This is a genomic window from Clavibacter californiensis, from assembly GCF_021952865.1.
GTDB lineage: Bacteria > Actinomycetota > Actinomycetes > Actinomycetales > Microbacteriaceae > Clavibacter > Clavibacter californiensis.
The window spans coordinates 1,968,386-2,024,684 of record NZ_CP040792.1; the positions used below are offsets into that span (position 1 = coordinate 1,968,386).

At 73.1% G+C, this 56,299-nt stretch carries 50 protein-coding genes and 4 tRNA genes (2 of these 54 cut by a window edge); 31 read left to right on the plus strand and 23 right to left on the minus strand.

The genetic code is table 11. From position 1 onward, the window contains the following. Positions 1-276: the 3' portion of a nucleoside/nucleotide kinase family protein gene (locus FGD68_RS09560; RefSeq protein WP_119372356.1), read on the plus strand. 273 nt of this gene lie to the left of the window's left edge; the window shows 276 of its 549 coding nt (coding positions 274-549); the start codon falls outside the window, past its left edge; its stop codon occupies positions 274-276. Between the two features lie 9 nt (positions 277-285). After that, on the plus strand, positions 286-558 hold the full coding sequence (locus FGD68_RS09565) for a hypothetical protein (RefSeq protein WP_012038124.1): 273 nt from the start codon (positions 286-288) through the stop codon (positions 556-558). 95 nt (positions 559-653) lie between these two features. Here FGD68_RS09565 and FGD68_RS09570 read toward each other — a convergent pair whose 3' ends face one another. The 3 genes from FGD68_RS09570 to orn all read right to left on the minus strand — a co-directional run bounded on the left by FGD68_RS09570 (position 654) and on the right by orn (position 1,891). Beyond that, positions 654-1,004 carry a metallopeptidase family protein gene (locus tag FGD68_RS09570; protein ID WP_181036703.1) on the minus strand — a complete coding sequence of 117 codons (351 nt, stop codon included), beginning with the start codon at positions 1,002-1,004 and terminating at the stop codon, positions 654-656. Positions 1,005-1,150: 146 nt separating this feature from the next. Next, a tRNA-His gene (locus FGD68_RS09575) sits at positions 1,151-1,226 on the minus strand. A gap of 44 nt (positions 1,227-1,270) precedes the next feature. Continuing rightward, positions 1,271-1,891 (minus strand): oligoribonuclease, encoded by a 621-nt coding sequence (gene orn, locus FGD68_RS09580; protein ID WP_119372355.1) that lies wholly within the window; start codon positions 1,889-1,891, stop codon positions 1,271-1,273. A 56-nt stretch (positions 1,892-1,947) separates the two neighbouring features. Here orn and FGD68_RS09585 point away from each other — a divergent pair, with 56 nt between their 5' ends. The 4 genes from FGD68_RS09585 (at position 1,948) to nadE (ending at position 3,478) form a co-directional block, all read left to right on the plus strand. Beyond that, the gene (locus FGD68_RS09585) at positions 1,948-2,163 is read left to right on the plus strand and encodes an SCO4848 family membrane protein (protein ID WP_104236448.1); all 216 of its coding nucleotides are present in this window, start codon (positions 1,948-1,950) and stop codon (positions 2,161-2,163) included. Positions 2,164-2,228: 65 nt separating this feature from the next. Next, the gene (locus tag FGD68_RS09590) at positions 2,229-2,528 is read left to right on the plus strand and encodes a thioredoxin family protein (protein WP_119372358.1); all 300 of its coding nucleotides are present in this window, start codon (positions 2,229-2,231) and stop codon (positions 2,526-2,528) included. 14 nt (positions 2,529-2,542) lie between these two features. Then, a tRNA-Arg gene (locus FGD68_RS09595) sits at positions 2,543-2,615 on the plus strand. A gap of 41 nt (positions 2,616-2,656) precedes the next feature. Beyond that, the gene (gene nadE / locus FGD68_RS09600) at positions 2,657-3,478 is read left to right on the plus strand and encodes an ammonia-dependent NAD(+) synthetase (RefSeq protein ID WP_119372354.1); all 822 of its coding nucleotides are present in this window, start codon (positions 2,657-2,659) and stop codon (positions 3,476-3,478) included. A gap of 78 nt (positions 3,479-3,556) precedes the next feature. Here nadE and FGD68_RS09605 read toward each other — a convergent pair whose 3' ends face one another. Then, entirely contained in the window at positions 3,557-4,267 is a 711-nt protein-coding gene (locus FGD68_RS09605) for a hypothetical protein (protein ID WP_119372353.1), read from the minus strand. Positions 4,268-4,350: 83 nt separating this feature from the next. Next, the gene (locus FGD68_RS09610) at positions 4,351-4,587 is read right to left on the minus strand and encodes a hypothetical protein (RefSeq protein ID WP_119372352.1); all 237 of its coding nucleotides are present in this window, start codon (positions 4,585-4,587) and stop codon (positions 4,351-4,353) included. Positions 4,588-4,757: 170 nt separating this feature from the next. Here FGD68_RS09610 and msrA point away from each other — a divergent pair, with 170 nt between their 5' ends. From msrA to FGD68_RS09645, 7 genes are all read left to right on the plus strand, one after another. Beyond that, positions 4,758-5,285, plus strand: a complete 528-nt coding sequence (gene msrA, locus FGD68_RS09615; RefSeq protein WP_104236452.1) for a peptide-methionine (S)-S-oxide reductase MsrA — start codon at positions 4,758-4,760, stop codon at positions 5,283-5,285. Between the two features lie 106 nt (positions 5,286-5,391). Further along, complete coding sequence (locus FGD68_RS09620; protein ID WP_237609398.1) at positions 5,392-5,634, plus strand: hypothetical protein; 243 nt, start codon at positions 5,392-5,394, stop codon at positions 5,632-5,634. 130 nt (positions 5,635-5,764) lie between these two features. Then, entirely contained in the window at positions 5,765-6,142 is a 378-nt protein-coding gene (locus FGD68_RS09625; RefSeq protein WP_119372350.1) for a hypothetical protein, read from the plus strand. Continuing rightward, entirely contained in the window at positions 6,139-6,702 is a 564-nt protein-coding gene (locus FGD68_RS09630; protein ID WP_104236455.1) for a MarR family winged helix-turn-helix transcriptional regulator, read from the plus strand. Before FGD68_RS09625 ends, FGD68_RS09630 begins: the two co-directional genes overlap by 4 nt. Next, on the plus strand, positions 6,699-7,172 hold the full coding sequence (locus FGD68_RS09635) for a DUF6993 domain-containing protein (RefSeq protein WP_104236456.1): 474 nt from the start codon (positions 6,699-6,701) through the stop codon (positions 7,170-7,172). The genes FGD68_RS09630 and FGD68_RS09635 overlap by 4 nt, the downstream gene beginning before the upstream one ends. Positions 7,173-7,235: 63 nt before the next feature. Next, complete coding sequence (gene ettA, locus FGD68_RS09640) at positions 7,236-8,918, plus strand: energy-dependent translational throttle protein EttA (RefSeq protein ID WP_086517934.1); 1,683 nt, start codon at positions 7,236-7,238, stop codon at positions 8,916-8,918. A 4-nt stretch (positions 8,919-8,922) separates the two neighbouring features. Next, entirely contained in the window at positions 8,923-9,396 is a 474-nt protein-coding gene (locus tag FGD68_RS09645; protein WP_119372349.1) for an acyl-CoA thioesterase, read from the plus strand. Positions 9,397-9,403: 7 nt separating this feature from the next. Here the strand turns inward: FGD68_RS09645 and FGD68_RS09650 are convergent, their stop codons facing one another. Further along, positions 9,404-10,309: an acyl-CoA thioesterase gene (locus FGD68_RS09650; RefSeq protein ID WP_104236458.1), complete on the minus strand. Its 906-nt coding sequence runs from the start codon at positions 10,307-10,309 to the stop codon at positions 9,404-9,406. An 83-nt stretch (positions 10,310-10,392) separates the two neighbouring features. Between FGD68_RS09650 and FGD68_RS09655 the strand changes: the two genes are divergently transcribed. Then, complete coding sequence (locus FGD68_RS09655; protein WP_119372348.1) at positions 10,393-11,088, plus strand: hypothetical protein; 696 nt, start codon at positions 10,393-10,395, stop codon at positions 11,086-11,088. A 38-nt stretch (positions 11,089-11,126) separates the two neighbouring features. Here the strand turns inward: FGD68_RS09655 and FGD68_RS09660 are convergent, their stop codons facing one another. The 3 genes from FGD68_RS09660 to pepN all read right to left on the minus strand — a co-directional run bounded on the left by FGD68_RS09660 (position 11,127) and on the right by pepN (position 15,529). After that, positions 11,127-11,522 (minus strand): globin, encoded by a 396-nt coding sequence (locus tag FGD68_RS09660; RefSeq protein WP_104236460.1) that lies wholly within the window; start codon positions 11,520-11,522, stop codon positions 11,127-11,129. Continuing rightward, complete coding sequence (locus FGD68_RS09665) at positions 11,522-12,829, minus strand: mechanosensitive ion channel family protein (RefSeq protein ID WP_119372347.1); 1,308 nt, start codon at positions 12,827-12,829, stop codon at positions 11,522-11,524. The genes FGD68_RS09660 and FGD68_RS09665 overlap by 1 nt, the downstream gene beginning before the upstream one ends. Before the next feature lie 156 nt (positions 12,830-12,985). After that, the gene (gene pepN, locus FGD68_RS09670) at positions 12,986-15,529 is read right to left on the minus strand and encodes an aminopeptidase N (protein ID WP_119372346.1); all 2,544 of its coding nucleotides are present in this window, start codon (positions 15,527-15,529) and stop codon (positions 12,986-12,988) included. A gap of 151 nt (positions 15,530-15,680) precedes the next feature. Here pepN and FGD68_RS09675 point away from each other — a divergent pair, with 151 nt between their 5' ends. The 3 genes from FGD68_RS09675 to FGD68_RS09685 all read left to right on the plus strand — a co-directional run bounded on the left by FGD68_RS09675 (position 15,681) and on the right by FGD68_RS09685 (position 17,908). Beyond that, positions 15,681-16,307: a mycothiol-dependent nitroreductase Rv2466c family protein gene (locus FGD68_RS09675; RefSeq protein ID WP_104236463.1), complete on the plus strand. Its 627-nt coding sequence runs from the start codon at positions 15,681-15,683 to the stop codon at positions 16,305-16,307. 116 nt (positions 16,308-16,423) lie between these two features. Beyond that, the gene (locus tag FGD68_RS09680; protein ID WP_119372345.1) at positions 16,424-16,912 is read left to right on the plus strand and encodes a ribose-5-phosphate isomerase; all 489 of its coding nucleotides are present in this window, start codon (positions 16,424-16,426) and stop codon (positions 16,910-16,912) included. Between the two features lie 6 nt (positions 16,913-16,918). Next, entirely contained in the window at positions 16,919-17,908 is a 990-nt protein-coding gene (locus tag FGD68_RS09685; protein ID WP_119372344.1) for an Fpg/Nei family DNA glycosylase, read from the plus strand. A 232-nt stretch (positions 17,909-18,140) separates the two neighbouring features. On the opposite strand, the gene FGD68_RS09690 is transcribed toward FGD68_RS09685, so the two are convergent. From FGD68_RS09690 to FGD68_RS09700, 3 genes are all read right to left on the minus strand, one after another. Further along, a complete protein-coding gene (locus FGD68_RS09690) occupies positions 18,141-18,626 on the minus strand; it encodes a Dps family protein (RefSeq protein ID WP_119372343.1) in 486 nt (161 codons plus the stop codon). Positions 18,627-18,777: 151 nt separating this feature from the next. After that, a complete protein-coding gene (locus tag FGD68_RS09695) occupies positions 18,778-24,198 on the minus strand; it encodes an SCO7613 C-terminal domain-containing membrane protein (protein ID WP_237609399.1) in 5,421 nt (1,806 codons plus the stop codon). A 165-nt stretch (positions 24,199-24,363) separates the two neighbouring features. Next, positions 24,364-24,437, minus strand: a tRNA-Gly gene (locus FGD68_RS09700). Between the two features lie 191 nt (positions 24,438-24,628). Between FGD68_RS09700 and FGD68_RS09705 the strand changes: the two genes are divergently transcribed. From FGD68_RS09705 to FGD68_RS09720, 4 genes are all read left to right on the plus strand, one after another. Further along, positions 24,629-24,704, plus strand: a tRNA-Pro gene (locus tag FGD68_RS09705). 65 nt (positions 24,705-24,769) lie between these two features. Beyond that, positions 24,770-26,224 (plus strand): trigger factor, encoded by a 1,455-nt coding sequence (tig, locus tag FGD68_RS09710; RefSeq protein ID WP_104236468.1) that lies wholly within the window; start codon positions 24,770-24,772, stop codon positions 26,222-26,224. 243 nt (positions 26,225-26,467) lie between these two features. Beyond that, entirely contained in the window at positions 26,468-27,055 is a 588-nt protein-coding gene (locus FGD68_RS09715; RefSeq protein ID WP_012038150.1) for an ATP-dependent Clp protease proteolytic subunit, read from the plus strand. Between the two features lie 36 nt (positions 27,056-27,091). Continuing rightward, positions 27,092-27,772, plus strand: a complete 681-nt coding sequence (locus FGD68_RS09720) for an ATP-dependent Clp protease proteolytic subunit (RefSeq protein WP_012038151.1) — start codon at positions 27,092-27,094, stop codon at positions 27,770-27,772. A 64-nt stretch (positions 27,773-27,836) separates the two neighbouring features. On the opposite strand, the gene sfnG is transcribed toward FGD68_RS09720, so the two are convergent. Beyond that, positions 27,837-28,979, minus strand: a complete 1,143-nt coding sequence (sfnG, locus tag FGD68_RS09725) for a dimethylsulfone monooxygenase SfnG (protein WP_119372814.1) — start codon at positions 28,977-28,979, stop codon at positions 27,837-27,839. 168 nt (positions 28,980-29,147) lie between these two features. Between sfnG and clpX the strand changes: the two genes are divergently transcribed. Then, positions 29,148-30,428: an ATP-dependent Clp protease ATP-binding subunit ClpX gene (clpX, locus tag FGD68_RS09730; RefSeq protein ID WP_119372813.1), complete on the plus strand. Its 1,281-nt coding sequence runs from the start codon at positions 29,148-29,150 to the stop codon at positions 30,426-30,428. A 78-nt stretch (positions 30,429-30,506) separates the two neighbouring features. Here clpX and FGD68_RS09735 read toward each other — a convergent pair whose 3' ends face one another. Then, positions 30,507-32,570, minus strand: coding sequence for a M3 family metallopeptidase (locus FGD68_RS09735; RefSeq protein ID WP_119372812.1), 2,064 nt, complete (start codon positions 32,568-32,570; stop codon positions 30,507-30,509). A 39-nt stretch (positions 32,571-32,609) separates the two neighbouring features. On the opposite strand from FGD68_RS09735, the gene FGD68_RS09740 reads away from it, so the two are divergent. Continuing rightward, positions 32,610-33,413: a class I SAM-dependent methyltransferase gene (locus FGD68_RS09740; RefSeq protein ID WP_119372811.1), complete on the plus strand. Its 804-nt coding sequence runs from the start codon at positions 32,610-32,612 to the stop codon at positions 33,411-33,413. A gap of 31 nt (positions 33,414-33,444) precedes the next feature. Here the strand turns inward: FGD68_RS09740 and FGD68_RS09745 are convergent, their stop codons facing one another. The 4 genes from FGD68_RS09745 to FGD68_RS09760 all read right to left on the minus strand — a co-directional run bounded on the left by FGD68_RS09745 (position 33,445) and on the right by FGD68_RS09760 (position 38,901). Further along, positions 33,445-33,708, minus strand: a complete 264-nt coding sequence (locus tag FGD68_RS09745; protein WP_119372810.1) for a hypothetical protein — start codon at positions 33,706-33,708, stop codon at positions 33,445-33,447. Then, positions 33,708-34,160: a GNAT family N-acetyltransferase gene (locus FGD68_RS09750; RefSeq protein WP_119372809.1), complete on the minus strand. Its 453-nt coding sequence runs from the start codon at positions 34,158-34,160 to the stop codon at positions 33,708-33,710. Before FGD68_RS09750 ends, FGD68_RS09745 begins: the two co-directional genes overlap by 1 nt. Continuing rightward, complete coding sequence (gene valS / locus FGD68_RS09755) at positions 34,157-36,802, minus strand: valine--tRNA ligase (protein ID WP_237609400.1); 2,646 nt, start codon at positions 36,800-36,802, stop codon at positions 34,157-34,159. Before valS ends, FGD68_RS09750 begins: the two co-directional genes overlap by 4 nt. Positions 36,803-36,936: 134 nt before the next feature. Further along, the gene (locus tag FGD68_RS09760) at positions 36,937-38,901 is read right to left on the minus strand and encodes a phosphoenolpyruvate carboxykinase (GTP) (protein WP_237609401.1); all 1,965 of its coding nucleotides are present in this window, start codon (positions 38,899-38,901) and stop codon (positions 36,937-36,939) included. 111 nt (positions 38,902-39,012) lie between these two features. Here FGD68_RS09760 and FGD68_RS09765 point away from each other — a divergent pair, with 111 nt between their 5' ends. Further along, a complete protein-coding gene (locus FGD68_RS09765; protein WP_119373703.1) occupies positions 39,013-40,440 on the plus strand; it encodes a helix-turn-helix domain-containing protein in 1,428 nt (475 codons plus the stop codon). Between the two features lie 18 nt (positions 40,441-40,458). On the opposite strand, the gene FGD68_RS09770 is transcribed toward FGD68_RS09765, so the two are convergent. Genes FGD68_RS09770 through FGD68_RS09785 form a run of 4 tightly spaced genes read right to left on the minus strand, consistent with a single transcriptional unit; the run spans position 40,459 to position 45,711 of the window. Then, complete coding sequence (locus FGD68_RS09770) at positions 40,459-42,138, minus strand: dipeptide ABC transporter ATP-binding protein (RefSeq protein ID WP_237609402.1); 1,680 nt, start codon at positions 42,136-42,138, stop codon at positions 40,459-40,461. Then, positions 42,135-42,995, minus strand: a complete 861-nt coding sequence (locus FGD68_RS09775; RefSeq protein ID WP_104236479.1) for an ABC transporter permease — start codon at positions 42,993-42,995, stop codon at positions 42,135-42,137. Before FGD68_RS09775 ends, FGD68_RS09770 begins: the two co-directional genes overlap by 4 nt. After that, on the minus strand, positions 42,992-44,068 hold the full coding sequence (locus FGD68_RS09780; RefSeq protein ID WP_104236480.1) for an ABC transporter permease: 1,077 nt from the start codon (positions 44,066-44,068) through the stop codon (positions 42,992-42,994). The genes FGD68_RS09775 and FGD68_RS09780 overlap by 4 nt, the downstream gene beginning before the upstream one ends. Then, positions 44,065-45,711: an ABC transporter substrate-binding protein gene (locus FGD68_RS09785; protein WP_119373719.1), complete on the minus strand. Its 1,647-nt coding sequence runs from the start codon at positions 45,709-45,711 to the stop codon at positions 44,065-44,067. The genes FGD68_RS09780 and FGD68_RS09785 overlap by 4 nt, the downstream gene beginning before the upstream one ends. Before the next feature lie 103 nt (positions 45,712-45,814). On the opposite strand from FGD68_RS09785, the gene FGD68_RS09790 reads away from it, so the two are divergent. The 6 genes from FGD68_RS09790 (at position 45,815) to ndk (ending at position 53,269) form a co-directional block, all read left to right on the plus strand. Next, a complete protein-coding gene (locus FGD68_RS09790) occupies positions 45,815-46,420 on the plus strand; it encodes a TetR/AcrR family transcriptional regulator (protein WP_104236482.1) in 606 nt (201 codons plus the stop codon). A 48-nt stretch (positions 46,421-46,468) separates the two neighbouring features. Then, the gene (locus FGD68_RS09795) at positions 46,469-47,227 is read left to right on the plus strand and encodes a class I SAM-dependent methyltransferase (RefSeq protein ID WP_237609403.1); all 759 of its coding nucleotides are present in this window, start codon (positions 46,469-46,471) and stop codon (positions 47,225-47,227) included. Positions 47,228-47,472: 245 nt separating this feature from the next. After that, entirely contained in the window at positions 47,473-50,775 is a 3,303-nt protein-coding gene (gene ileS, locus FGD68_RS09800) for an isoleucine--tRNA ligase (protein ID WP_119373062.1), read from the plus strand. Continuing rightward, positions 50,772-52,346: a bifunctional folylpolyglutamate synthase/dihydrofolate synthase gene (locus tag FGD68_RS09805; protein ID WP_119373061.1), complete on the plus strand. Its 1,575-nt coding sequence runs from the start codon at positions 50,772-50,774 to the stop codon at positions 52,344-52,346. Before ileS ends, FGD68_RS09805 begins: the two co-directional genes overlap by 4 nt. Further along, a complete protein-coding gene (locus tag FGD68_RS09810) occupies positions 52,343-52,840 on the plus strand; it encodes a DUF4233 domain-containing protein (RefSeq protein WP_104236486.1) in 498 nt (165 codons plus the stop codon). Before FGD68_RS09805 ends, FGD68_RS09810 begins: the two co-directional genes overlap by 4 nt. 9 nt (positions 52,841-52,849) lie before the next feature. Continuing rightward, on the plus strand, positions 52,850-53,269 hold the full coding sequence (gene ndk, locus FGD68_RS09815; RefSeq protein ID WP_012038171.1) for a nucleoside-diphosphate kinase: 420 nt from the start codon (positions 52,850-52,852) through the stop codon (positions 53,267-53,269). A gap of 61 nt (positions 53,270-53,330) precedes the next feature. On the opposite strand, the gene FGD68_RS09820 is transcribed toward ndk, so the two are convergent. Next, positions 53,331-53,939 carry a vitamin K epoxide reductase family protein gene (locus tag FGD68_RS09820; protein WP_119373060.1) on the minus strand — a complete coding sequence of 203 codons (609 nt, stop codon included), beginning with the start codon at positions 53,937-53,939 and terminating at the stop codon, positions 53,331-53,333. Between the two features lie 305 nt (positions 53,940-54,244). Between FGD68_RS09820 and FGD68_RS09825 the strand changes: the two genes are divergently transcribed. Beyond that, positions 54,245-56,299: the 5' portion of an Rne/Rng family ribonuclease gene (locus tag FGD68_RS09825; protein WP_237609404.1), read on the plus strand. Its footprint extends 942 nt past the window's final position; only the first 2,055 of its 2,997 coding nucleotides appear in the window; the start codon lies at positions 54,245-54,247; its stop codon lies off the right edge, out of view.

A 56,299-nucleotide genomic window follows, 5' to 3' on the forward strand; every position in this document is an offset into this window, starting at 1 on the left:
CCCGCGGAGTGGCGCGACCTCGACCCGGCGCGCCCGCTCGTGGTCGAGGGCTGCGGATCCCTGACCCGGGTCTCCGCGCACCTGGCCACGCGCCGCATCTGGGTCGAGGCCGACGACGCCGTGCGCCGGGCCCGCGCCATCGCGCGCGACGGGGAGTCCTTCGCCGTCGAGTGGGAGCGCTGGGACGCGCAGTGGCGCGCGCACGTCGACCGGGAGGATCCGCGCGCCCTGTCCGACGTCGTCGTCCGCACGGACGCCGTCGCGGCGGCCGGGTAGCCTGATGCCATGACCGATTCCGCACCGTCCGACGTCCGCTACCTCGCCGTCTTCGCCGACGGCCCCCTCGAGGGCACCACCGAGACCCGCGTCCTCGTCGACGGCCAGCACGACGAGACCATCAGCACGATGTCGGCCGTGGAGGGCAAGGAATCCCTGTTCCAGTACCGCGCCGGCGAGGTGTCCGAGGTCGCGGGCGAGCAGCGCGTCACCTACACGTACGTGGCCGACGGGAGCGACGACGTCCTCGGCGAGGGCGACGACGAGTCCCTCGAGCTCTGACACCCGGCACGCACGGCGCCTGAGCGCCGCACCCACGACCCCGGCCCGCGACGCGGCAGCCGGGGTCGTCGTGCGTCCGGGCCGCTTCGGGGGCCTCAGGCCCAGCCGAGCTCGTGCAGCCGGTCGTCGTCGATGCCGTGGAAGTGCGCGATCTCGTGCACGAGCGTGACGTGCACGAGGTCGCGCAGCGCGTCCAGGTCCTCTGCCTCGTGCAGGTGCGGCTCGCGGTAGACGACGATGCGGTCCGGCATCTCGCCGAACCCGTACTGCCCCCGCTCGGTCATGGCGACCCCGTCGTAGAGGCCGAGCAGGTCGAGCGAGCCGTCCTCGGGGCGGTCCTCGACGACGAAGACGACGTTGTCGAGCCCGTCCACCATCTCGTCCGGCAGCGCGTCGAGCTCGTCGACGACCAGTCGCTCGAATTCGTCGGGTTCGCAGTGCAGCACGGATCCAGCCTCGCACACGCGCATGCGGCGGAGCCCGGCCGCGGCGAGGCCCTGCCGTGCGGGCCAGCGGAGACGACGGAGGGGGACACGACGGAGGGGGAGACGACGGAAGGGCCGGGACCCTCTCGGATCCCGGCCCTTCCCGGTGGGGTGGACGACGGGGCTCGAACCCGCGACTTCCGGCTCCACAAGCCAGCGCTCTGCCAACTGAGCTACGCCCACCATGCGGCCGATCCCGCTCTCGCGGACGGCCATGGAAGAGGATACTACAGCCGCGCGGCCCACGCGGACGTCACGTCCGCGGAGATGGCCTGCACGTCGTCCGTGGCGGGCCCCGGCGCCGGGACGAACGCCGCGCGCCGGTAGTACTCCAGCTCGCGGATCGACTCGAGGATGTCGGCGAGGGCGCGGTGTCCGCCGTTCTTCGCGGGGGAGTTGAAGTAGATCCGGGGGAACCACTCCTTCGCGAGCACCTTGATGGAGGAGACGTCGACGCTGCGGTAGTGGAGGTGCGCGTCGACGCGGGGCATGTACTTCGCGAGGAACGCGCGGTCGGTGCCGATGGTGTTGCCCGCGATGGGGGCCTTGCCGCCGTTCGGCACGTGCTGCAGCAGGTACTCGAGCACCGCGAACTCGGCGTCGGCCAGGCTCACGCCCGACGGGATCTCCTCGAGCAGCCCCGAGGAGCGGTGCATCTCGGTGACGAACTCGCCCATGTTGGCGAGCGCCGCGGGGTCGGGATTGATCACGATCGTGAAGCCGTCGTCGACGGGCACCAGGTCGAAGTCGGTGACGACCACCGCGACCTCCACCAGCTCGTCGATCGCGAGGTCGAGCCCCGTCATCTCGCAGTCGATCCACACCAGCCGGTCCGCGTTGTTGCCCATCCCCCGATCCTATCGGCGGGCCGGGGCGGCCCCGATGCGCCGCCTACCATGGGGGAGTGATCACCCTCCTCGCCGTCCTCCTCATCGTCAACGGCGTCTGGAACGTCGTCGTGTGGCCGCAGTTCCTCAAGCGCGTCGCGACGGATCCCCGTGCCCGAGCCGCCGACGGGTCGCGTACGCCGTTCTTCACCGTGCACCTCGTGCTGGTCTCGGTCTCGCTGCTCCTCGCCCTCGTGTCGATCGTCGCCGCCGTCGCGGCGTTCCTCTCCTGACCCCCGGCGAAGGCGCGCCAGCGGCGGACGCCGCGCCCGCGGGAGCGGAGGGCGTGCGCGTGGTCATGTACACCTCCCTCTTCTGCGTCCCGTGCCAGGCCACCCGGCGCGTGCTCGCGGACGTCCAGCGCGTCCTGCCCTGGCTCCCGGTGGAGGAGCTCGACGTCGCGGCGCACCCCGACCTGGCCGAGGCGGAGCGAATCCGGTCGACCCCGACGATCCTCGTGTCGGCCGGAGACCGGCAGGTGCTCCGCGCCGAGGGAGTGCCGACCGCGCCGCAGGTGCTGCAGGCCGTGGTGCGGGCCATGGACGGGCCGGCGCCGGCCGGCCCCTCGGGCCCCTCGGGGCGTCCGGACCCCGCGTAGTACCCTCGTCTCGACCCCCTGTAGCTCAATGGATAGAGCATCGGCCTTCTAATCCGACGGTTGCGCGTTCGAGTCGCGCCGGGGGGACCGACTGTCGGAAGCGCGGGATCGGCCGTAGATTTGAGCGCATGCGCGACATCCAGTCACAGATCATCGCCGCCCTCGAGGTGCGCCCGACCATCGATCCCGCCGACGAGGTCCGCAAGCGCGTCGACTTCCTCAAGGCCTACCTCAGGTCCACCGGCGCGGAGGGCTTCGTCCTCGGCGTGAGCGGCGGGCAGGATTCGTCCCTCGCCGGGCGCCTGGCCCAGCTCGCGATCGAGGAGCTCGCGGCCGAGGGGCTCCTCGGCGAGTTCATCGCCGTCCGCCTGCCGTACGGCGTGCAGGCCGACGAGGAGGACGCGCAGCTGGCGCTCTCCTTCATCCAGCCGAAGTCGAGCGTCGTCTTCGACGTCAAGCGCGCCGTCGACGGCTTCTGGGCGGAGTACGCCGACGCGGCCGGGCACGCGATGACCGACTTCACGAAGGGCAACGTCAAGGCGCGCTCGCGCATGGTCGCCCAGTACGCGCTGGCCGGGCAGGCGCGCCTGCTGGTGATCGGCACGGACCACGCGGCGGAGGCGGTCACGGGCTTCTTCACGAAGTACGGCGACGGCGGCGCGGACGTCCTCCCGCTCACGGGCCTCACCAAGCGCCAGGGGCGCGCGTTGCTCGAGCACCTGGGGGCGCCGGAGCGCCTGTACCTCAAGGCCCCCACGGCGGATCTCCTCGACGACACCCCCGGTCAGACCGACGAGGCCAACCTCGGCCTCACCTACGCCGACATCGACGACTTCCTCGAGGGTCGCGACGTCGACGACGAGGTGGCCGAGGCGATCGAGGCGCGCTATGCGAGCACGGAGCACAAGAGGCGCGTCCCCGCGAGCATGTTCGACGACTGGTGGAAGTGATCGCGGCCTGATCCGACGACGACGCCCCGCACCTCCTCGGAGGTGCGGGGCGTCGTCACGTGCCGGCGCGACTGCGCGTCAGCGGCGGTCTGCCTCCGCGGCGCGCGAGTTCGCCGCCGACGACGAGGGCACGGGCGGGCTGTACTGCTCGTCGGGGGACTCGACGCGACGCTCGGCGGCGGGCTGGTCGTCGGATCCGCTGCGCCACGGCACCGGCACGGGAGCGACGGCGGTCGGCTCCTCCGGGCGCGCCGCGTTGCGGGTGCCGGCGGTCGTGTCGGCGGCGGGCTGGTCGTCCTCGAACTGCCAGCGCGAGATGTCGCCCTGGAAGATCTTGCGCGCACGACCGGGGTGGTGCTGCCACTCGACCATGCGGTCGCGGAACTCGGCGAGCTGCGCGTCGAACTGGAAGCCGAAGCTGCCGCTGCCGCGCTTGAACTCGGTGATCTCGTGCGCGGCCCAGGTGGCGGCCGTCGCCGCGCCCTTGACCGGGAGGAGGCGGATGCGGATGTCGGCCTCGCCCGCCGCGCGGTCGGCCAGCACGCGCTCCTGCGCCGTGAGGCCGTCCCAGACGGAGGCCTGGCGCGCCGCGTCCACGAGGACGCCGATGGCAGCCGCCTTCACCTCGCGGTCGTGCCGTGTGAGGATCCGCTGCGTGGCGCCACGCGCGATGACGGCGGCGAGCACGCCGGCGACCACGATGGCGACGAAGGGGACGACGACGCCGGAGAGGAGCTGCGTGCCCCGCTCGGACGCGAGGGCATCGAGGAGATCATTCCACCACTGCATGCGGCGACCGTACCCCGGGCCCAGGGCCGGATCCGGGAGGCCGGGCGGGCGCGTCGCCGCACCTGCTCACGGGCGGCGGCCGGTCAGAACCGCAGGCAGTCGACCGCGTCCTGCAGCGACCAGAAGTCGCCGAGCGGCAGGAACCCCTGCGCGTCGCGCCGGAGCCGCTTGGCGCGGAAGCGCTCGCCCTGCGGCTCGTGCATGCGCTCGACGTAGCCGAGGACCGCGCCGTCCGGACGGGTGACGCGCAGCAGCCCGTCGTGCAGCTCGCGGACCTGCACGGCCGAGCGGGCCAGGGGTGTGTAGGTGGTGCTGGGCATGGTGTCCTCCGTCCGTGCGCCGCCGGCCCGGCGATGTCTCGATGTCCCCGAAGCTACGGGCGACCACCGACATCCCGGACGCGCGGAATGGGATCCGTCCGGTGACGGTTCCCTCCCATGTCGACCACCGCGGACCTCGCGCGCGCCGACGGGAAGTAGGTTCATCTCTCATGCAGACATTCATCCTCGCCGGCGGCTGCTTCTGGTGCCTCGATGCGGTCTACCGCACGCTCGACGGCGTCCAGGACGTCATCTCCGGATACATCGGCGGCCACACCGCCCACCCCTCCTACGACGCCGTGTGCACGGGCGCTACCGGGCATGCCGAGGCGGTGAAGGTGGTCTTCGACGAGGAGGTCATCCCCGCCGACGTCATCCTCGACGTGTTCTTCACGCTGCACGACCCGCGGCAGCTCAACCGACAGGGCGCCGACGTCGGCACCCAGTACCGGTCGGCCATGTTCCCCGCGGACGCCGAGCAGGAGCAGCTGTTCCGCGACGCGATCTCCCGCGCCGGCGAGCTGTGGGACGGGACGCCCGTCACGACGATCGAGCCGCTCGGCACCTGGCACGACGCCGAGGACTACCACCAGGACTTCTTCGCGAAGAACCCGGGACAGGGCTACTGCAACGCGGTCGCCGTGCCCAAGGTGAACAAGGTGCGGAAGTCGTTCGCGCAGTACGTGCGCGCCGCCTGATCCACCCCTCGTCGACGCCCCGCGGCCTGTACGTCCGCGGGGCGTCGGCGTACCATCGGCACGTCCGGGCGACGATGCCCGGCGAGGAGAGGCGACGACGATGTCGATGACCACCAGCACCAGCACCAGCACCAGCACGACCACGACCGGGCTCCCGCGCACCGCGGGCAAGACCTGGGTGGCCTTCGGGGCCACGGGGGCGATCGCCTCCATCCACTCCCACGACGACGGCTACGAGGTGCGGTCGTTGCACCGCGGCGTCGTCGCGGGCACCTACCCGACCCTGGAGATCGCGAAGGCGGCCCTCCGTGCCGGCCGGGACGACGACCTCAGCTTCTCGGAGCACTGAGCCCCGTCCGTCTCCTCCCCAGGCGCCCGCGTTGGCGTGTCGCCTGCGCTGATCGCACCGTGTTCCTGCGCAGCACCGCTGTGGCGCATCCTGGGCCCGCGGTCACGAGGTCGCGGGAAGGGGCGGCCCGGTGGACGACGCGAGCAGGGGGCAGGAGCGCGGCGGCGGGAGCGGGACGGGCGTCGCGCTGCACGGGGTGGTCGCGCGGCGGCCGCGGTGCATCGGCACGGCGGAGGGCTGGGAGGCCGCCAGCCTCCTCGTCGGATCCGGCGCCGTCCGCGGCCCGGAGCACGGAGCCGTGCTCGTGGTCTGCACGGGTGCCGGCTCGTCCGGCACCGTGCGGCGTCTGGCGGTCGGGGATGAGGTGATCGTCCTGGGTCACCTGGAGCCTCGTCGCGCCATCCGGCCCGAGCACGATGCGGTCGAGCTCGCGGCGGACGCGGTGCTCGCCCGACGCCGCACCGTCGCCGTCGGCACGCAGGCCGAGGAGCCTAGGATCGCACCATGAGCGGATCCCCCCGGTGGCTCGAGCCGGATCAGCAGCGCGCCTGGCGGACGGTCATCGTCGCGTTGAACAACGTCAGCGAGCGCATCGAGCGGCAGCTCCTCCGGGACTCGGGCATGCCGCACGCGTACTACATGATCCTCGTCCGGCTCTCCGAGGCAGAGGGCGGCGCGCTCCCCATGAGCGTCCTCGCCCGGGCGCTCCAGGCATCGGCGAGCCGCACCTCGCACGCCGTCACGCGGCTGGAGCAGCTGGGCTGGGTCCGCCGCACGCGGTCGCCGCATGACGGCAGGAGCCTGCTCGCGGAGCTCACCGACGAGGGCCGGGCGACGCTGGAGGCCGCGGCACCGGGTCACGCGGATGAGGTGCTCCGCTCGGTCTTCGATCCGCTGACCGAGGAGCAGACCGCGCAGCTGGAGACGATCGCGCGGGATATCCTCACGAGCATGAGCGCATCCCCCGACGACGACGGCCAGGCGCGCGTCCGGGCCGACGAGCTCGCCATCCCGCCGGCGCTCGACCGCGACGACGACCCGGCCCGCGCCGACGAGTCCGCCGCGTGATCCGCGCTCCCCGCGTCCTCCTGGCGCCTGCGCTCCTCGGCGCCATGCTGCTCTCCGCCTGCACGCAGTCGGCCCCCGCGCCGGACCCGACACCCGCCGCCGTCACGGCGACCCCCGGTGCCGCCTCCGCTTCGCCCACCGTCGCGCCGCTCGATCCGGACGGCACGGCCGAGGCCGCCCTCCCCGTCTTCGAGGCGGCGGCGGGCGGGGTCGTCGCCGCGGATGCGAACGCGCAGGGGCGCGCCCTCGTGGACGCCCTCGTGGCCGCCGGCTTCCCCAAGGGCCGCATGGAGGTCACCGCGGACGCAACGCCCCTCGGCAACGCCGTCGACTCGATCCTGGTCTCCGTGCACATGCCGGACGCGTGCCTCGTCGGGCAGCGGGCGAAGGACGGGTTCAGCGCGCACGTCGAGCCGGCTCTCTCGTCCGGCCGGTGCCTCGTGGGCCAGACGCGCGCGATCGACTGGTGATGCCCGGGCCGACGGGCCCTGGCGCGGCATCCGGCACCCGCGGCACTCAATAGACTCGTGACCATGGCTGAATACATCTACTCGATGGTCCGCGCCCGGAAGTCGGTCGGCGACAAGCTGATCCTCGACGACGTCACCATGTCGTTCATCCCCGGCGCGAAGATCGGCGTCGTCGGGCCGAACGGCGCGGGCAAGTCGACGATCCTGAAGATCATGGCGGGCCTCGACACCCCCAGCAACGGCGAGGCCAAGCTCTCGCCCGGCTACTCGGTCGGCATCCTCATGCAGGAGCCCGAGCTCGACGAGTCGAAGACCGTGCTCGAGAACGTCCAGGAGGGCGTCGGCCCGCTCAAGGCGCAGGTCGACCGCTACAACGAGATCGCCGCGGCCATGGCCGAGCCCGACGCCGACTTCGACACCCTGCTCGCCGAGATGGGCACGCTGCAGGAGGCCATCGACGCCGCCGACGGCTGGGAGCTCGACTCGCAGCTCGAGCAGGCGATGGACGCGCTCCGCACCCCGCCGGGCGATGCCTCGGTCGCGAACCTCTCGGGCGGCGAGAAGCGCCGCGTCGCGCTCTGCAAGCTCCTGCTCCAGAAGCCCGACCTGCTCCTCCTCGACGAGCCCACCAACCACCTCGACGCCGAGAGCGTGCTCTGGCTCGAGCAGCACCTCTCCAAGTACCCGGGCGCCGTCCTCGCCGTGACCCACGATCGGTACTTCCTCGACCACGTGGCCGAGTGGATCGCCGAGGTCGACCGCGGTCGCCTCTACCCGTACGAGGGCAACTACTCGACCTACCTCGAGAAGAAGCAGGAGCGTCTCAGCGTCCAGGGCAAGAAGGACGCCAAGCTCTCCAAGCGCCTCGCCGAGGAGCTCGACTGGGTGCGCAGCAACGCCAAGGGCCGCCAGGCGAAGTCCAAGGCGCGCCTCGCCCGCTACGAGGAGATGGTGACCGAGGCGGAGCGCACGAGGAAGCTGGACTTCGAGGAGATCCAGATCCCCGTGGGTCCGCGGCTCGGCTCGCAGGTCATCGACGCGAAGAAGCTGCACAAGCAGTTCGGCGAGCGGGTCCTCATCGACGACCTCTCCTTCACGCTTCCCCGCAACGGCATCGTCGGCGTGATCGGCCCGAACGGCGTCGGCAAGACCACGCTGTTCAAGACCATCGTGGGCTTCGAGCCGCTCGACTCGGGGGAGCTCAAGGTCGGCGACACCGTCGACATCTCCTACGTCGACCAGAGCCGCGGCGGAATCGACCCCGAGAAGTCGCTGTTCGAGGTCGTCTCCGACGGCCAGGACTACATCCAGGTCGGCAAGCAGGAGGTGCCCGCACGCGCCTACGTCTCCACCTTCGGCTTCAAGGGCCCCGATCAGCAGAAGAAGGCCGGCATCCTCTCGGGTGGCGAGCGCAACCGCCTGAACCTCGCGCTCACCCTCAAGCAGGGCGGCAACCTCCTGCTGCTCGACGAGCCCACCAACGACCTGGACGTCGAGACGCTCGGCAGCCTCGAGAACGCGCTGCTCGAGTTCCCCGGCTGCGCCGTGGTCATCACCCACGATCGGTGGTTCCTCGACCGGATCGCGACGCACATCCTGTCCTACGAGGGAACCGAGGAGGACCCCGCGAACTGGTACTGGTTCGAGGGGAACTTCGAGTCCTACGAGCAGAACAAGATCGAGCGCCTGGGCGCGGACGCCGCGAAGCCGCACCGCTCCGCGTACCGCAAGCTGACGCGCGACTGATCCGATGACCCGGGTCCATGTCCCGGTCCACCTCAGGTGGGCCGACCTCGACGCCTACGACCACGTCAACAACGTGGAGGTCCTGCGCCTCCTGGAGGAGGCGCGCGTCCGCGCCTTCTGGCGGGGCGACGACGACGGCATGGACGCGGGGATGGCGCTCATCGACGCGTCGGCGGGCGCCAGCACCATGACGATGATCGCCCGGCAGGAGATCGAGTACCTGCTGCCCATCTCCTACGGGCGACGGCCGCTCGACGTGCAGGTGTGGCTCGGGAGGCTCGGGGGATCGAGCCTCGAGGCCTGCTATGAGGTGCGGACGCCGGTGGGCGTCGAGCCGTCGGCGCTGTACGCGCGGGCGACCTCGACCATCGTCCTGGTCGACTCCACCACCTCGCGGCCCCGCCGGATCACGGAGGAGGAGCGCGCAGCGTGGGCGGAGTACGTCGAGGAGCCCGTGGCGTTCAGCCGTCGCGGCTGACGCGGACTCAGGCCCGTGCGTCCGCCGGCACCCGCACCATGCCCTCCTGGGCCACGCTCGCGAGCAGCACGCCGTCGCGCGAGTAGATGCGGCCGAGGGACAGGCCGCGGCCGCCCTGGGCGCTCGTCGACTCCTGCACGTAGAGCATCCACTCGTCGGCGCGGCCGAAGCGGTGGAACCACATCGCGTGGTCGAGGCTCGCGGCCTTGATGCCGGGCGTGGCCCACGAGAGGCCGTGCCTGCGGTAGATGGACTCGAGGATCGAGTAGTCGCTCGCGTAGGCCAGGGAGGCGAGGTGCACGGCCGGGTCGTCGGGCAGGCGGCCGATGGCGCGGATCCACACCGCCTGGTGGGCGACGCGGTCGGGCGCGGCGCCGAAGTAGACGGGCTGCTCGACGTGGCGCATGTCGAAGGGGCGGTCGTTGGCCCAGTGCGCGGCGACGGGGTGGTCGATGCGGGACAGCACGTCGCGCGCGCTCGGCAGGGACTCCGGCTCGGGGATCCCCTCGGGCATGGGCGCCTGGTGCTCGAGGCCCTCGTCCGCATCCTGGAACGACGCGATCATCGAGAGGATCGGGCGGCCGTCCTGGTAGGCCTGCGTGCGGCGGGTAGAGAACGAGCGGCCGTCGTGGATCCGGTCGACGGAGAACGTGATGGGCTTCGTGACGTCGCCGGGACGCAGGAAGTAGCCGTGCATGCTGTGCGGGCGTCGGTCGGCGTCCGTGGTGCGCATGGCCGCCACGAGGGACTGCGCGAGCACCTGGCCGCCGAAGACGCGTCCCATCGGCATCCACTGCGACGGGCCGGTCGAGATGTCCTCGCTCGTGCGCGCACCCGTGTCAGTGAGGTCGAGGGCGGTGAGCAGGCCGGCGAGCGGCCCGTCGTCCGGGATGTCGGATGCGTGGTCGGTCATGGGTCCTCCGCCTGGCGGGTCCGGCATCGGACGGCCGGGCGCCCGGCGGATCGCGCGGGCGCATCCAGTAGCTTAGACAGGCCATGACGCCCTCCTTCGCCCTCCGGGACGCCCTCGCCCTCGGCGATCTGCAGACCTTCCTCGGGCGCTCCGCCCGCGTCGACGACGGGGCCGTGCGCCTCATCGGATCGGGCGGCGTCCTCGCCGTCTACACCTCGGTGCTGCAGCCCGCCGGCCTCCTCGACCGGTCGCCGACGGTGCTCGGCCTCCGCACGTTCGCGGCCGAGACGCAGGCGCCCGTGGACAGCGTGGTCCCGATCCGCGCGCTCCTCGACCGGCTCGCGCGCCTCGAGGGGCCGGCGACGGGATCCCCGGGCGAGCCCGTCGGCGTGCTCGTGCCGCCGGACACCGCGACGGCGCCCTGGGCGGGCATCTCGCCGCCGCGCGCCGGGTGGGAGCGAGTCGCCGACGTGCCCGCCGCCACCCTCCGCGCGGCCGCGCGGGCCGGGATCGACGAGGTCGCGGCGGCCGTGCCCTCGGGGATCGGCGAGCAGATCGTGTCGCGCGTGCGCGGGGAGGTGTGGGGTCGCCCCGTAGATGGCGCGCCCGACGTGGTGGCAGGCGGCGCGTTCGCGGCCTACAGCCTCGGGTTCCTGGGGCCGGATCCAGCGGACGACGCCGAGGCCGACGACGCGGAGCCGCCGGTCGCCGTCTTCCGCACGGGACCGTGGACGCGACTCACCATGGCGCGCGGGCACGTGCTCGTCCGGCGGCTCTAGCGCGCCCTCCGGTCGGCGCGCGCCAGGTGCCGCCGCCCTCAGGACTCGTCGAAGGTGTTGACCATCGCGTGCGCGGCGCGCTCGAGGTAGTCCCAGAGCTGCGCCTCGTGCAGCGGCGACAGGTCGAGCGAGTCGACGGCCACGCGCATGTGCGCGAGCCAGCGATCCCGCGCGTCGGGGTTGACGCGGAACGGCATGTGCCGCATCCGCAGGCGCGGGTGGCCGCGCTCGTCGCTGTACGTCGTGGGACCGCCCCAGTACTGCTCGAGGAACCCGGTGAGGCGCTGGATCGCGCCCTCGAGGTCCTCCTCCGGGTACATCGCGACGAGCACCGGGTCCTCGGCGACGCCTCGGTAGAACTCGCGGACGAGCCTCTCGAACGTCGGCCGGCCGCCGACGTCCTCGTAGAACGAGCTCCCGAGCAGGTCGGCCATCAGGACCCCTCGGGCGGCGTCGCGGGCTTCCGGGGCTGACGCGGGGCGCGCGGCGGCTTCGGGGGAGCGGCGTCGCCGGATCCCGTGGACGCGTCGGCGGCCGTGTCGGACGACGGCGCGGGCGTCGGATCCTCGAGGAGCACGGTCCAGGCGGCGGTGACCTCGTCCTCGTCGGGATCCTGCGTGGGTGCCGGATCCTGGGCGGGGATCATCTGCGTCGCGCGCGGGTCGGGACGCGAGCCCGCCGCGCCGCGGACGACGGGGGACGCGGATCCGGCCGCAGAGGACCCGGACCGTCGCTGCGCGACCTTGCGTGCGGCGCGTTTCCGGGGAGCGGGCTGCTCCGGCTGCTGCACGGGCGTCGACGCGGTGCGCGGCGGGTGCGCGCCGCCCACGCTGGCCGCGCTGTCGAACCCGGTGAGCACGACGGCCGTGAGCGACGGGAGGGTGACGCCCATCGCGTCGAGGCTGGCCTTGAGCCGACCGCGGAGCTCGCGGGAGACGTCGTCGCGGGCGTTGCTGCGCGTCTTGACGACCACGCGGATCACGACGGCCGACTCCGAGATCGACTCGATGCCCCAGAGCTCGGGCTTCTCGACGATGCGCGAGCGCCACTTCGGGGTGGACGCCAGCTCCGTCGCGGTGGCGAGCATGCGCTCCTGCACTGCCTGGACGTCGGCGTCGTACGGGACGGCGAGGTCGATGACGACGCGGGCCCAGCCCTGCGACATGTTGCCGACGCGGAGGATCTCGCCGTTGCGGACGAACCAGAGCGTGCCGTTGACGTCGCGGAGGGTCGTGATGCGGATGCCGACCGTCTCGACGACGCCCGTCGCGGGGCCCACGTCGACGACGTCGCCCACTCCGAGCTGGTCCTCCACCACCATGAACAGCCCGTTGAGGATGTCCTTGACGATGTTCTGCGCACCGAAGCCGAGGCCCGCGCCGAGGGCGGCGGTGAGGAGGGCGAGGGAGGTGAGGATGCCCGGCTGCGCGGTGTCGACGACGAGCGCCAGCACTATGACCACGATCACGACCGTGGTGATGTTGCTGAGGACGCTGCCGAGGGTGCGGGTGCGCTGGACGACGCGCACGGCGGTCAGCGGCGAGGACTGGATCGACTGCGTGTCGTCGACGTTCTGGCGCTTCTTCACCCCGGACACGATCTGCGAGACCGTGTTGCGGATGACGACCAGCAGGACCCACCGCAGCAGGACGCCGCCGACGATGTAGGACACGATCTTGATCAGATCGCCCCAGGTGGAGAAGAACGAGCCGTCGCCGCAGCACACCATGCTCAGGTCCATCGCGACGCGCTTCCGACGGGGGTGAGGAGAGGGGAGGTCATCCGGACGAGTGTACCGGCGGCCTCCCCGGCCGGTCCTGGGTCCGTCCGCAGGAGCGGGGTGGACGACGAGGGGGACGGCCGCCTGCGCGACCGTCCCCCTCGGGTGGAGCTGCAGCTACTCGGCGTCCTTCGCCTGCGCGCGGAGCGCCCGCTCGACGCCCGACAGCAGCTCGCTGACGAGGCGGCGGAGCGCCGGCGGCTCGGGGTTGGCGTCGAGCCAGGCGACGGTCGCGTCGCGCAGCTCCTCGTCGGCGAGCGGCGACGGGTAGAAGCCGCCGATGAGCGCCGCCGCGATGGCGTAGCTCCGCGACTCCCACACGGCCTGCAGGGCGTCGAAGTACGCCCCGACGTACGGACGCAGCAGCTCGACGTCGGCGGCGCGGCGGAAGCCGAGGCCCGTCGTTCGGACGATCGTGTTCGGCTCGGTGTCGGCCTCCCACACGGACGCCCACGCGGCCTGCTTGCCCTCCGCGGTGGGGAGCGCAGCACGTGCCTGGGCCGCGGACTGCGCGCCCGTCGCCGTGCGGTCGGCGGCGAGGGCCGCGTCGATCTCGGCGGTGCCGGCGCGACCTCCCGCGACGAGCGCGGTCAGCAGCTCCCAGCGGAGGTCTGCGTCGATCTCGACGCCCTCGAGCGTCTCTGTGCCGTCGAGGAGCGCCTGCACGTGATCGAGCTGAGCCGGCTCGGCCGCGACCTGCGCGAAGGTGCGCAGGAACTGGAACTGGTTGTCGGATCCCGGCACCGCCTGCGCGGTGAGCGCCCACAGCTCGGACGCGACCGTCGCGAGGAGCTCGTCGCGGTGGTCGGGCGCCGAGTACGTGGTGGCGGCGACGGTCAGCTGCGCGAGGGCGTAGCGGAGGGCCGTCGACTCGTCCTCGGTCGCGACGTTGTCGAGCACGAGGCGCGCGTAGTCGCGGGCGCGGATCTCGCCGTCGCGCGTCGCGTCCCACACCGAGGCGAAGACGAGCGAGCGGGCGAGCGAGTCCTCGAACGCGGCGAGGTGGCGCATGGCGACCTCGAGCGACGCGGGATCCAGCCGGATCTTCGCGTAGGTGAGGTCGTCGTCGTTCAGCAGCACGAGCGCGGGGCGCTGGCGCCCGACGAGCTCGGCGACCTCCGTGCGGTCGCCGTCGACGTCCAGCTCGAAGCGCTCCGTGCGGACCAGCTTCGCGTCGCGGAGCTCGTAGAAGCCGATGGCGAGGCGGTGCGGGCGGAGGGTCGGGTAGTCCTCCGCGGCCTCCTGCAGCACGGCGAACGACATGATCGCGCCGTCCTCGTCCGTCGCGATCTCGGGACGCAGCGTGTTCACGCCCGAGGTCTTGAGCCACAGGTCGGTCCAGCGCTCGAGGTCGCGGCCGCTCGTGCCCTCGAGCTCCGTGGTGAAGTCCCGGAGCGTCGAGTTGCCGAACGCGTGGCGCTGGAAGTACGCGGCGACGCCGGCGAGGAACTCGTCCTGGCCGACGTAGGCGACGAGCTGGCGCAGCACCGACGCGCCCTTGGCGTACGTGATGCCGTCGAAGTTGACCTGCACGTCCTCCAGGTCGTTGATGGTCGCGTACACGGGGTGCGTGCTCGGCAGCTGGTCCTGGTTGTAGGCCCAGGACTTCTCGCCGGCGTTGAACGTGGTCCAGGCGCCCGTCCACTCGGTGCCCTCGGCCGTGGCCAGGGTCGAGATGTAGGTCGCGAAGGACTCGTTGAGCCACAGGTCGTCCCACCACCTCATGGTGACCAGGTCGCCGAACCACATGTGCGCGAGCTCGTGCAGGATCGTCGTGACCCGGCGCTCCTTCACCGCGTCGGTGACCTTGGAGCGGAAGACGTAGCTCTCCACGAACGTGACGGCGCCCGCGTTCTCCATCGCGCCCGCGTTGAACTCGGGGACGAAGAGCTGGTCGTACTTCGGGAACGGGTACGGGTAGTCGAAGCGCTCCTCGTAGAACGCGAAGCCCTCGCGGGTCTTCTCGAACACGTAGTCGGCGTCGAGGTGCTCCATGAGCGACTTGCGGGCGAAGACGCCGAGCGGGATCGTGCGGCCGTCGCTCGAGGTGAGCTCGCTGCGGACGACGCCGTAGGGGCCAGCGATGAGCGCAGTGATGTAGCTCGACATGCGGAGCGTCGGCTCGAAGGTCCACGTGGACGCTCCTTCGGCGGCGGACGTCGGCTCGGGCGTGGGGGAGTTCGACACGACCTCCCAGTGCGAGGGAGCCGTGACCGTGAAGCGGAAGACGGCCTTGAGGTCGGGCTGCTCGAACACCGCGAACATGCGGCGGGAGTCCGGGACCTCGAACTGCGAGTAGAGGTAGACCTCGTCGTCGACGGGATCCACGAAGCGGTGCAGGCCCTCGCCCGTGTTCGTGTACATGGCGTCGGCGACGACCGTGAGCTCGTTCTCCTGCGCGAGGTCGTCGAGGCGGATGCGGACGCCGTCGCTGACGTCGGCGGGGTCGAGCTCGCGGCCGTTGAGGGTCACGGCGTGCACCGTGCGGGTGATCGCGTCGATGAACGTGGACGCGCCCGCCGTGGCGGTGAAGCGCACGGTCGTGGTGGATCCGAACACCTCCGCGCCGCGGGTGAGGTCGAGCGTCACGTCGTACTCGGACACGGCGAGCAGCGCGGCGCGCTCCTCGGCCTCGACGCGGGTGAGGTTCTCTCCTGGCATGGTGCTCCTGCTCGTCCGTGAGGTGGGTGGGCCGTGCGTGCGGACGCGCCTCGCGCGATGGAGCACCTGGCGGTCGAGGACCGCGGGTGCGGGCGGAGCGGCGCCGCTTTCGGAGCCGATCCTATTGCGTCGGCTGACCTAGGCTTGCGGCATGTCCGACGTTGAGAACAGCCCCCGCACCACCGCCGTCGAGTTCTGGTTCGACCCGTCCTGCCCCTGGGCGTGGATGACCTCGCGCTGGGTCGACGAGGTCGCCCGCCATCGCGACCTCGACATCACCTGGCGCGTCATGAGCCTCGCCGTCCTCAACGAGGACAAGGCCGACGATCCGAACTTCGCGGCGTTCCTGCCGCGCGCGCTGCGGTTCACGCGCCTCGTCGCCGCGGTCGAGGCCGAGCACGGCGCGGAGCACGTCAAGCCGCTGTACGACGCGCTCGGCACCCGGATCCACCTCCGCGACCAGAAGGACGCCGACGTCGTGATCCCCGAGGTCCTCGCGGAGCTGGGCCTCCCCGCGGAGCTCGCGGAGACGAGCCGCACCGACCGCTACGACGAGCCGATGCGCGCCAGCCACTTCGACGGCATCGAGCGCGTCGGCCAGGACGTCGGCACGCCCGTCATCGCGGTCGACGGCGTCGCCTTCTTCGGCCCCGTCATCTCGCCCGCGCCGAAGGGCGAGGAGGCCGTGAGGCTGTGGGACGGCGTCGTCGCCGTGGCCGCGTACCCGGGCTTCTTCGAGATCAAGCGCTCGCGCACCGTCGGCCCCATCTTCGACTGACCCTTTCCCGTCGCGTGCGCGACGGCCGGGCGTCCACGGGCGTCCGGCCGCAGTGCGCGCGGCACCGCCCGCGCCGCGGGCATGACGCCGCGACGCGCGGCAGGAGGGATGCACCGATGCGCATCCACATCGCGACCGACCACGCTGGCCTCGACTTCTCGAGGTACCTCACCGGGCACCTGACCGACGCCGGCCACGACGTCGTCGACCACGGGCCCACCTCCTACGACGCGCTCGACGACTACCCGTCGTTCTGCATCCGCGCGGCCCGCGCCGTCGTCGCCGACCAGCGCGCGGGCACGACCGCACTCGGTGTGGTGTTCGGCGGGTCGGGCAACGGCGAGCAGATCGCCGCGAACAAGGTCGAGGGAGCGCGCGCCGCGCTCGTCTGGAACCTGTCGACCGCGGTCCTCGCGCGCCAGCACAACGACGCCAACGTGATCTCCATCGGCGCACGCCAGCACACCGTCGAGGAGGCGACCGCCTTCATCGACGCCTTCATCGCGGAGCCGTTCTCCGCGGAGGAGCGTCACGCGCGCCGCATCGCGCAGCTCGCCGAGTACGAGACGACGGGGGCCATCGCCGGTCACCCCGTCACCGACTAGGACGCCGTGCCCGAGGGGCATTCGATCCACCGGATCGCGAAGCAGTTCGAGGCGCACTTCGTCGGCGACGTCGTGCAGGCGTCCTCGCCGCAGGGCCGGTTCGCCGAGGGCGCGGCCGTGCTCGACGGGCGACGGCTCGTCGCCGCGAAGGCCGTGGGCAAGCAGATGTTCCTCGAGTTCGACGGCGACGTCTGGCTCCGCGTGCACCTCGGCCTCTACGGCGCGTGGGACTTCGCGGGCGACGTCACGACGCTCAACCGGATGGGGCAGAACGGGATGCGCGGCGACGTCCCCGTGGACGACCGTGTCGATGACGTGCCCGTCGACACCGCAGCGGAGGACTCGCTCGCGAGCATCGGCGCGCCCCGACGGGCACGTCTCCGCATGGCCGAGCAGGAGAAGGTGCACGACCCGTTCTCGGGCGACGCATGGCCGCCGGAGCCCGTGGGCCAGGTGCGCGTGCGGCTCCTCACCGAGCACGCCGTGGCGGACCTCCGCGGTCCCACCGCGTGCGTCGTCGCCAGCCCCGAGGAGGTGCAGCAGGCCATCGACAAGCTCGGGCCGGATCCCCTCGTCGATGGCGGGAAGCGCTCCGAGGACCGCTTCACCGCGACCGTTCGCAAGAAGCCGACGGCGATCGGCCTGCTCCTGATGGACCAGGCGGTCGTCAGCGGGATCGGCAACGTCTACCGCGCCGAGCTGCTGTTCCGCGCACGTCAGAACCCGCACACGCCGGGGCGCGACCTGCCCGAGGACGTCGTGCGGGGGCTGTGGAAGGACTGGTCGAAGCTGCTGCGCAAGGGCGTCGAGGTCGGCCAGATGATGACGATGGACGGCCTGCGCGGCACGAGGCTCGACGCGGCGCTCCGCAACCGCTCGGACCGGCACTGGGTCTACCACCGCGAGGGGCTGCCGTGCCGGGTGTGCGGCACGAACATCGTGATGGAGGAGGCCGCCGGCCGGAAGCTGTACTGGTGCCCGTACTGCCAGGCGTGACGGTCCGCGTGGGCTGAGCCGGGGCTGCCGCTCCGGGGCTGCCGGTGCTGCCGCTGCTGACCTGAGCTGCCGGTGCCGCTGCCCTGGCTGCCGCTGCGGCTGCCGCTGCCCTGGCTGCCGGTGCCGCTGCCGCTGCCCTGGCGGCCGGTGGTCCGGTGCGAGACGACGGAGGGGCCCGGATCCGATCGGATCCGGGCCCCTCGACCGTCGGCGTGCTGCTGCCGCGGGCGGTCTACTCGCTGATGTGGGCGAAGAGGAACCAGCGGTCCTTCTCGAGCCCGCGCGCGATCTCGATGGCGACGTCCTGGCTGTTGACGTCGATCTCGCCGAGCTCCTGCACGGCGCGGTTCACGAGCTCCATCGTGGCGTCGATCTGGGCGATGACCTCGGCGATCGTGGCGCTCGACGGGCGGAAGCCGGGCGTGAGGGGCGCGGTGGTGGTGGACGCGGCGACGGTCTCGATGCGGGCGTCGATCGGGAGGCCGAGGGCGACGACGCGCTCTGCGGCGGTGTCCGCCCAGTCCTGCGCGTGGGCGACGAGGACGTCGAGGAACTCGTGGACGCCGATGAAGTTCGCGCCGCGGACGTGCCAGTGCGCCTGCTTGCCGTTGACTGCGAGGGCCTGGAGGTTGACGGCGACGGGGCTGAGGAACTGGGCGACGCCGGCGGCGACGTCGGCCGATGCGGAGCTGGTGGGGACGTGGACGGTGTCGGTCATGTGTTCTCTCCTCGAGCGGCGGGACGGGTCTGCGGGCTGCGGACGATGTCGCCAATCTCACGCATCCACCGGCCGCCCGCAAGCAAGCTGAGGCATGGCTTACCGGGTCGAGCGCCCTCCCGGACCGGTCCCGGCGGCGACTCCGGCGCGGTCAGCGGAGCGCCGAGACGCGGGCCGCGACCTCCTTGACGTCCCGGATGCGGCGCTCGTAGCGAGCGGCGACCGCGATGAGGACCACGCCGCCGATCCCCGCCCACGCCCACCAGGGGACGGTCGTCGATGCCTCGCGGATCCACGGCCAGAGCTGGGCGACGGCGTGCACGAGCAGGACGCCCGCGCCGATGAGGAACGGCGCGCGGAGCCTGAGGCGGGCTCCGGTGAGCAGCGTGGCGAGCGCGACGACCCCGAGTCCGACGATGCGCCACGCCGGGCTCGGGCCCAGGTCGGCGAGGAGCGGCGGCACGAGCAGGACGAGGAGCCCGGGCGACAGGTGCCGCACGCTGCCGGCCGCCGCGTCGCGGATCAGACGTCGGGCGCCGACCACGAGCAGCGCCGCCGCGATCGGCACGGTGACGGTCTCCACCGGGTCCGCGGCTCCCCAGATGACGAGGATCGCGGCGACCAGCCCGCTGACGACGAGCGCAGCGAGGGCGAGGACTCGGTCGCGCGACGGGGGAGAGGCGGGACGCTGTCCCGCCTCCTCGGGCTGGGCGGCGATCGTCGTCAGCCCGGAGGGGGAGCACGCGATGTGCATGGCGGCGATGACGCTGGCGAGGAGCGCGACGCGGAGGTCGACCCCGGCCATGCGCTCGGCGTGGGCGAGGAGGATGCCGGCGGCACCCGCGGATCCCGCACCGATCAGCGCGACCAGCCCGGCGACACGTGGCGCTGCGCGGAGCAGGGTGTCCGTGGTGGGGCACGCGCCGTCGGATGCGCTCCCCGGCGTCCACGAATCGGATGCCGAGCCGACAGGACTGCTCGCGGGCACGCCCACGGCGTGATCCCGTCGGGGGAGGTCCTCCGCGCGTCGGGGCAGGAGGCCGACGGCGAGGACGAGGACGGCGGCGGCCGAGAGCGTCCAGAGATCGGTGCGCGCGAACGTGGCCGGTTCCCGCGCGACCAGCGCGGACACCGCGCGTCCGAAGCCGACGAGAGGGACGACGAGGCCGGACGCCACCGCGGTCGCCAGGAGCAGGGGCCTCGTCGTCGAGGCGGCGTCGGTCCCGCGGAGGGCGGCCGCGGCCAGGAGGAGGACGGCACCGGCGGCACCCCCGAGCACGAGCGCCCGGACCGGCGCCCCCGTCCACGATGCGACCGCGGTGGGCAGGGCGGCGAGGAGGAGCGCGCCGAGGAGGACGGACGCCGCGCCGGATGTCCGGCCGGTGCCCTGCGTCGCGTCGTGGCGGAGCCCACGGGGGAGCCCCCGCTGGAGGAGCGCCGCGACGGCGAGCAGCACGCCGGCGGGCGGCAGGACGTAGGGCTCCACGGCGTCGATGCGTCCGCGGCCGAGCGCGACCCACAGCGCCGCGGTGCCGAGGGCGAGGGCGATCCAGCCCGCATGGCGCCGCGCACGCGAGCCCGGCGCAGATGACGCGACGAGCACGGCCACCGCCGAGAGGAGCAGGGCGACGGGGAGCCCAGGGCCGCCTGAGGCCGCGCCGACCGCGACCGTGCCGGCCACGAGCGCGCCCGTCGCCGCGTCGGCGGCATGCCGGATGGGGCCGGCGAACGATCCGGGCGCGCGTCCGGGGACGACCACCGGTGCCGGGTTCCTCAGGCGATCGGCGGCACCGACCGCAGCCACGAGCACGGCCACGATCGCCGGCACGATCAGCGCTGCCGGGTCGAGCGCAAGGTACCCGCCGCGCCAGGCGAGGAGCGCGACGACCACGGCACCGACGAGCGCCATCGCCGCGGACGCCGCGAGCGCCTCTCGATGCACGGACCGGAGGACGAGGAGCACCCCCGCACCCGCGACGAGCGACACGCTCACGACGAGCGGGCGGACGACGCCCTCTCCGGAGCCGACGGATGCCGCCATGACGATCGCCACGAGGATGCTCGTGCCCACCCAGGCCGCGCCCGCGAGGCGCGCGTCCCCTGCGCTGCGGGCAGCGCGGAGGACGAGCGCCCCGAGCCCGACGAGCAGCACGGCCGTGACCGCCAGCTGCACGTCGACGGCCGACTCCCACGCGACGGATCCCGCGGAGAGGCGGAGCGCTTGCACGCAACCCACGGCAAGGATCCCGATGCCCGCGCCGATCACGACGGCGCGCAGCAGCGGACGCACGGGGGACGCGGCGTGCCGCAGCACCGCGGCGGCCCCGAGGGCGAGTGCCGCGCAGATGCCGGTCAGGAGAAAGGGCCGGAGCACGTCATCGGGACGACCTGCGGCGACGAGCGGCAGGACGGCCGTGAGGATGCCCGCGAGGGTCAGGGCCGTGACGCCGCGGCGGACCCGTGGCCCGACCGTCGACGCCGTCACATCGGCGTCGCGGTCGACGCCCACCGCGGCGCGGTGCATGAGCGCCGCGATGAGCAGCAGCGCGCCTGCGATCGGCAGCCAGTACGCCTCCGGCGAGGTCACTTCGCCTGAGAGCAGCCGGGACCACGACGCCGCGATCCCCGTGGCGAGCGCCGTCCAGCCCCATGCGCGGCGGGCGCTGCGCGACAGGAGCAGGCCGTCGCGCGCGTACGAGAGCGTGCACGCCGTGCCGCCGAGCGTCAGCAGGGGGATCCACAGGAGCTCGCGGCCCTCGCGCGTCGGGTCGAACGAGACGGCGACGAGCATCGCCCCCGTCGCCACGGCGGTCGTGCCCGCATCCAGGGCCACGCGGAGCGCCGGGGACGTGCGCCGGTAGCCGAGCAGGGCGGCGACCGCGACGACGAGTGCCACGGCGGCGGGGATAACGCCGTGGGGAGTCGCGCCGCGGTCGACCAGCGCGCCTGCGGTGAGGACGGCGAGCAGCAGCGAGGGCGCGACGAGGGCCGCGGTCGTGAGCCGCCATCGGCGCAGGGCGATGGTCCCCGGTGGTCGCGGCACGTCGTCCTGCGCGTCGGCGCGGGGCACACGCGCGGGCAAGGGGACGCCGCGGGCACCGCCCACGGTCCATGCCACGAGGCCGGCCAGGAGGGCCGCCTGCGCCGCGATGGACCAGATCGGCGATCCGGTGAGCGCGCCGCCGACGCGGTCGCCGCCGACGATCGCGACGAGGAGCGCCGCGAGACCCGCGGGGAGCAGGACCGTCGCGAGCAGCGCGCGTCGCCGCACGCCCGGACGCCCGGGGAGCACACCGGCCACGGAGACCGTCAGCCCGCTGGCGAGCAGCACGAGCACGACCGGATCGCCGGCCGAGGCCAGCGCGCTCGACAGGGGCGCGGACCCTATGACACGCCCAGCCGTGAGCGACGGTGCGAGGGCGGCGACCACGACAAGTCCGGCGAGGGCGGCGCCTGCGGTCGCGAGGCGCCCGGCGCCCTCCGTGCGCGCGGTCCGGGATCCGGCGGCGAAGAGGAGCACGACGGCCGGAGCGACCACCCACCACGTGCTCGTGCTCGCCCAGGATGCGGCCCACGCGAGGGCGCCCGCCGCGAGCGACAGCGCCACGATCGGGGCGGCGGCGGGGACGACGGCGGGGCCGGGGTCCCGACGCGCGGAGAGCCGCCAGGCGAGAGCACCCGCGGAGGCGACGAGGTACGCGCCGGCCACGACCACGACGGGGCCCGAGGCGGGGATCGCGGCGACCACCACGGCTGCCCCGGTCCAGGCCAGGAGTCGCCGACGGGCCTGCAGGCGGTTGCCGAGGAGCGCTGCGGCCGCCGCGAGGATCCAGACGAGGACGAGTCCGACGGCCGCCGCGCGGACGTCGCCGGGGAGATCGGCGACGCCGCTCGTCCGGCCGAGGACGCCCACCGCGTCGTCGAGGGGACCGTGCTCCCAGGCGGGCAGTCCGAGGAGCAGCACGGCCGTGATGCCGCCGAGGCCGGCGATCCCGGCGGGCAGCCCGGCGAGGACGGTGACGGCCAGGGCGGCGACGGCGGCGACCCGGGACGTCGCGGCGACGACGGGGTCGTGCAGGCGGCGAGCGGCCACGTCCAGCGCGGCCGCCACGACCGCGGCCGCCACGAGCTGCAGGCAGAACGTGAGCAGAGCGGGTCCGCCCATGAGGGCGGTGACCGGCACGGCGGCCGATGCTCCGACTCCCGCGACGGAGGCGGCGAGGACGCGCAGAGGATCAGCCGGTGTCGGCGCGGTGTCGCCCGCGCCGCCATGCGTCGCCACCAGCTCCACCGCTGCCTCGGCGGGTGGTGGCGCGTCCTCACCGGTCACGTGCGGATCGGCGTCCCCGTCCGTGACGTGGCCGAGGAGATCGGCGCGGGAGGCGGGCCGTGTGAGCGCCCAGGCGTGGGCGCCGCTGGCGACGGCCGCGACGAGGAGGGGGAGAGCCGGGACCGCGTCGGGTGCAGCGGCGCTGGCGGCTCCCGCGACCACGGCGGCGGTCGCGGTCGCGACGCCCACGACACGGAGGATGCCGCGTTCCCGCGCGTCCGGGAGGGCGGCCGCGCGCGACGGGGGCGCGGCGTGGACGAGGGCGACGGCCGAGGCGGCTGCCAGCGCGAGCGCGACGCGGGTCCAGACGTCGGCTGTCGGCACGGCGCCGACCAGGAGGCCGACGGCGACCGTCAGCCCCGCCCAGCCGGCGATGCCCGCCGCGCGGATGCGGAGCAGGGGCGCGAGGACGAGGAGCGACGCCGACACGACGAGCGTCCCGACGCCGAAGTGGACGAACGGGTCGTTCGACGCGGCTCCGGCCAGGTCGTAGGACCGCACGGCCCATACGTCCAGGTGCAGCAGCACGATCCCGACGACGCCCACGGCCTCCGCGGTGCCGGGCAGGCGGCGGCGGGCGAGGACCGCCGCCGCGGCGAGCGCGGCCACGGTGACGGCCGCGGTGATCGCCGCTCGGACGACCAGCCCGTAGGTCACGAAGGCGTAGACCACGTAGAACACCGACGCGACCGAGAGCAGCACGACGCCGATGGCGAGCAGCACGGCCGGGACGCTGATCCGGCGCCGTGGTGCCGCGGGCGCGGTGTGAACAGGGACCTCGACCCTGACCGGAGCCCGCTGGAGCCGGCGTGCGTCTGCGTCGGGAGCGGGGCCGGGAGCGGGGCCGGTCGGGGCGAGCATCGCGGGAGCGCTGTCCGACGATGCCACGGGAAGCGGCGCCGCCAGCCGCGGATCGGGGATCGCGGTCGCGGGGGACCGCGCGCCGCCGACTGCGCCGGCCGTGACGACCAGGGCCCCACGGCGACGCACCGCCTCCTCGCTCCAGCGCCGCATGGCATCGACGAGGCGCTCGCGCTCCGCGATCGCCTCGACGACGCGGTGCGACGCCTCGAGCACGGCGGCGGCACCGGGCGCGCGGACGTCGAGACCGCAGCGCCCGCAGACGAGCGCGCCCAGGGGCGCGAGGCAGCCCGGGCAGAGATCCGTGCGCAGGAGGTCGTCCGGTGACGCGGCCCACGGCTGTGCCGGGATCCGCGATCCACGTGAGTCGTCCTCGACCATGCAGCCCCCCGAGCTCGCCCGATGCGGAAGCTCCCAGGCTATCCACGGATCGGGACGCTAGCGGGGTCGACGTGGGCGGCGGCGCCGCGACGCCCCGAACGGGGGATGGGCGAGCCGAAGCACGGCCTGGGGAGGAGGGCCGACGGTGCGCCGACGGGAAGACGATGGAGGGGATGACGGGAATCGAACCCGCGTGATCAGTTTGGAAGACTGAGGCTCTACCATTGAGCTACATCCCCGCGACGCCGGACGACCGCCCCCGAGGGGCCGTGCGCCGGATGCGCGGGACCCAGCGTAGCGCAGCCTCCCGTCGCCGGTGACCAGCGCCCGGCACGAGTCGGATAGGCTGTGGCACGGTCGGATCGGCTTCCGCGCGCCTGCACGAAGCAGGGGCACGGCGCCCGCCTCGACCGAGGGAATGCGTGGCAGCCGGGGCGTAGCGTAGTGGCTAGCGCGTCCGCTTTGGGAGCGGAAGACCGCAGGTTCGAGTCCTGTCGCCCCGACCACATCCCCGACGACGAAATGCCGTCTCAGCCGAGGCGCGTACCGCGATTACAGGAGAACTCCACACGTGAAGACCACGGTCGAAAAGCTGAGCCCCACGCGCGTCAAGCTCGCGATCTCTGCCACCCCCGAAGACCTCAAGCCGCACATCGACCACGCATACGGCCACATCGCCGAGCAGGTCGCCATCCCCGGCTTCCGCAAGGGCAAGGTGCCGCCGCCCATCATCGACCAGCGCGTCGGCCGCGAGGCCGTGCTGGAGCACGCCGTCAACGACGGCATGGACGGCTTCTACCAGGCCGCCGTCAAGGAGACGGACATCCGTCCCCTCGGCCGCCCCGAGGCCGACGTCAAGGAGTGGCCCGGCAAGGACCTCACCGGCGATCTGCTCCTCGAGATCGAGGTCGACGTCCGCCCCGAGTTCGACCTGCCCGCGTACGAGGGCCTCGAGCTCACCGTGGACTCCGTCGAGGTCACCGACGACGAGGTCGCGACCGAGCTCGACAGCCTGCGCAGCCGCTTCGGCACGCTGATCACGGTGGACCGCCCCGCGAAGACGGGCGACTTCGTCCAGATCGACCTCACCGCCACCATCGCCGGCAACGCCGTCGACACCGCGAGCGGCATCTCCTACGAGCTCGGCTCGGGCGACCTCATCGACGGCATCGACGAGGCCCTCGAGTCCCTCACCGCCGGCGAGAGCACCACGTTCGAGTCGAAGCTGCTCGGCGGCGACAACGAGGGCGAGACGGCCGAGATCGCCGTCACGGTCCAGTCCGTCAAGGAGCGCGAGCTGCCCGAAGCCGACGACGACTTCGCGCAGATCGCCAGCGAGTTCGACACCATCGACGAGCTGCGCGCGGACCTCAAGGTCCAGGTCGGCAAGTCCAAGGTCTTCGGCCAGGTCACCCAGGCCCGCGACCAGATCGTCGACAAGCTCCTCGAGGGTGTCGAGATCCCCGTCCCCGAGAGGCTCGTCGAGGACGAGGTCCAGCGCCACCTCGAGAACGAGAACCGCCTCGAGGACGACGTGCACCGCGCCGAGGTCAAGGAGTCCAGCGAGAAGGCGTTCCGCCAGCAGCTGCTCCTCGACGTCATCGCGGAGAAGGAGGAGCTGAAGGTCAGCCAGGACGAGCTGACCCAGTACCTCATCCAGGGCGCGCAGCAGTACAACATGGAGCCGAACGAGTTCGTCCAGGTGCTGCAGCAGAACAACCAGATCCCCGCCATGGTCGGCGAGGTCGCGCGCAACAAGGCCCTCGCGGTCGTGCTCGACAAGGCGAAGGTCGTGGACGCCGACGGCAAGGTCGTCGACGTGACCGAGTTCACGAAGCCCGTCGTGCGCGACGCCGACGCCGCGACCGAGGAGCCCGCGGCGGACGCGGACGCCGAGGCCGTCACCGCCGACGCCCCCGTGGAGGAGGCCGCAGAGGCCGCCGCCGAGGAGGCCCCGGCCGAGAAGCCGAAGAAGAAGGCGCCCGCGAAGAAGAAGGCCGCCGAGAAGGCCGCCGACTCCGAGTAGTCGTCACCGCTGCCCGTCGACGGGCAGCGACACGAGGGCCCGGGGAGCTGAAGCTCCCCGGGCCCTCGTGCGTCCGGCGGCGGCGCTCTCCGACCGCGGCGGCCGTGCCTCTCCGACCGCGGCGGCCGTGCCTCTCCGCCCGCGGCGGCCGTGCCTCTCCGCCCGCGGCGAACACGGGCGTAGGGGCGAACCCCCTCCGATAGATTCATGACTCGAAGCGACGAATGAATGGGAGCTCGAACAATGGCCGAACCGACACTGGTACCCGGTGTTTTTGACCGACTGCTGAAGGACCGCATCATCTGGCTCGGATCCGAGGTCCGCGACGACAACGCGAACGAGATCTGCGCGAAGATCCTGCTGCTGGCGGCGGAGGATTCCGAGAAGGACATCTTCCTGTACATCAACTCGCCCGGCGGTTCCATCACCGCGGGAATGGCCATCTACGACACCATGCAGTTCGTCCCCAACGACATCGTCACCGTCGGGATCGGCATGGCCGCCTCCATGGGCCAGCTGCTCCTCACGAGCGGCACCAAGGGCAAGCGCTACATCACACCGAACGCACGCGTGCTGCTGCACCAGCCCCACGGCGGCTTCGGCGGCACGTCGAGCGACATCCAGACGCAGGCCCAGCTCATCCTCTCGATGAAGCAGCGCCTCGCCGAGATCACCGCGGGCCAGACCGGCAAGACGGCCGAGCAGATCAACGAGGACGGCGACCGCGACCGCTGGTTCACCGCCCAGGAGGCCCTCGAGTACGGCTTCGTCGACCACATCCGCGAGTCGGCGACCGACGTCGTCGGCGGCGGCGGCACCGAGACCTCCTAGAGCCCGCGACATTCGAGACAGGTAAGAGAAGAGAACATGGAACTCCCCACCTTCGGCGGCGCCCGCGGCGCCGGCTCCACCGCCACGAGCCCGTCGTCGCGGTACATCCTCCCCAGCTTCGAGGAGCGAACGGCCTACGGCTACAAGCGCCAGGACCCGTACGCCAAGCTCTTCGAGGACCGCATCATCTTCCTCGGCGTGCAGGTCGACGACGCGTCGGCCGACGACGTCATGGCCCAGCTGCTCGTGCTCGAGTCGATGGATCCCGACCGCGACATCGTGATGTACATCAACTCGCCCGGCGGCTCCTTCACGGCCATGACGGCGATCTACGACACCATGCAGTACGTCTCGCCGCAGATCCAGACGGTCTGCCTCGGTCAGGCGGCCTCCGCCGCGGCCGTGCTGCTCGCCGGCGGCGCGCCCGGGAAGCGGCTCGCGCTCCCCAATGCCCGCGTGCTCATCCACCAGCCCGCCACGGGCGAGTCGAGCGGCGGCCAGGCGTCCGACATCGAGATCCAGGCGGCGGAGATCATGCGCATGCGCTCCTGGCTCGAGGACACGCTCGCGAAGCACACCAACCGCGACCGCGACCAGATCAACCGCGACATCGAGCGCGACAAGATCCTCGGCGCCGACGAGGCGCTGGAGTACGGCCTCATCGACCAGGTGCTCACCTCGCGCAAGAACCTGACGGCGGCGATCCCCGCCCGCTAGGCCCGCACATCGGAGGAGGGGCGGTCGGCATCAGCCGACTGCCCCTCCTCTCATGCCACGTGCGTCAGGTCGCGGGCTCCGCGATCTCGCCCCGCTCGATCGCCTCCCGCTCGAGCTCCCGGACGATCGGCAGCACCTGCGTGCCGAACTGCTCGATGTCCTCGAGGTAGTGCAGGAATCCGAGGAGCAGGAGGTCGACCCCGCGCTTGCGGTACTCGACCATGCGGCGCGCGACCTGCTCCGGCGTGCCGATGAGGCCGGTGCGGAAGCCGTCGTTGTACTGCACGAGGTCGCGGAACGTCGAGTCGGACCACATGCCCTTGCCGTCGCCGGTCGACGCCCCCGCCTGCTTGACGGCCTGGCGGAAGCCCTCGACGGCGTCGGGGTTCGCCTTGGCGATGATCTCCTCGAGGACGTCCTGCGCCTCCTGCTCGGTGTCGCGCGCGATGACGAAGCCGTTGAGCCCGAACCTGACCCGCTCGCTGCGGCCGGCGGCGCGGGCCGATGCGAGCACGTCGGCGCGCTGCTCCTCGAAGCCCGCGAAGTCCTTGCCGTTGGAGAAGTACCAGTCGGTCACGCGACCGCCCATCTCGCGTGCGTCCGTGCTGTTGCCGCCCATGAAGATCTCCGGGTGCGCGCGCCCGGGCACGTCGACGGGCGGCGGCTTGAGCGTGAAGTCGTGGATCCGGTAGAAGTCGCCCAGGTGCGTGAACTCCTTCTCCGTCCAGAGGCCGCGGAGGACGCGGATGAACTCCTCGGTGCGGCGGTAGCGCTCCCCGTGCTCGAGCCAGGGCTCGCCGAAGCCGACGAACTCGTCCTTCAGCCATCCGGAGACGACGTTGACGGCCGCGCGGCCGTGGGACATGTGGTCGGCCGTGATGATCCACTTGGCCAGCACGCCCGGGTGCCAGAGGCCCGGGTGCACGGCCGCGATGACCTTGAGCCGCTCGGTCGCGAGCAGGAGGCCGAGCGAGAACGAGGTCGACTCGTGCTGCTTGTCGGCGCCGTAGGACGCGGTGTACCGCACCTGGCTCAGGGCGTAGTCGAATCCGTTGCGCTCGGCGAGCTGCGCGACGCGGACGTTGAAGTCGAAGTCGAAGTGGGTGCGCTGCTCGATGTCGCTCGTCACGAGGCCGCCCGAGACGTTCGGGACCCAGTAGGCGAAGGACAGCGCGTCGGGGGACGCAGGAGGGGTGTCGTCTGTCATGCGGACATGGTGGGTGACGCAGCCGGGAGCATCCCGTCGTGTTGCGCAGTGTGACGGCGGAGTGCCGCACATCGGGTCCTCCGACGGGCCGCGCCCCCAGGGGTCCGGAAGATGTCGGGCGCTCGGGTTAGGCTCGTTCCACATCGCACGGTTTCCGGGGAGGAATTCATGGCACGCATCGGCGAGAGCGCGGATCTGCTCAAGTGCTCCTTCTGCGGGAAGAGCCAGAAGCAGGTCCAGCAGCTGATCGCGGGACCGGGCGTCTACATCTGCGACGAGTGCGTGGAGCTCTGCAACGAGATCATCGAGGAGCGCCTGGCCGAGGCCAGCGAGGAGACGACGGGCGAGTTCGAGCTGCCCAAGCCGAAGGAGATCTTCGGCTTCCTCGACGAGTACGTCATCGGGCAGGAGGCCGCCAAGCGCGCGTTGTCCGTGGCGGTCTACAACCACTACAAGCGCGTGCGGGCCGTCAGCACCATCGGGCCGGCCGAGACCGTGGGCGACGAGATCGAGATCGCCAAGAGCAACATCCTCCTCATCGGGCCCACCGGCTGCGGCAAGACCTACCTCGCGCAGACGCTGGCGAAGCGCCTGAACGTGCCATTCGCCGTCGCCGACGCCACCGCCCTCACCGAGGCGGGCTACGTCGGCGAGGACGTCGAGAACATCCTCCTGAAGCTCATCCAGGCCGCCGACTACGACGTGAAACGGGCCGAGACGGGCATCATCTACATCGACGAGGTCGACAAGATCGCGCGCAAGGCCGAGAACCCGAGCATCACGCGCGACGTGTCGGGTGAGGGCGTGCAGCAGGCGCTGCTGAAGATCCTCGAGGGCACGGTCGCCTCGGTGCCGCCGCAGGGCGGCCGCAAGCACCCGCACCAGGAGTTCATCCAGGTCGACACGACCAACGTGCTCTTCATCGTCGCCGGCGCGTTCGCCGGGCTCGAGGACATCATCAGCCAGCGCGCGGGCAAGAAGGGCATCGGCTTCGGCGCCCCGCTGCACCGCAAGGACGTGAACGCCGACGTGTTCGGCGAGGTGCTGCCCGAGGACCTGCACAAGTTCGGCCTCATCCCGGAGTTCATCGGGCGCCTCCCGGTCGTCACGACGGTCACGCAGCTCGACCAGCGCGCGCTCATGGAGATCCTCACCAAGCCGCGCAACGCGCTCGTGCGCCAGTACCAGCGCATGTTCGAGCTCGACGGCGTGGAGCTGGAGTTCGAGCAGGGCGCCCTGGAGTCCATCGCCGACCTCGCCGTCCTCCGCCAGACGGGCGCTCGCGGGTTGCGTGCCATCCTGGAGGAGGTGCTCGGGCCGATCATGTTCGACATCCCCTCGGACGAGGAGGTGGGCCGCGTGGTCATCACGCGCGAGTCGGTCGTGCAGAACGCCGCGCCCACCATCGTGCCGCGTGCCTCCATCTTGCGCGCGGAGAAGTCCGCCTGATCCGGCCGTCGCGCCGCTATACGACGAGAGCGCCGCACCCCGTGAGGGGCGCGGCGCTCTCGTCGTCCGCGGTGTGGATCAGTCGGCGAGGCCGCGACGCTCGAGCAGCGGCTCGATGACGGCGTCGCGCCCGCGGAAGTCGCGGTACGCCTCCAGCGGGTCCTTCGATCCGCCGACGCCGAGGAGGAGCGAGCGGAAGCGGTCGCCGTTCTCGCGCGTGAGTCCGCCGTTCTCGCGGAACCACTCGACGGTGTCGGCGTCCAGCACCTCGCTCCAGATGTAGGAGTAGTAGCCGGCGTCGTAGCCGCCCGCGAACGTGTGCTGGAAGTAGCTGGACGCATAGCGGGGGAGGACGGCGGGCACGTCGAGGCCGACCGCGGCGAGGGCGTCGGCCTGGAACGCGTCCACGTCCTCGACCCGGTCGCCGACTCCGATCCGGTGCCAGGCCTGGTCGAGGAGCGCGGCGCCCAGGTACTCGGAGGTGAGGAAGCCCTCGTTGAAGGCGCTCGACGCCTGCACGGCGGCGACGAGCTCGGCCGGCATCGGCTCGCCCGTCTCGTGGTGCACGGCGTAGGACGCGAGGATCTCGGGCCACAGCATCCACATCTCGTTGACCTGGCTGGGGAACTCGACGAAGTCGCGGAACACGTTCGTGCCGGCGAAGCGCGGGTAGGTCACGCGGGCGAAGAGCCCGTGCAGCGCGTGGCCGAACTCGTGGAACAGGGTGGTGGTCTCGTCGTAGCTGAGCAGGGTCGGCTGGCCGGCCGGCGGCTTCGGCACGTTGAGGTTGTTGAGCACGACCGTGGGCGTGTGGAGCAGTGCGCTCTGCGAGATGAGCGGGTTCATCCACGCCCCACCGCGCTTGGAGTCGCGCGTGTGGAGGTCGAGGACGTAGAGGCCGACGGGGGATCCGTCCTCGTCGCGCACCTCGAAGACGCGCGCGTCGGGGTGGTAGGCGACGATGTCGTCGCGCTCCGTGAAGGTGACGCCGTACAGCGCGGTGGCCGCGCGGAACACGCCGTCGCGCAGCACGCGGTCGGCCTCGAGGTAGGGGCGCATCCGCTCGGTGTCGACGTCGTAGCGCTCGGTGCGCACCTTCTCGCTGTAGAAGGCCCAGTCCCAGGCGGCGAGCTCGAACGTCGGCTCGCCGAGCTCCTCCTGCGTCCGGTCGATCACGCGCTGCAGCTCGACGGCCTCGGCGCGGGCGTTCCGCGCCGCGGCCGGGGCGAGCCGCCCGAGCATGTCGGCGACGGCCTCCGGGGTGCGCGCGGTCTGGTCCGCGGTGACTGCCGCCGCGTGGCTCGGGAAGCCGAGGAGGGCTGCTCGCTCGGCGCGGAGGCGTGTGATCTCGAGCACGAGCGGGCGATTGTCGTGGTCGTTCCCGCGGGCGCCGCGGGCGAGCGACGCCTCCATGATCCGCTGGCGCAGCCTCCGGTCCGTCAGCTGCGACAGGTACGGGTGGCCGGTGGGGAGGACGAGCGTGATGAGGTGCTTCCCCTCGAGCCCGCGGTCGACGGCGGCCTGCGCGGCAGCGGCGATGGCGCTCGCCCCGAGCCCGTCGAGCTGCGCCGGGTCGTCGACGACGACGGCGAGGTCGTTGGTGTCCTCGAGCAGGTTCGACTCGAAGCGCGTCGTGAGCACGGACAGGCGGCGGTTCAGGTCGCGCAGGCGGTCCTTCGCGTCGTCGTCGAGGCCCGCGCCCGCGATCGTGAACTCGGCCAGGTAGCGCTCGACGAGGTAGACTGACTCGGCGTCGAGCCCGGACTCGTGGCGCGTGTCGTGGACGGAGCGGATCCGGGAGTAGAGCGCCGCGTCGAGGCGGATCGCGTCCTCGTGCGCTGCCAGCTCGGGCGCGATCTCGGCGTCGAGCTCGCGCGTGAAGGGGGAGCTGTCGGCGGAGGAGAGCGTGAAGAAGACGTGGCCGACGCGGTCGAGCGTGCGGCCCGCGCGCTCGAGGGCGACCAGGGTGTTCTCGAAGGTCGGCGGCTCGGGGGAGTCGGCGATGGCGCGGACCTCGGCCAGGTGCTCGGCGATCCCGGACTGGAACGCGGAACGGAAGTGCTCATCGCGGATGTCGGCGAAGGGGGGCATGCCGTAGGGGAGGGTGCTCGGTTCGAGGAAGGGATTCGAGGGCGTCGTCATACGGCGAGCCTAGGCCGGGCGCCGACCTAGGCTCGGAGGGTGAAGAGCGAGCGATACACCCACGGCCACCACGAGAGCGTCCTCCGCGTGCACAGCGCGCGGACCGTCCGGAACTCCGCCGCGTACCTGGAGCCGCACCTGCGGCCCGGGCTCGACGTCCTGGACGTCGGCAGCGGCCCGGGCACCATCACGGTGGAGCTCGCCGACCTCGTCGCGCCGGGCCGCGTGGTCGGCCTGGACATGTCGGAGGAGGTCGTGCGGCAGGCGTCGGAGCTGGCGGCGTCGAGGGGCACCGGGAACGTCGAGTTCGTCACCGGATCCGTCTACGAGCTGCCGTACCCCGACGCGTCGTTCGACGTCGTCCACGCGCACCAGGTGCTGCAGCACGTGGGCGACCCCGTCCGCGCGCTGGCGGAGATGCGCCGCGTCACGCGCCCCGGCGGGCTCGTGGCGGCGCGCGACGTCATCTACTCGAAGGTCGCGCTGTTCCCCGAGTCGGACGGCCTGCGGCTCTGGGCCGACGTGTACCTGCCGGTGCACCACGCGAACGGCGGCGAGCCCGACGCGGGATCCCGCCTCAAGGCGTGGGCGCGCCAGGCGGGGTTCACGGAGATCGCCTCGAGCGCATCCGTGTGGTGCTTCTCCTCCGACGACGAGCGGGCCTGGTGGGGCGGCGCATGGGCCGACCGCGCGGTCGCCTCGTCGTTCGCGGGCCAGGCGCGGGAAGGCGGCTTCGCGACCGACGACGACCTGCGGGCGATCCGCGCCGGCTGGCAGGAGTGGGCGGCGGACGACGACGGCTTCCTCGCGATGCCGCACGGCGAGATCCTCGCCCGGCGCTGACCCGCGCCGGGCGCTGACCCGCGGCGGGCGGTCAGTCGTCGAAGGGGTCGTCGGTGCTCTCGCCGGGGATCGTGATGGTCGCCGCGTCCTCGACCGGGTCGTAGCGGATCACGGTGCCGTCGTCGAGCTCCACGACGGGCTTCCGCTCGAGCCAGGTGAGCGTCCAGCGCCACTGGGACGTGTCCGCGTCGAGCGCGAGCACGTCGGACTCGACGGTCTTCACGGCGAGGAGGACGACCTCGGGCAGCTCCGCCGGGGCGGTGCCGCCGACGGGCCAGCGGGTGCCGAGCTGCATCAGACGTCCTGCTCGTACGTGACCCACGTGGTGCGGCGGGCGACCCGGTCGTAGAGGCGCTGCGCGTCGGCGTTGTCCTCGGCGGTGATCCAGCGGAGCATGCTGGCGTCCTCGCCGCGAGCGACCTCGGCGACCGCGGCGATGAGCTTCTCGCCCACGCCCTGGCGGCGCGAGATCTCGCGCACGTACAGGTCGTCGACGAGGAGGCCGTCGGTGCCGCGGGCCAGGCGCGCGAAGCGGTGGAAGTGCGCGAGGCCGACGAGGGCGCCCTCGTGCGCGTCGTCCACGGCGACGAGCGCCGAGCTCGCGTGCGCGTCGTCGATGATGTGGCTCCAGGCGAGCACGGCCGCCTCATCGGTCAGCTCGGTGCCGTAGAACCCGGCGTAGCCCGCGAACAGGTCGAACCAGGGGAAGAAGTCGCCGTCGCGGACGGGACGGATCGAGATGGTCATGCGCGGTTCTCCTCGGGCTGCTCGGCGGGGGCGAGCGTGATGCGGGTGACGGCGGGGCCGTCCCCCTCGGTGAAGGTCAGGTCGGTGATGCGGCCCACGGCGCGGAGGTCCCGCGCCACGAGCTCGAGCGAGCGGATGTCCTCAGGCGAAGCGGAGACGACGGCCTCCGCGACGGGCGTCTTCTGCGAGGCCTTGGCGTCGGTCTTGGCGCGGCGGATGCCCACGAGCGCCCGGCCGGCCAGCGCGAGCAGCCGCGGGTCGGCCGCGCCCCCGGTCGCCGGGGCGTCGGGGGTCGGCGCGGTCGGCCAGGCGGCGGTGTGGATCGAGCCGTCGTGCGACCAGCTCCACGCCTCCTCGGCCGCGAACGGCACGAAGGGCGCGAACAGGCGCAGCAGCACGTCGAGGGCCTCGCGGAGCGCGGCGACCGCGGATCCCCGGTCGGCCGGGTCGGCGTCGGCCGAGTAGGCGCGGTCCTTGACGAGCTCCAGGTAGTCGTCGCAGAAGGTCCAGAAGAAGCTCTCCGTGACCTCGAGGGCGCGCGCGTGGTCGTACTCCTCGAGCGCGGTGGTGGCCGTCTCGACGACCTCGGCGAGGGCGGCGAGCATGCCCACGTCGATGGCGTGCGTCGCGCGGGCGCCCTCGGGCGCCTCGAACGAGAGGATGAACTTCGCCGCGTTGAGGACCTTGATCGCGAGTCGACGGCCGATCTTGATCTGCGTCGGGTTCTGCGGGTCCATCGCAGCGTCCACGCCGAGGCGGGCGGACGCGGCCCAGTAGCGCACCGCGTCGGAGCCGAACTGCTCGAGCGTGGCCGCGGGGGTCACGACGTTGCCCTTGGACTTCGACATCTTCTTGCGGTCGGGGTCGAGGATCCAGCCCGAGATCGCGGCCGTCCTCCACGGCGCGGTGCCGTGCTCCAGCTCGGCCCGGAGGACCGTGGAGAACAGCCACGTGCGGATGATGTCCTGGCCCTGCGGGCGCATGGAGAACGGGAAGACGAGGTCGAAGAGCTCGGGGTCGCGCTCCCAGCCGCCCGCGAGCTGCGGGGTCAGCGAGGACGTGGCCCAGGTGTCCATGACGTCGAGCTCGCCCTGGAAGCCGCCGGGCACGCCGCGCTGGTCCTCCGTGTAGCCGGGGGCGGGATCCGACGACGGGTCGACGGGGAGCTGGTCCTCGGTGGGCGTGATGGCCTTCTCGAACTCCGGGTTGCCGTCCGCGTCGAGCGGGTACCAGACCGGCAGCGGCACGCCGAAGAAGCGCTGGCGGGAGACGAGCCAGTCGCCGTTGAGGCCGCCGACCCAGTTCTCGTAGCGCACGCGCATGAAGTCGGGGACGAAGCCGATCTCGCGGCCGCGGCCGATGAGGCCCGCGCGGAGCTCCTCGTCGCGGCCGCCGTTGCGGATGTACCACTGGCGGGTCGAGACGATCTCGAGGGGCTTGTCGCCCTTCTCGTAGAACTTGACCGGGTGGGTGATCTTGCGGGGCTCGCCGATCAGCTCGCCGGACTCCGTGAGGAGCTCGACCATCGCGGCCTTCGCGGAGAAGACGGTCTTGCCGGCGAGGGCGGCGTACGCCGCGCGTCCGGTCTCTGACGTGATGGCGGCGGGCGCCTCCGAGACGATGCGGCCGTCGAAGCCGACGATCGCGCGGTTCTCGAGCTGCAGCTCGCGCCACCAGACGACGTCGTTGAGGTCGCCGAAGGTGCAGACCATGGCGATGCCGGATCCCTTGTCGGGCTGCGCGAGGTGGTGTGCGAGCACGGGGACCTCGACGCCGAAGACGGGGGTCGTCACGGTGGTGCCGAAGAGCCCCTGGTAGCGCTCGTCGTCGGGGTGCGCGACGAGGGCGACGCACGCCGCCAGGAGCTCGGGGCGCGTGGTGTCGATGATCACGTCGTCGCCGCCGGGGCGGTGGAAGGCGAGGCGGTGGTAGGCGCTCGGCTGCTCGCGGTCCTCCAGCTCGGCCTGCGCGACCGCGGTGCGGAAGGTGACGTCCCACAGGGTGGGCGCGTCGGCCTGGTAGGCCTCGCCGCGGGCGAGGTTGCGGAGGAACGCGCGCTGCGAGGCGACCTGCGCCTCGGCGCCGATGGTGCGGTAGCTCTGGCGCCAGTCGACGCTCAGGCCGAGCGTGCGGAAGAGGTCCTCGAACTGCTTCTCGTCCTCCTCGGTGAGGCGCTCGCACAGCTCGATGAAGTTGCGGCGGGAGATGGGCTGCTGGTCGCCCGGCTTGGACGTGCCGCCTGTCTCGGAGGGCTGGTACGCGGGGTCGTAGGGAAGCGTGGGGTCGCAGCGGACGCCGTAGAAGTTCTGGACGCGTCGCTCGGTGGGGAGCCCGTTGTCGTCCCAGCCGAGCGGGTAGAACACGCTCTCGCCGCGCATGCGCCGATAGCGGGCGATGACGTCGGTGTGCGTGTAGCTGAACACGTGGCCGATGTGCAGGGATCCGCTCGCGGTGGGCGGCGGGGTGTCGATGGAGAAGACGGTGCCCGCGGCGGCCTCGTCGCGGCGGAAGTCGTACGTGCCGTCGGCCTGCCAGCGTCCGCCCCACTTGGCCTCCAGACCCTCGAGGGCGGGCTTGTCGGGGACCCGGGCGACCTCTCCGGTCGCTCCCTGCGCGGTGTCCGGACGTCGTTCGTCAGCCATGCGTGCTCCGGTTCCCTCGATGTGGACGGCACCGTGTCGATGGTGAGGTGCCTGCTGTGCGGGGTTCACGCTACCGGATGGGGCGCGGAGGCCGGATGCGGGGGCGTGCGCGCCCATGGCATCCGGCCTCCCGGCTAGGCGCGTGACGTCGTCGCGGTCTCCCGGAAGGCCACGCGCATGGCGTCGAGGCGCCCCGTCAGCTCCGTCGGCACCCGGCCGCCGAAGCGCGCGAAGTGCGCCTCCACGGCGTCGAGCTCCTTGAGCCAGAGGTCGGGATCCAGCGCGAGCAGCTCGTCGAGCGCGCCGTCCGCGAGGTCGAGGCCCTGGACGTCCAGGTCCTCCGGCAGCGGCAGCCCGCCGACGGGGGTCGGCACCACGGGCACGCGGTCCTCCAGGCGGCGGACGATCCACTCGAGCACGCGGGCGTTCTCGCCGAAGCCCGGCCAGAGGAATGACCCGTCGTCGCCCTTGCGGAACCAGTTGACCTGGAAGACGCGGGGCGCGCCGTCGCCGAGACCACGCCCCACCTCGAGCCAGTGCCGCCAGTGGTCGGCCATGTCGTATCCGCAGAAGGGCTGCATCGCGAACGGGTCGTGGCGGAGCTCGCCCACCCGGCCATCGGCGGCGGCCGTCTGCTCGGACGCCATGGTGGCGCCCACGAAGACGCCGTGCTCCCAGTCGTCCGCCTCCGCGACCAGCGGGACGTTCGTCGCGCGGCGACCGCCGAAGAGGATCGCGTCGACCACGACGCCGTCGGGGTCGTCCCAGTCGTCCGCGAGCGACGGGCACTGCTCGATCCCCACGGTGAAGCGGGCGTTCGGGTGCGCGGCGGGGGATCCGGATCCGGGCGACCACGCCTCCCCCCGCCAGTCGACGAGGCCCGCGGGCGGCCTCGGCGTCATGCCCTCCCACCACACGTCGCCGTCGGGACGGAGCGCGACGTTCGTGAAGATCGCGTTGCCCCAGACGGTCGACATGGCGACGGGGTTGGTGCTCTCGCCCGTGCCGGGCGCCACGCCGAAGAGGCCGCGCTCGGGGTTCACGGCGCGGAGGCGGCCCCGCGCGTCGGGGCGGAGCCAGGCGATGTCGTCGCCCAGCGTCTCGACCGTCCAGCCCGGGATCGTGGGCGTGAGCATCGCGAGGTTCGTCTTCCCGCACGCCGACGGGAACGCGGCCGCGACGTGGAAGCGCCGGCCCTCGGGGCTCGTGATCCGGATGAGGAGCATGTGCTCCGCGAGCCAGCCCTCATCGCGCGCCATCACGGAGGCGATCCGGAGGGAGAAGCACTTCTTGCCGAGCAGCGCGTTGCCGCCGTAGCCCGAGCCGAACGAGATGATCTCGCGCTCCTCGGGGAAGTGGCAGATGCGCTTGTCGGCGTTGTGCGGCCACGCGACGTCCGTGCGGCGGATCCCGGCGTCGTCGACGAGAGGCGCGCCGAGGCCGTGCAGCGCGCGGACCCACGCGGTGTCGGGGCCGATGAGGCGGAGCGCGTCGTCGCCCATCCGGGTCATGAGCGCCATGCTGGCGACGACGTAGGCGCTGTCGGTGATCTGCACGCCGAGCTGCGAGATCGCGCCGCCGAGCGGGCCCATCGAGAACGGGACGACGTAGAGGGTGCGGCCGCGCATGGATCCGGCGAACAGCTCCCGGAGCTCCGCTCGCGTCTGGGCGGGGTCGCGCCAGTTGTTCGTGGGGCCGGCGTCGGCGGGATCCTCGGAGCAGATGAACGTGCGGTCCTCGACGCGCGCCACGTCGGCCGGGTCGCTGCGGGCGAGGAAGCTGTGCGGGCGCCACTCGGGGTTCAGTCGGATGAGCGTGCCGGCGTCGACCATCTGCCGCGTGATGCGGTCGTACTCGGCGACGCTGCCCGTGCACCAGACGACCCGGTCCGGGAGCGCGAGCCGGGCGACCTCCGCCACCCACTCGGCGATGCGGGGATCGCGGCAGTGCGCGGGGGCAGCTGCGCCGGGCGGGAGCGGCCGGGCGTCGAGCGCCGCGGCGCCGGTCGCGGCGCCGGTCGCGGCGCCGGTCTCGGTGCCGAACCGGCTGCCGCGCGGGCGGTCGGCGGTGAGCGGGGGTGCGTCCTGGATGGTGGTCATGTCGGTCCGTCCTCGTCGATCGGTCTGTTGTTCCAGCCTGCGACCGGTCAGGATGGGGTTCGAGGATCCATCAGCGTGAAGAAGCGCGGATGTTCACGGAGAGGTGAATGCATGGACCAGCTCGTCATCGGCCGGCGCATCCGGCACGCGCGGAAGGGCGCCGGGCTCACGCTGCAGGCGCTGGGGGAGCGGGCGGGGATCCTGCCGAGCCAGCTGAGCATGATCGAGAACGGCCGGCGCGAGACGCGCCTGTCGACGCTCGGGCGGATCGCGGGCGCGCTCGGCGTGGACGTCACGCACCTGCTCGCGGCCGACGCGCCCGACGCGCGCTCGGCCCTGGAGATCGAGCTCGACCGGGCGCAGCGCTCCTCGCTCTACGGCGGCCTCGGGCTCCCCGCGGTGCCGGCGAGCCGGGCGCTCCCGCAGGAGACGCTGGAGGCGCTCGTCGGCCTGCACCGGGAGCTCGCACGTCGCGAACGCGAGTCGATCGCGACGCCCGAGGAGGCCAGGCGGGCGAACACCGAGCAGCGGCTCGTGATGCGCGAGCGCGACAACCACATCCGCGAGATCGAGGAGCTCGCCGAGCGGATGCTCGCGGACGTCGGCCACCGCAGAGGCGCCCTCTCGCACCGCAGCGTCAGCCGCATGGCGGAGGGGCTCGGCTTCGAGCTCATCTACGTGGACGACCTCCCGCGGTCGACGCGCTCGGTCACCGACCTCGGGGACGGGCGGATCTACCTGCCGCCCGCGTCGATCCCCGGCGGCCACGGCCTCCGCTCGATGGCGCTGCAGGCGATGGCGCACCGGGTGCTCGGGCACGAGGAGCCCGCCAGCTACGCGGACTTCCTGCGGCAGCGGCTGGAGATCAACTACTTCGCGGCCGCGTGCCTCATGCCGCTCACGCAGTCGCTCGAGTTCCTCAGCGAGGCGAAGTCCCGGCGCGACCTCGCGGTGGAGGACTTCCGCGACGCGTTCGGCGTGACGCACGAGGCGGCGGCGCTCCGGCTCACGAACATCAGCACCACGCACCTCGACCTCCGCGTGCACTTCCTGCGCGTGGGCGGCGACGGCGCCGTCTACAAGGCGTACGAGAACGACGGCCTGCCGCTGCCCGTCGACGTCACGGGCGCGGTCGAGGGCCAGCCGGTGTGCCGGGAGTGGGCGGCGCGCGGCGCCTTCGACCGCACCAACCGCACGACCGAGTTCCACCAGTACACGGACACGCCCGCGGGGACGTTCTGGTGCTCGACGCAGACGGGATCCACGGCCGATGGGGAGTACTCCATCTCGTTCGGCGTGCCGTTCGCGCACGCGAAGTGGTTCCGCGGACGCGAGACGACGGCCAGGAGCGTCTCCCGCTGCCCGGACGAGTCGTGCTGCCGCCGCGCGGATCCCGAGGACGCCGGCCGCTGGCGCGACCGCGCCTGGCCGAGCGCCCGGCTGCACGCGCACATCCTCGCTCCGCTGCCGCGCGCATCCTTCCCCGGGGTGGACGACCGGGAGCTGTACGCGTTCCTCGACCGGCACGCGGGGGCGTGACGCGCGGACCCGCGCCGGCTATCGCGGCGGGACGTCCGGATCCAGGCGCGGGACGGCGGCGAGGAGGGCCCGGGTGACGGGGTGCGTCGGGCGGATGAGCACGTCGTCGGCGGATCCGCGCTCCACGATCCGGCCGTCGGACATGACGGCGACCTCGTCGCTCATGTGCGCGACGACGCCGAGGTCGTGCGAGATGAGCAGGAGGCCGAGACCGAGACGGCGCTGCAGCTCGTCGAGGAGGTCGAGCACCTGGGCCTGCACGGCGATGTCGAGGGCGGACACGGGCTCGTCGCAGATGAGCACGTCCGGGCGTGCCGCGAGGGCGCGCGCGATGGCGACGCGCTGCCGCTGGCCGCCGGAGAGCCGCGCGGGACGGCGGGAGAGGAGCGCGGGATCCAGGCCCACCTGCGCGAGGAGCGTCCCGGGGGAGTCGAAGGCGCCGGCGTCGCGGCGGCCGGCGACGACGACCAGGGCGTCCCGCAGGATCCGGTCGACGCTCCAGCGCGGGTCGAAGGACGCGAGCGGGTCCTGGTAGACGGCGCCGATCCGCGCGCGTCGGCTCCGGCGCTCGCGCTCCGGGATGCCGCTCCACGGTCCGCCGTCGAGCGTCACGTCGCCGGCGTCCGGCTCCTCGAGCGCCAGCAGGAGGCGGGCGACCGTGGTCTTGCCCGAGCCGGATCCCCCGACGAGGCCGAGCGTGCGGCCGCGGCGTACCTCGAGGGAGACGTCGTCGACGGCGGTGCGCACGGATCCGCCCGGGCCCCGATAGGAGCGGGTGAGGCCGGTGGCACGGAGGACCACGCGGTCGTCTGCGCGCGGTTCGGCGGCCGGTGCCTGTGCCGGTGCCGCGCCTGCTGCCTCGAGCCGGGCCTCCGAGAGGGGCGTGCCGCGCGGGACGCCCGTCGGCACGGCGGCCACGAGCGCGCGCGTCCGGGCGTGGGCGGGCGCGCGGAGGATCTCCGCGGTCGGGCCCTCCTCCACGATCCGGCCGTCGTGCATCACGGCGACGCGGTCGGCGAGCCGGGCGACGACGGCGAGGTCGTGGCTGACGAGCAGGGTCGCCTGGCCGCGCGTGCGCAGGTCGGCGAGCAGGTCGATGATGCGCGCCTGAACCGTCGCGTCGAGCGCGGTCGTCGGCTCGTCGGCGACGAGGAGCGGCGGATCCAGCGCGAGGGCGGCCGCGAGCAGCGCCCGCTGCCGCAGGCCGCCGGAGAGCTCGCCGGAGCGCTGGTGCACGCGCGTCGCGGGATCCGGCATGCCCACGCGCTCGAGCAGCTCGAGCACGCGCGCCCGTCGGGCGCGCGGGTCCCGCATCCCGTGGACGCGGAGGGCGTCGCCGATCTCGCGGCCGATGGGTCGGAGCGGGTCGAGCGAGGAGAGCGCGTCCTGCAGCACGAGGCCGACGCCCGATCCGCGGACGCTCCGCCACTCGCGCGGCCCCGCGTCGCGGAGGTCGCGGCCGCCGATCTCGAGGACGCCCGCCCGGACCTCGGCCCCCGGGCCGGCGAGACCGAGGAGGCTCCGCGCGGTCACGCTCTTCCCCGAGCCGGACGTACCGACGAGCGCGAGGCACTCGCCCGGCGCGATCCGCAGCGAGATGCCGTGCACCACGGGCACGCCGTCGAAGGACACGCGGAGGTCCGCGACGCGCAGGGCGGGCGGCGGCGCGGGCGTGGCGCGCCCGGATCCGGCGCTCACGACGCCCGGACCCGTCGCTCGAGCGCCCGACCGAGCACGGTCGACGCGGTCGCCGTCAGCACGATCATCAGGCCGGGAACCACCGTGAGCCACGGCGCCGAGCCGATGTAGGTGCGGCCGGCCGCGAGCATGGCGCCCCACTCGGGATCCGGCGGCACCGTGCCGAGCCCGAGGTAGCTCAGGGACGACGCCCACACGATCGCCTGCCCGACGCCGAGCGTGCCGAGCACGAAGAGCGGCGCCGCGGTGTTCGGGAGGATGTGGCGGGCGAGCACCACGAGCGGGGGGCGGCCGAGCACGGTGGCCGCCTCCACGTAGGCGGATCGGCGCACCGACATGACCCGGCCGCGGATGATGCGCGCGTATCCGGGCGCGGCCGAGATCCCGACGGCGAGGGTCGCGCTCCCGATGCCGGGCCCGAGGATCACGATGAGGAAGAGCGCGAGCAGGAGGCCGGGGAACGCGAAGACCACCTCGATCACGCGGTTCACGGCGAAGTCGGCGACGCGGCCGAGGAGCGCGGCCGCCAGCCCGAGGACCGCGCCGAGGCCGAGCCCGATGGCCGTGGCGCTCACGCCGATCACGAGGCTGGGGCCGGCGCCGTGGACGACGCGCGTGAGCACGTCGCGGCCGGACTCGTCGGTGCCGAGGAGGTGCCCGGCACCGGGCGCGCGGAACGCCTCGGCGGGGGCGATGGCGAGCGGATCACCGGGCGCGAGGATCCCGGGGGCGACGGCGGCCACGAGCAGCAGGACGACCACGATCGCGGCGCCCGTCGTCCCGGCGGCGGCGAGCGCGCGGACGTCCGGCCGGGAGGGCGCAGCGCCGAGGAGCGCGGCGGCGCGGGGGTCGCTCATCGCGCGGCCGCCGGGACATCGGGTGCCGGGGCGTCGGACGCCCGTGGCTCGGCGTCCGAGACCGGAGCGACCGGAGCGCCCGCGGGCACGTCTCCCGGGCGCGCGTCGACGAGCCGCGGATCCACGATCCGCGCGAGCAGGTCGGTCACGGCCGTGAGCACGATGTAGATCACCGCCACCACGAGCACCACGCCGACGATCACGGGCACGTCCCTGCTGGTCACGGCCGAGAGGGCGGTGCGTCCGAGGCCGGGCCGGGCGAAGATCTGCTCGACCACCACGGCACCCGAGATGAGGAAGCCGAACGCCCAGCCGGACAGCGCGATCCCGGGGGCGGCCGCGTGCCGCAGCGCGTGCCGCAGCCGCACGCCGGCCTCCGACTCGCCGCGGGCGCGCGCCGCGAGCGCGAACGGGGAGTCGAGCGCGTCGAGCAGCGCCTCCCGCATGATCTGCCCGAGGAACCCGGCGAGCGGGATCGCCAGCGTGAGCACCGGCAGCACGAGGCCGGCCGGCGAGGATCCGCTCACCGCCGGCAGCCAGCCGAGGCCGGTGGAGAACACGAGGATCAGCACCACGCCGATCCAGAAGTGCGGCAGCGACGCCGCCACGATCTCGACGCCCGCGCCGATCGCCCCGGCGACCCGGCCCGCGCCCGAGGAGACGAGGGCGAGGCCGAGCGCGAGGATCCACGCCACGGCGAGCGCGAGCACGGCCAGCAGCAGCGTGCCCGGCAGCTGCCGCGCGAGCACCGCCACGACGTCCTCGCGGAGTGCGTACGACCGGCCGAGGTCGCCCTGCGCGAGCCGCCCGAGCTGCGCGAGGTACTGCACGAGGAGCGGCTGGTCGAGCCCGTACTCGGCGCGCACGGCGGCGACGGCCTCGGGCGGCGCCTGCGAGCCGGGGCCGCCGAGGATCGCCTGCGCCGGGTCGCCCGGGATCAGCCGCACCGCGAGGAACGTGACGGTCGCGACCGCCCAGAGCACGAGGACCGCGCCGCCGATCCGTGCCCCGACGGCGCGGAGGAGCGCGGGTCGACGGGAGCCGGACGCGCGGACGGCGCGGCCGCGCCTCACCGCGCGAGCCAGGTGTCGTACATCGTCGGCGTCGCGACGGAGGGCAGCGCCCGGAGCCCCTGGACCGCCGTGCCGTGCAGGAAGTGGTTCTGCTGGTCGTACAGCGGCAGGATCCAGTGCCCGGCCATCACGCGCTGCTGCACGTCCGCGTAGAGCGCCTTCCGCCGGTCGAGGTCGGTCGTCGCCCGCGCCTCGGCGAGCGCCTGGTCGATCTCCGGCACCGACACCTTCGCGTGGTTCGCGAAGTAGCCGCTCGGCGCGGGCGTGATGCCGGAGGTGTCGTAGAGGATCCGCAGCACGTCGGGACCGGCCTTCGTGTACGGCGCGCTGACGAGCTCGTACGCGTCGTCGCCGAGGGCCTCGTACCAGGATCCGAGGTCCATGGGCTCGAGCTGCACGTCGAAGCCCACGGCCTTCACGTTCGCCTGGATCTGCTCGAACAGCGACTGCTCGGCGGGGATCGACTGGTTGGTGCTCACGGGGAAGCGCAGCGTCAGGCGCGCGCCGTCCTTCGTGCGGATCCCGTCGGCGCCCTTCGCGGACCAGCCGGCCTCGTCGAGCAGCGCGGCCGCGCGGTCGACGTCGATGCCGAACAGGTCAGGGTCGGAGACCGCGGCCGGCTCCGTGCTCGCGAGCGGCGAGTACGAGCGCTCGGCGGTGCCCTGGAAGAGGGCGGTGATCCCCGCGTCGACGTCGGCCGAGCGGATGAACGCCTCGCGCACGCGCTCGTCGTCGAACGGCGCCTGGCCCGAGTTCAGCTCGATGCGGTTCGAGGCGCCCGGCCGGGGCGCGTCGAGCTCGCCGAGCGCGCCGCCGGCGGTCGCGGAGGCGATCGCGTCGGGCTGCGCGTTGTCGATCACGTCGACCTCGCCGCTCTGCAGGGCCGCGTACCGGGAGGCGGCGTCCGGCAGGAACCGCCAGTCGATGCGGTCCAGGTACGCGGGGCCGGTGTGCGCGGCGTCGGCGGGCGGCGACGAGTAGGCGTCGTTGCGCACGAGCGAGATCGACTGCTGGCGGTCCCAGCGCTCCACGCTGAACGGGCCGGTGCCGATGGGCTGCGCGCAGTTCGCGTCCGTGCCGCGGGCGATCCCGGCGGGCGACTCCATCGCGAGCCACGGCTGCGAGAGCGACTCCAGCAGCGCGCTGTCGGGCGTCGAGAGCGTGAGCTGGACCGTGGAGGCGTCGACGGCGGTCGCGTCGCTGATCGCCTGCAGGGCCAGGTAGCCCGTGGAGGAGAGCGTCGCCGGATCCTGCACGTGGCGGATGTTGGCGACCACGGCGTCGGCGTCGAACGGCGTGCCGTCGGTGAAGGTCACCCCCTGCCGCAGCTTCAGCTCGAGGCCGAGGCCGTCGTCGCTCCAGGTCCAGCTCTCGGCGAGCCACGGCGTGATCCCGCCCTTCCCGTCGAGCGACACGAGCGGCTCGAGCAACTGGGACGAGACGAGCGCCTGCGGGTAGTTGCCGCCGACGTGGGGGTCGAGGCAGTCGGGCTCGGCGTCGCCGGACGCGTAGACGAGCGTGCCGCCGGATACGGGCGTGGTCGACGTCTCCGGGGTGGCCGAGGTGCAGCCGGTGAGGACGAGGGCGGTCGCGGCGAGGGCGCCGAGGCCCGCGAGGGCGCGGATGCGCGAGGTGGGGATCATGGGTGCTTCCGATGGGCGCGCCGCTCGGGGCGCGGTGCGGTCGTTTCTGTACCGCGTCCAACAATACGCGGTGCCGACGACCCCGGTGCGCCAGGATGGGCGCATGACTCCCGCCCGTCCCGCCGGTCGTCCGCGCCGCTCGTCCCGCGCGACCCTGGAGGAGGCCGCCGCCGAGCTCTTCCTCGAGAGCACCTACGCCGCCACGACCGTCGAGCAGATCGCCCAGCGCGCCGGGGTCAGCCGCGCGACGTTCTTCAACTACTTCGCCTCCAAGGCCGACCTGCTCTGGGCGGGCCTCGACGACACCCTGCGCGCATGCGGGGATGCGGTGTCCGCGGTGGACCCCGCAGCCCCGCCCGTCGACGGCGTGGTCGACGCGCTCATCGGCGCCGCCTGCTCGCGCGGCGAGGGCTGGCTGCCGCTCGCCCTCACGCAGCACGAGGTGATGGGCCTCGGCGCCGACGTGCAGGGGGAGGGCGTGGCGCGCGCGGCGCCGCTCGTGGATCCCGTCGCGCTTGCCCTCGCGCGCGCGTCCGGCCGCCGGGCCTCGGATGCGCCCGTCCGCGTCGCCGCCGCCGTGGTCGCCGCCGCGACGGCCGCGGCGGTCGTCGCGTGGGCGGGTGACGGCGTGGGCCGCGGCCCCCTCGAGGACGCCGTCCGCCGGGCGCTCGACCCGCTCCGCCCGGCGCTCGCCACGACCCTCGCCTGATGCGCGTCCCACGCCCCGCCCCGCGCCCCGGCAGGCGATGATGAGCGCATGACCGCCGACGCCGCGCCGCAGCCGGACCGCTCCGCCCTCGCCTCCTCGTTCGGCGCGCTCGCCGACCAGTACGACCGGGTGCGGCCCGGCTACCCCGACGAGGCCGTCGACTGGATGCTCCCCGCGGGCTCCCGCCGCGTCGTCGACCTCGGTGCGGGCACCGGCAAGCTCACCCGGATATTGGCCGCGCGCGGGCTCGCCGTCACGGCGGTGGAGCCCGACGCCGCGATGCGCCGGGTGCTCGCCGCGTCCTCGCCCGACGTCGACGTCCGGGCGGGCAGCGGCGAGGCCATCCCCGTCGGCGACGGCGAGGAGGACGCGGTCCTCGTCGCGCAGGCGTGGCACTGGATGGACGCGGGCGAGGCGGCGCGCGAGTGCGCCCGCGTCCTCCGACCGGGCGGGCGCCTCGGCATCGTGTGGAACAACCTGGACACGGAGGTCGACTGGGTCCGCGAGTTCGACGCCCTCCTGCACCCGGGGCACCGCTCGACCAACGTCGCCCCCGAGCCCGGCCCGTTCCCCGGCTTCGGCCCGGTCGAGCACGCGTCCTTCCCGCACGTCCACCGCCTGTCGCCGGAGGACGCGGTGGCCTTCGCCGGGTCCATCAGCGTCGTCAGCACGCTGCCCGACGACGCGCGCGCCCGCCTCCTCGACGACATCCGGACGCTCCTGGCCGGGCACCCGGACACGGCGGGGCGCGACGTGCTCGAGCTCCCGTGGCGCGCGGGCGCCCACCGGGCCCAGCTCGGCGGCTAGGCGACCGCCGGGTGCGGCCGAGCGGGCGCTAGGATCGAGGCACAGGCGCCGATCCGGCCATCACCGGGGAGCCTTCGGAAGAAAGCCGCGGAACGCGCGGCGAGTAGAACCGAACGGACAGGGCCCGTCATCGCCTTCAGGAGAGTGGTCGCGCATCGCGTGGCAAGCGGGGTGGTACCGCGCTCGGGGATCCGCATGAGGGATCCGGGCGTCCTCGCGGAGAGCCCGTCCCCGCAGGAGATGCCATGACCTACCCCCGTCCCGTCCCCGACGACCCGAGCGCCCCCGACCAGGTGGCCGCGAGCCCGCGCTTCCCGGACGTCGAGAAGGGCATCCTCGCGTTCTGGAAGCGCGACGACACGTTCCGCGCCTCGGTCGAGCAGCGCGAGGGCTGCGACGAGTGGGTCTTCTACGACGGGCCGCCCTTCGCCAACGGCCTCCCGCACTACGGGCACCTCCTCACCGGCTACGCGAAGGACGCCTTCCCCCGCTTCCAGACCATGCGGGGCAAGCAGGTGCACCGCCGCTTCGGCTGGGACACGCACGGCCTCCCCGCGGAGCTCGAGGCGATGCGCCAGCTCGGGATCACCGAGAAGAGCGAGATCGAGGAGATGGGCGTCGAGGAGTTCAACGCCGTCGCCCGCCGCTCGGTGCTCGAGTACACGGGGGAGTGGGAGGACTACGTCACCCGCTCGGCCCGCTGGGTCGACTTCGAGGACGACTACAAGACGCTCGACGTCGACTTCATGGAGTCGGTGATCTGGGCGTTCAAGCAGCTGCACGACAAGGGCCTCGCCTACGAGGGCTTCCGCGTGCTCCCGTACTGCTGGCACGACCAGACCCCCTTGAGCAACCACGAGCTGCGGATGGACGACGACGTCTACCGCATGCGCCAGGACCAGTCCGTGACCGTCACGTTCCCGCTCGTCGGCGCGAAGGCCGAGTCGCTCGGCCTCACCGCGGTGCGCGCGCTCGCCTGGACGACCACGCCCTGGACCCTGCCGACCAACATGGCTCTCGCGGTCGGACCGGACATCGTCTACGCCGTCGTGCCGGCCGGCCCCGCGGGCACGCCCGACGCCGAGGCGCCCGACTCGCTGCCGCGCGCGTCGAGCGTGCAGCTCGCGGCGGAGGTGCTCGGATCCGAGTACCTCATCGCCCAGGACCTCGTGGGGAACTACGCCAAGGACCTCGGCTACGCGTCCGCCGACGAGGCGCGCGCCGCCGTCTCCCGCACCGTGCTCGGCCGTCAGCTCGAGGGCGTCGCCTACGACCGCCTCTGGGACTTCTACGCCGACGTCGAGCGGTTCGGCACGGAGAACGCCTGGCAGGTGCTCGTCGCGGACTACGTCACGACGACCGACGGAACCGGCATCGTCCACCAGGCCCCGGCCTACGGCGAGGAGGACCAGCAGGTCTGCGCCGCCGCAGGGATCCCCGTGATCCTCTCGCTCGACGAGGGCGGTCGCTTCGTCGACACGGTGCCCGAGGTCGCGGGCGAGCTGTGGTCCGACGCCGGCAAGACGCTCACGCGCATGCTCAAGGCCCAGGGCCGCCTCATCCGCCAGGCCAGCTACGAGCACTCCTACCCGCACTGCTGGCGCTGCAAGAACCCGCTCATCTACAAGGCGGTCTCCAGCTGGTTCGTGCGCGTCACCGACTTCCGCGACGACATGGTGCGCCTCAACCAGGACATCGCGTGGACGCCCGAGAACGTCAAGGACGGCCAGTTCGGCAAGTGGATCGGCAACGCCCGTGACTGGTCGATCAGCCGCAACCGGTTCTGGGGCAGCCCCATCCCGGTGTGGAAGAGCGACGACCCGGCGTACCCGCGCGTCGACGTGTACGGCAGCCTCGACGAGCTCGAGGCCGACTTCGGCGTGCGGCCGACCGACCTGCACCGCCCCTTCATCGACGAGCTCACGCGCCCGAACCCGGACGACCCGACAGGGAAGAGCACGATGCGCCGCATCGAGGACGTGCTCGACGTCTGGTTCGACTCCGGATCCATGCCGTTCGCGCAGGTGCACTACCCGTTCGAGAACCGCGAGTGGTTCGACGCGCACAGCCCGGCGGACTTCATCGTCGAGTACATCGGCCAGACCCGCGGCTGGTTCTACACGCTGCACGCGCTGTCGACCGCCCTGTTCGGGCGGCCGGCGTTCTCGAGCGTCGTCAGCCACGGCATCGTGCTCGGCAACGACGGCCAGAAGATGTCCAAGTCGCTCCGCAACTACCCGGACGTCAACGAGGTGTTCGACCGCGACGGATCCGACGCCATGCGCTGGTTCCTGCTCGCGAGCCCGGTGCTCCGCGGCGGCAACCTCGTCGTGACGGAGGAGGGGATCCGCGAGGGCGTCCGCCAGGTCCTGCTCCCGCTCTGGAGCACCTGGTACTTCTTCTCCCTCTACGCCAACTCCGCGCAGCCCGGCGGCTACGAGGCGCACCGCGACACGACGAGCGACGACGTGCTGGACCGCTACGTCCTGGCCCGCACGCGCCGCCTCGTCAGCGAGGTCACGGAGCACATGACCGCGCTGGACTCGACGCTCGCCGCCGCGTCCCTCCGCGACTTCGCCGACGTGCTCACCAACTGGTACGTGCGCCGCAGCCGCGACCGGTTCTGGGCCGGCACGGAAGCCGGCGACACGCGCGCGTTCGACACCCTCTACACGGTCCTCGAGACCGTGACGCGCGTGGCCGCGCCTCTCCTCCCGCTCGTGTCCGAGCGGATCTGGAAGGACCTCACCGGCGGGCGCAGCGTCCACCTGGAGGACTGGCCGGAGCCCGACGACCTGCCCGCGGACGACCGCCTCGTCGAGGTGATGGACCGGGTCCGCCAGGTCGCCTCGACCGCGCTCTCGCTCCGCAAGCAGTCGGGCCTCCGCGTGCGCCAGCCGCTCGCGCGCCTCACGGTCGTGAGCGACGACGCCGACGGGCTCGCCCGGTTCGAGGACATCCTGCGCGACGAGCTCAACGTCAAGGCCGTCGCCGTCGTGGAGCTCACCCCCACGAGCGCCTCCGACGCGGGCATCACGCGACGCCTCACCGTCAACGCGCGGGTCGCCGGCCCGCGCCTCGGCAAGGGCGTGCAGCGGGTGATCCAGGCCGCCCGTGCGGGCGACTGGGCGGAGGCGGACGGCGAGGTCGTCGCCGGCGGCGTGCCGCTCGTGGTCGGCGAGTACGAGCTGCTGCTGGAGGTGGCGGGCGACCGCGCCGACCAGGCGCTCGCGCTCCTGCCGGGCGGTGGGTTCCTGCTGCTCGACACCGCGCTCACCCCCGAGCTCGAGGCCGAGGGCCTCGCGCGCGACGTCGTGCGGAACGTGCAGGACGCGCGGAAGGGCGCGGGGCTCGACGTGAGCGACCGCATCTCCCTCGTGATCCGGCTGGACGCCGCGGGCGCCGAGCAGGCCGAGCGGTTCCGCGACCTCATCGCCCGTGAGACCCTGGCGGTGGCGCTGCGGATCGACGCGGACGACCAGGCGACGGAGTCCGGCATCACCGTCGGCGGCGGATCGCCCCTGTACATCGAGGTGGAGCGAGCATGAGCGACCAGCGGGGCGGACAGCCCTTCGACGACGACGCGGACGACGTCCGGCGCGACGACGACTTCGAGCCGGAGACGGACGAGGGCGTCGACGCCGCGGCGCGCGCCCTCGACCCCGACGTCGACGGCCTGAGCGACGACCAGCTCTTCGCCGACGACGCGGCCGAGCTCCGCCGGGAGGCCGAGCAGTCGATCGTGGCCGGCCGCGAGGTCGACGACGAGAACTACTTCGAGCACGAGGGCGACGCCGTGTACCAGGCTCTCCTCGCGCGGATGGGGGAGCAGGCGCCGCAGCCGCGCCTGTCCGCCACACGCCGGGTGGTCGAGCTCCTCGGCGACCCGCAGCGCGCGTACCCGATCGTGCACGTCACCGGCACGAACGGGAAGACGTCGACGAGCCGGATCACCGAGAGCATCCTGCGCGCCACCGGCCTCCGCACGGGCCTCTTCACGAGCCCGCACCTCGTCCGCTTGAACGAGCGCATCGTCGTAGACGGCCTGCCCATCACCGACGAGGCGCTCAGCCGCAACTGGGCCGACGTCGAGCCCTTCATCGACCTGGTGGACCGGGAGCTCGTCGCCGCGGGCGATGAGCCGGTGACGTTCTTCGAGGCGCTGACGGTGCTCGCGTTCGCGTCGTTCGCCGACGCGCCCGTCGACGTGGCCGTGATCGAGGTCGGCATGGGCGGCGAGTGGGACAGCACCAACGTCGGTGACGGCCAGGTCGCCGTCTTCACGCCCGTCTCGCTCGACCACACGCAGCGCCTGGGATCCACCGTGGCGGAGATCGCGCGCACCAAGTCCGGCATCGTCAAGCCCGCCGCGGACGTCGTGTCCAGCGCGCAGCTCCCCGAGGTCGTCGCCGAGCTCGCGCGCGCGGCCGAGCTGACGGAGTCGACCTGGTCGATCGAGGGCGAGCGGTTCCGCCTCCTCGACACGACGCTCGCGGTCGGCGGCCAGGTCATCAGCGTGCAGGGCCTCGCGGGCACGTACCGCGACGTCTTCCTCCCGATGTTCGGCGCGCACCAGGCCCAGAACGCCGCGGTCGCGATCGCCGCGGTCGAGTCGTTCCTCGGCGGCGGCGACCACGCCATCCACGACGACGTGCTCGCGGAGGGCCTCGCCACGGCGACGAGCCCGGGCCGCCTGCAGGTCGTCGGCACGGAGCCGACCGTCCTGGTCGACGCGGCGCACAACCCCGCGGGAGCGGCGTCGCTCGCGGCCGCGCTGCCCGTCTACTTCACGTTCGACCGCGTCACCGCCGTGATCGGCGTGCTGACGGACAAGGACGCGGAGGGCATCGTGCGCGAGCTCGCGCCCGTGGTCGACCACTTCATCGTCACGCGCTCCCAGTCCGAGCGCTCGGTGGATCCGGACGAGCTCGCGCGCATCGTCGTCGACGTCGTCGGCCGGGACCGCGTCACGGTCGAGCCCGACCTGCGCACGGCCCTCGAGGACGCGCGCGACTCCGCGGGCGAGACCGAGAAGGGCGCCGCGCTGGTCACGGGCTCGATCCTCCTCGTCGGCGAGGCCATCGCGCACGCCGCCGACGAGGGCTGGAAGACCGCGTGAGCGCCGACGGCCGCCCGGCCCGCACGAGGCGACCCCGACCGCCCCGCACGACGGTCGAGATCCTCGGATCCATCGTCATGGGCTTCCAGGTCATCGTCGTGTTCCTCGCGAGCCTCGTCGCGTTCGGCCTCGGCTCCCTGCCGCCGCTGCCCGCGCTCGGCGGCGGCGCGCTCCTCGTGCTCGCCATGCTCGCCGTCGTCGGCGCCCTCCGCACCCCGCTCGGCATCCGCGCCGGCTGGGTCGTGCAGGTCCTCGTGGTGCTCACCGGCTTCGTGCTGCCCGCCATGTTCGCCGTCGGCGGCTTCTTCCTGCTGCTCTGGATCTACGCCATGGTGCAGGGCGCCCGGATCGACCGCGAGAAGGCGGCCGCGCGAGGCGCGTGGGAGCAGGCCATGCTCGACGAGCAGGCCGCCGCGGGCGGCGCCCCGGCCCCGGGCGACGACCGCCCCACCGACCACCGACCGACCACCGAGCCGCCGGCTCCCACCCCGTAGGAGGCACCCATGTCCGCTCCCGTCCAGGAGACCCTCGTCCTCGTCAAGCCCGACGGCGTCGCCCGCGGCCTCACCGGCGAGATCCTCCGCCGCATCGAGGCCAAGGGCTACCAGATCGTCGACCTCCGCATGGTGCAGGCCGAGCGCGCCCTGCTCGAGCAGCACTACGAGGAGCACCAGGGCAAGCCGTTCTACGAGCCGCTCGTCGAGTTCATGGAGTCGGGCCCGATCGTCGCCGTGCGCGTCGCCGGGAACCGCGTCATCGAGGGCTTCCGCTCGCTCGCGGGCACGACCGACCCGACGGGCGCCGCCCCCGGCACGATCCGCGGCGACCTCGGCCGCGACTGGGGCCTCGCCGTCGCGCAGAACCTCGTGCACGGCAGCGACTCGCCCGAGTCCGCCGCGCGCGAGCTCGCCCTCTGGTTCTAGGACGCGCACGAGGTGAGGGGCCGACCGGCATCCGGTCGGCCCCTCCCGTCGTCCCGGCGCCTCAGCCGAGCAGCGTCGGGATGAGGGCGGGGAACGTCGCCATGATCGCGACCACGATGATCGCGTAGTTCAGCACCACGACCGCCCACGTGTACGGCGCCACGGCGTCCGCGGCCCGGCGGATCCCCGCGGGGACCGGCAGCAGGCCAGCGCGCGCGGTGGCGGACAGCGTGCCCCACCACAGCGGGATCATCGCGCTCCACACGAGCAGGCAGTAGGGGCAGAGTGCGCCGATGACGAAGACGCTCTGCGTGAACAGCCACGTCACGAAGACCCAGCCGGCGAAGGTCCCCACCGCGAACAGCGTCCAGAACCAGCGTGCGAACCGCGCACCCGCGAACAGGGCCATGCCGATGACGATCGGCACCACGAACGCGGCGACCCCGATGAGCGGGTTGGGGAAGCCGAACAGCGATCCCTGGCGCGACTCGATGACGGTGGCGCAGGAGATGAACGGGTTGATGTCGCACGAGAGCGACGCGCCCGGGTTCTCGAGCAGGTGCAGCCGGTCGAGCACGAGGACGAACGCGCCGATCCAGCCGACGATGCCCGTGACGACGAGCAGGACGGCCAGGGAGCGGGGGTGCGCGGGGGCCCGGGTCGCGGTCATGCGGTGATCATGGCAGACGGGGGAGCGCCGACCCTGACGGCCGGGTGGGCGTCGGCGTGCGATACTGGCAGGCAGGTCGGACCGCCGCGCGGCACGACCGCCATGAAGAGTCTTTCCCGGGGCAGACCCGGGCCGCCAGGCACGTCCGGCGGCGGATAGCCAGTTCCGTACCAGTGCGCACGACCGAAGCCTCGGGCCGGACGTCGCAGACCAGGATCGACGGAGAGCCGCGTATGCGGGGATCCACTCGGAGAGCTACCGGGGTACGGCGCGGCCGTACCGACCGGTTGAGGAGTGCACCAGAGATGGTGGAGAGAGACGAGAACACCGGCAGGAGGCGACCCAGCCTCTTCGAGCGGCTCACGGGCCGCCGCGCCGACACGACCGCGGCGACGGGGACCGGCGGCACGCCCGCACTCCCCGCGTCCGCGACCCCCGAGGCGAGCGGCACGCCCGCCGCCTCCGAAGCGAAGGGCCACACCCTGAACGAGAACGACGACACCCGGACCACGCCCGTCGAGCAGGAGGCGCCGGTCGCCCGCCGCTCCCGCCGCGCGAGCACCCCCGCATCCGCGCCCGCGGTCGCCCAGCCGGACGACGCCAGCGTCGACGCGTCCGCCTCGGCATCCGCTCCCGCCGCCGACGCCGACGCCCAGGCCGCCGAGCAGCCCGCCGCGCCCGCCGCCCGTGCGCCGCGGAAGCGCGCCCCGCGCAAGGCCGCCGTCGCGGCCGAGCAGGAGGCGGCCCCGGCCGACGCAGCCGACACCGAGGCGCCCGCAGCGGAGTCCGCCTCCGCCCCTCCGATCGCTGAGCCCGTCGCCGAGGCGCCCGCCGCTCCGGTCCGCGCCGTCCCGTCCCTCTCCGTCTTCTTCCAGGCCCCGGACATCGCGCCGCTGCCTCCCCGCCGAGAGCGCGACGACCGCCGCGACGACGTCCGCGACGAGGACGACGACCTGGACCGCGACGACCGCCCCGCGCGCTCCTCGCGCCGCGGCGGCCGCGGACAGGACCGCAGCCAGGACCGCGGCGTCAGCCGCGACGGCCGTGGCCGCGACACCCGCGACGACGACCACGACGACGAGGACGACTCCCCGTCTGTCCGGCGCCGTGCGCGCCGGCGCTCCGGCGAGGAGGGCCGCGACGGCGACGACGCGCCCGGCACGGTCGTCAAGGTCCGCACGCCGCGCGAGCCCGAGCTCATCACCGAGCCCCAGCGGATCAAGGGATCCACGCGCCTCGAGGCCAAGAAGCAGCGCCGCCGCGACGGCCGCGACGCCGGCCGCCGCCGTCCCGTGCTCACCGAGTCGGAGTACCTGGCCCGCCGGGAGTCGGTCGACCGCAGCATGATCGTGCGCTCGCGCGACGGCAAGATCCAGATCGGCGTGCTGGAGGACCAGGTGCTCGTCGAGCACTACGTGGCCCGCGCCGACGAGGCGTCGCTCATCGGCAACGTGTACCTCGGCCGCGTCCAGAACGTCCTCCCGAGCATGGAGGCCGCCTTCATCGACATCGGCCGAGGCCGCAACGCCGTGCTCTACTCCGGCGAGGTCGACTGGGAGGCCGCGAACGCCGACAAGGGCGGCGGGAGCCACGCGCGCCGCATCGAGGTCGCGCTGAAGCCCGGCGACCGCGTGCTCGTCCAGGTCACCAAGGACCCGGTCGGCCACAAGGGCGCCCGCCTCACGAGTCAGGTGAGCCTCCCGGGCCGCTACCTCGTCTACGTGCCCAACGGGTCCATGAACGGCATCAGCCGGAAGCTCCCCGACACCGAGCGCGCGCGCCTCAAGAAGACGCTCAAGGAGGTGCTGCCCGAGAACGTGGGCGTCATCGTCCGCACCGCGGCCGAGGGCGCGACCGAGGAGCAGCTGAAGCTCGACGTCGAGCGCCTCACCTCGCAGTGGGCCGAGATCAGCCGCCAGGTCGAGAAGGCGCAGGCGCCCGCGCTCCTGCACTCGGAGCCGGACCTGCTGCTGAAGATCATCCGCGACGTCTTCAACGAGGACTTCCGCGAGCTCGTGATCGACGGCGGCGACGCGCAGGAGATCATCGAGGGCTACCTCCGCGGCGTGGCGCCCGACCTCATCGACCGGGTGCAGACGTACTCGGGCGAGAAGGACTCGTTCGACCACCACCGCATCAGCGAGCAGATCGAGAAGGCGCTCGACCGCAAGGTCTGGCTGCCCTCGGGCGGCTCGCTCGTCATCGACCGCACCGAGGCCATGACCGTGGTCGACGTCAACACGGGGAAGTTCGTCGGATCCGGCGGCAACCTCGAGGAGACCGTCACCAAGAACAACCTCGAGGCCGCCGAGGAGATCGTCCGCCAGATGCGCCTGCGCGACATCGGCGGCATCATCGTC

Coding starts and splice junctions, on each gene's coding strand:
- FGD68_RS09565 (WP_012038124.1), top strand. CDS start 286: ATGACCGATTCCGCACCGTCCGACGTCCGCTACCTCGCCGTCTTCGCC.
- orn (WP_119372355.1), bottom strand. CDS start 1,891: ATGGGCAACAACGCGGACCGGCTGGTGTGGATCGACTGCGAGATGACG.
- FGD68_RS09590 (WP_119372358.1), top strand. CDS start 2,229: ATGTACACCTCCCTCTTCTGCGTCCCGTGCCAGGCCACCCGGCGCGTG.
- nadE (WP_119372354.1), top strand. CDS start 2,657: ATGCGCGACATCCAGTCACAGATCATCGCCGCCCTCGAGGTGCGCCCG.
- FGD68_RS09605 (WP_119372353.1), bottom strand. CDS start 4,267: ATGCAGTGGTGGAATGATCTCCTCGATGCCCTCGCGTCCGAGCGGGGC.
- FGD68_RS09610 (WP_119372352.1), bottom strand. CDS start 4,587: ATGCCCAGCACCACCTACACACCCCTGGCCCGCTCGGCCGTGCAGGTC.
- msrA (WP_104236452.1), top strand. CDS start 4,758: ATGCAGACATTCATCCTCGCCGGCGGCTGCTTCTGGTGCCTCGATGCG.
- FGD68_RS09620 (WP_237609398.1), top strand. CDS start 5,392: ATGACCACCAGCACCAGCACCAGCACCAGCACGACCACGACCGGGCTC.
- FGD68_RS09630 (WP_104236455.1), top strand. CDS start 6,139: ATGAGCGGATCCCCCCGGTGGCTCGAGCCGGATCAGCAGCGCGCCTGG.
- ettA (WP_086517934.1), top strand. CDS start 7,236: ATGGCTGAATACATCTACTCGATGGTCCGCGCCCGGAAGTCGGTCGGC.
- FGD68_RS09645 (WP_119372349.1), top strand. CDS start 8,923: ATGACCCGGGTCCATGTCCCGGTCCACCTCAGGTGGGCCGACCTCGAC.
- FGD68_RS09650 (WP_104236458.1), bottom strand. CDS start 10,309: ATGACCGACCACGCATCCGACATCCCGGACGACGGGCCGCTCGCCGGC.
- FGD68_RS09655 (WP_119372348.1), top strand. CDS start 10,393: ATGACGCCCTCCTTCGCCCTCCGGGACGCCCTCGCCCTCGGCGATCTG.
- FGD68_RS09660 (WP_104236460.1), bottom strand. CDS start 11,522: ATGGCCGACCTGCTCGGGAGCTCGTTCTACGAGGACGTCGGCGGCCGG.
- FGD68_RS09665 (WP_119372347.1), bottom strand. CDS start 12,829: ATGGACCTGAGCATGGTGTGCTGCGGCGACGGCTCGTTCTTCTCCACC.
- pepN (WP_119372346.1), bottom strand. CDS start 15,529: ATGCCAGGAGAGAACCTCACCCGCGTCGAGGCCGAGGAGCGCGCCGCG.
- FGD68_RS09675 (WP_104236463.1), top strand. CDS start 15,681: ATGTCCGACGTTGAGAACAGCCCCCGCACCACCGCCGTCGAGTTCTGG.
- FGD68_RS09680 (WP_119372345.1), top strand. CDS start 16,424: ATGCGCATCCACATCGCGACCGACCACGCTGGCCTCGACTTCTCGAGG.
- FGD68_RS09690 (WP_119372343.1), bottom strand. CDS start 18,626: ATGACCGACACCGTCCACGTCCCCACCAGCTCCGCATCGGCCGACGTC.
- FGD68_RS09695 (WP_237609399.1), bottom strand. CDS start 24,198: ATGGTCGAGGACGACTCACGTGGATCGCGGATCCCGGCACAGCCGTGG.
- FGD68_RS09715 (WP_012038150.1), top strand. CDS start 26,468: ATGGCCGAACCGACACTGGTACCCGGTGTTTTTGACCGACTGCTGAAG.
- FGD68_RS09720 (WP_012038151.1), top strand. CDS start 27,092: ATGGAACTCCCCACCTTCGGCGGCGCCCGCGGCGCCGGCTCCACCGCC.
- sfnG (WP_119372814.1), bottom strand. CDS start 28,979: ATGACAGACGACACCCCTCCTGCGTCCCCCGACGCGCTGTCCTTCGCC.
- clpX (WP_119372813.1), top strand. CDS start 29,148: ATGGCACGCATCGGCGAGAGCGCGGATCTGCTCAAGTGCTCCTTCTGC.
- FGD68_RS09735 (WP_119372812.1), bottom strand. CDS start 32,570: ATGACGACGCCCTCGAATCCCTTCCTCGAACCGAGCACCCTCCCCTAC.
- FGD68_RS09745 (WP_119372810.1), bottom strand. CDS start 33,708: ATGCAGCTCGGCACCCGCTGGCCCGTCGGCGGCACCGCCCCGGCGGAG.
- FGD68_RS09750 (WP_119372809.1), bottom strand. CDS start 34,160: ATGACCATCTCGATCCGTCCCGTCCGCGACGGCGACTTCTTCCCCTGG.
- valS (WP_237609400.1), bottom strand. CDS start 36,802: ATGGCTGACGAACGACGTCCGGACACCGCGCAGGGAGCGACCGGAGAG.
- FGD68_RS09760 (WP_237609401.1), bottom strand. CDS start 38,901: ATGACCACCATCCAGGACGCACCCCCGCTCACCGCCGACCGCCCGCGC.
- FGD68_RS09765 (WP_119373703.1), top strand. CDS start 39,013: ATGGACCAGCTCGTCATCGGCCGGCGCATCCGGCACGCGCGGAAGGGC.
- FGD68_RS09775 (WP_104236479.1), bottom strand. CDS start 42,995: ATGAGCGACCCCCGCGCCGCCGCGCTCCTCGGCGCTGCGCCCTCCCGG.
- FGD68_RS09785 (WP_119373719.1), bottom strand. CDS start 45,711: ATGATCCCCACCTCGCGCATCCGCGCCCTCGCGGGCCTCGGCGCCCTC.
- FGD68_RS09790 (WP_104236482.1), top strand. CDS start 45,815: ATGACTCCCGCCCGTCCCGCCGGTCGTCCGCGCCGCTCGTCCCGCGCG.
- FGD68_RS09795 (WP_237609403.1), top strand. CDS start 46,469: ATGACCGCCGACGCCGCGCCGCAGCCGGACCGCTCCGCCCTCGCCTCC.
- ileS (WP_119373062.1), top strand. CDS start 47,473: ATGACCTACCCCCGTCCCGTCCCCGACGACCCGAGCGCCCCCGACCAG.
- FGD68_RS09805 (WP_119373061.1), top strand. CDS start 50,772: ATGAGCGACCAGCGGGGCGGACAGCCCTTCGACGACGACGCGGACGAC.
- ndk (WP_012038171.1), top strand. CDS start 52,850: ATGTCCGCTCCCGTCCAGGAGACCCTCGTCCTCGTCAAGCCCGACGGC.
- FGD68_RS09820 (WP_119373060.1), bottom strand. CDS start 53,939: ATGACCGCGACCCGGGCCCCCGCGCACCCCCGCTCCCTGGCCGTCCTG.